Below are 57,671 nucleotides of genomic sequence, written 5' to 3'. Positions count from 1 at the left end.
TTGATTATATAGTTTCTAAGGGAGTGGACTACAATAGGCTTATTCCAAAAGGGTACGGAGAAACTCACCTGAAAATCAAAGAAGCTCAAACTGAAGAGGAGCATCAAATTAATCGTAGGACTGAATTTAAGGTGACAAAATACAAGAAGAAAAAACAAGAGAAAGAGGAAGTACTGTTAGAAGAAGGTCAGGTGACTACAGAAGTGATCCAGGAGGAAGATGACGATACTGATCGTTATTTTACTGATGAGGATGAAAACTGAGTTATTCGAAATCTATCGTAAAATCTGTGTTGTTCTTCGAGAATTTTGTTGATGTGGTTTTTTCACCTTTATATATGTGAACCATATTCATCTGATCGTCAAACTTATCCATAAATATTTGGTTCACAATATATAAGGAGTTCAGCTTTTTTACTCCGGTTAATTCAATATAGCAATACATTACATCTCCGTCGGGTTCTGATCCCAAAAAAGAAAGGTTTGTTTCTTTTCCGTTTACATTAACAGAAAATTTTTCAAGCATGTATTTACCCAGTATTTTTTGAAAATCACTTTCAACTTTTGGATTTATCACATCTATACTTTGATCACCTGACCAGGACTTTAGTGTTGTTTCCAGATCGTCCAGAAATACACGGTGTGTGATTTCAAGTGATTTTCTTTCTTCATCATATTCTATTTCGCATACAGATATATGAAAAGCATGGGCTAATGCACCGCTTAAATAAAAGAATAAAGGGATTATATAATTCACCACGATTCAGACTGTTTATTGGTATTAAGTTTGCCTTATCAATAATGAATCCAAAATTAGATATAATTTTAACTAATTGAATTAGTATTAGAATACATCTGCAATAAAACCATGACACTTAAGGAAATATTGAGCTATACATTTGTTGAATCTGAACACTTTAAAATAAGTGTCTATAGTGTCATGATCAGTATGTTGATTGTCCTTGCTACATTGGTGGTATTGTGGGTGATTAAACGAGTCTTTCAAAGACTTGTGGACAAGAATAAACTTGATAAAAGTGCCAGTTGGTCTGTTTTTCAAATAATCAAATATTTTATATGGGTGTTGGTGTGTGTCTTGATATTGGAAAGTCTGGGCATGCAAATATCTATATTGCTGGCCAGTATCGCAGCATTGCTGGTAGGTGTTGGTCTTGGTTTGCAACAGTTATTTAACGACTTAGCTTCCGGGCTTATTTTGTTGATAGAGAGAACGTTGAAGATTGATGATGTAATCCAGTTGGAAGATGGAGAAATAGGAAAGGTAACTCATATTGGTTTGAGGACATCTGAGATAAAAACCAGAGATGATATTTTCATGATTGTTCCAAATTCCAAGTTTGTCAATGACAAAATCATCAATTGGAGTCATAATGATGAACATACAAGATTTCATGTGAATGTAGGTGTAGCGTATGGAAGTGATCCGAATATGGTAAGAGACATTCTGACTAAATGTGTTCATTCTCATGGGGAAGTATCTAAAAAACCAGAGCCATTCATTCGATTCAATGATTTCGGAGAATCTTCTCTTGATTTCCAAATTTTCTTTTGGGTCGAACATTCGTTTACCGTAGAGAGAATTAAAAGTGACCTGCGATATATGATATTTGAGGAGTTCAATAAAAACGGTATTGAAATACCATTTCCTCAAAGAGACCTTCATATTATAGAAAAGAAAAAAATAATTTAATTTATGTCAGACTTTGAATTGTATTTCCAGCTAGGTAGAGAGCATATTCTCGATATACAAGGTTATGACCATATATTGTTTGTGGTGGCTTTGTGTGCTCTTTATCAAATGTATGAATGGAAAAAAGTATTGGTATTAGTTACTGCATTTACGGTAGGGCATTCTCTTACACTTGCACTTGCGGTTTTGGATATTATAGTGGTCAACAAGTCACTCATTGAGTTTCTAATACCTGTTACGATATTCATCACAGCTGTCACTAATATTACGAAAGGAAATCAGTTATCAAATGATAAAAATGGTAATTTAAATTATTTCTTTGCGCTTGCTTTTGGGCTTATCCATGGAATGGGCTTTTCTAATTACCTGAAAAGCATGCTGGGTAAAAATTCTGATTTGCTTACGCAGCTATTTGCTTTCAATCTTGGACTTGAATTGGGACAAATTATCATTGTGTTGGTTACTTTGTTTCTGGCATTTGTTGTTACAGGTGTGCTGGGAAGAAACCGAAGGGATTGGAATATGGTGGTATCCTCAGCTGTGGCTGGTGTAGCAATCATTCTGATGATCGAAACCAGGTTTTGGTAAGGGATACTATAAGATAATAAAGAAAAAATGTAAACTAAGAAAAATCATAACGATACAACTGAAGAGAGTTGGTGTTTTGGTTTTAAATTTTAAAATTGATTTAAGTGAAAAAGTTATTGATTATCGTGGTGCTGGGACTTCCATATTTGGGAAATGCACAAGAAAAATGGGGGCAAAAATTTGAACAGTTGGAAACTATTTTGCCAACTCCTAATACTTACAGAACAGCATCGGGAGCTCCTGGAAAAGACTATTGGCAGCAGAAAGCCGACTATGTAATAGAAGCAAGTTTGAATGACAACAACCAGTCTATTACAGGAGTAGAAACCATCACCTACTTTAATAATTCTCCTGATGATTTGGATTATCTCTGGTTACAGCTCGATCAAAATAAGAGAGCATCTGGATCAGATGCTGATATGACGGAAACAAGAAGCATGCAGGAAAAAGTAAGCGGTATGGGACTTCAGAGCATTACCAAAGAATTTGATTTTGAAGGTGGTTTCAATATTACATCAGTGACTACAGCAGATGGAAAAACACTTTCAAAAACGATCAATAAAACTATGATGAGGGTTGATTTGCCTGCCTCACTGAAGTCAGGAGAAAGCTTTTCTTTCAAAATAGCATGGAATTTTAATATTCAGGATAGAATGACACTGGGAGGCAGATCAGGCTATGAATATTTTCCAAAAGATGATAATTATTTATATGCTATTGCGCAGTGGTTTCCGAGAATGGCTCCTTATGACGATTTGGAAGGCTGGCAAAATAAGCAGTTTTTAGGAACAGGTGAATTTGCTTTGGAATTTGGTGATTATAAGGTGAAACTGACTGTGCCTGAAGCTTTTATGGTAGGAGCGACCGGCTGGTTACAAAATCCAAAAGAAGTATTGTCAGCACAGGAAATTGAAAGATTTGAATTGGCTAAAAAAACATTTGATAAACCCGTTTTGATCAGAACGCAGGAGGAAGCCATTTTCAACGAGAAAAATAAAAGTACCAAAACTAAAACCTGGGAATTTCATGCGGACAATGTAAGAGACTTTGCTTTTGCATGCTCCAGAAAATTTATATGGGATGCACAAGCAGTGCAATTGAGCACAAAAACACCTTTGGCTATGTCGTATTATCCCAAAGAAGGAAACCCACTGTGGGAAAAAGAATCTACGAAAGCTGTAGCAAACACTTTGTTGGGTTATTCACACTTTACGATTGATTACCCGTATCCAGTAGCTATTTCAGTGCATACTGCTTCTATAGGTATGGAATATCCTATGATCTGTTTCAACTATGGCAGGCCGAATGACGAAGGAGTATATTCGGATGCTACAAAGTGGGGTATGATTGGCGTAATTATCCATGAAGTAGGGCACAACTACTTTCCGATGATTATCAATTCTGATGAGAGACAATGGACCTGGATGGATGAGGGGCTTGATACTTTTGTGCAGTCATTGACAGAAACAAGATATTATCCCGAAAAACCAAAATCACGGGGCAGAGCAGATTTGATTGTAAACTACATGAAGGGAAATCCTGAGGGAATGAGGCCTATTATGACTAACTCGGAGCAAGTGTTGCAATTGGGTAACAATGCGTATGGCAAGCCTGCGGCAGCATTGAATATACTGAGAGAGACCATTATGGGACCTGAACTTTTTGATTACGCATTTAAAACTTATGCAGAAAGATGGGCCTTTAAAAGGCCAAGCCCAGGAGATTTTTTCAGGACAATGGAAGATGCTTCAGCAGTAGATTTGGACTGGTTTTGGAGAGGTTGGTTTTATACCACTGACAATGTGGATATTGCACTTGATAAGGTGAAATGGTATAAAATGGACATTCCGGATAGCCAATTGGAAAACAAACCCAAAAGATCAAGAAATGCCCGGGTATCGTCCGGTGAATCTCAAGTGGATGAAAACTCATTCGGAGATGAAGCTCAAAAGTTTACTTTTAAAAATACTTCCAATTCAGAATACAGGGAGTTTAGAAACAAACTTGATGATGATCAAATTAAGCTGGCGAACGCTGACCGTAATTTTTATGAGTTGACTTTCAAAAACAACGGAGGATTGGTTATGCCGATCATCATTGAATGGACATTTGAAGATGGCACTACCGAAAGAGAATTTATTCCTGCAGAAGTTTGGAGAAGAAACGAACAGCAAGTGACCAAGGTCTTTGCCAAAGAAAAAGAAGTGGTAAATATTGTGATTGATCCGGACAAGGAGACAGCTGATGTCAATCTGGAGGACAATGTGTTTCCGAGAGTTAAAAAGAAATCAAAATTTGACAGCTATAGAGAATAACAAGTTCACTTTGGTTGAGTTGTCTCAAAAATAGTGGAAAAAGCCTGCTCTCTTCTGGTAAGAGAGCAGGCTTTTTCTTGCTCATATCTATGTGCAAAACATTTCGCAAGTTTCGGGTTTTATTAGCTTTGACACAGGTATAATTTTGTATGAAATTGGAAAATAATGAGTACACAGGAAGACATCAATTACCACCGGATCGCTGAGGCAATCAACTATATCAGGCTAAACCATACCAGGCAACCCTCGCTTGACGAAATAGCAGAAAGCGTTCATTTAAGTCCCTTCCATTTTCAGAGGTTGTTCACCGACTGGGCAGGTGTAAGCCCTAAAAAATTCCTCCAATACATCAGTGTTCAGCATGCTAAACGAATACTTAACAATACCCAGACCAGCTTATTTGATGCTGCTTATGAAACCGGGCTTTCTGGCACAGGCAGGTTGCACGATCTGTTTGTGAACATCGAAGGGATGACTCCTGGAGAATACAAAAATAAAGGAGAAAACCTTTCTATTAACTTCAGTTACAATACAAGTTTGTTTGGCAATATACTGATCGCTACTACCCACAAAGGTGTTTGCCAAATTAGTTTTGCAGACGACAAGAAAATTGCTTTTTTAGAATTGAAACAGAGGTTTTCAAATGCAATTTTTCAGGAAAGAACAGATCAAATTCAACAAAGTGCCCTGCAAATATTCTCCCAAGATTGGAATACAATTGGGCAAGTAAAATTGCATTTGAAAGGAACAGACTTTCAGCTTAAAGTTTGGGAAGCCTTATTGAAAATCCCGATGGGAAAGTTGGTCACTTACGGCCATATTGCCAAAGAAATAGAAAAGCCTGCTGCTTCAAGAGCTGTAGGAACAGCAATAGGCAGCAATCCGGTTGCATTTTTAATTCCATGTCATCGGGTGATACAATCAACAGGTATCTTTGGTGGCTATATGTGGGGAACAACACGCAAAACTGCCATTATAGGGTGGGAATCTTCTAAAACTAATACATATTAAATATTCCAAAATGACTTTGGATAAACAATTCTTTTTGAAGTAAAAAAGCAATTTAGTTACTGATTCTTTTTATCTAACACTATTCCGGAACGAGGCACTTCGTTATTATTTAGCCTCATTAGTAAAAAAACTTTTTTCTTGCCTGATAACGGGTAATGAGGTTTTCTGTGTATTAAATAATGGGTCTTCATTGTGATGAAATTCTAAGGGTTTGTTGAAAGGGTGAAAGAATTTGATAACTATACTATGAATATCTTTTGGGTAAAATAAACTTTTACAATTGAAAATGCAGTTTCAAGACAAGGTAGATAATGAGTTGGTTGCTCAGATAAGAAAAGGAAATCTTGGCGCATTCAGGGCTTTGTACGATGCATATTATCCGAAAATATTAAACTTCTCCCAGACCTACACATATTCCACAGAAGATGCCGAAGAAGTCGTTCAGGATACGTTTTTAAAAATATGGGAAAACAGACAAAAACTGGATGAGAGTATTTCAGTCAATGGGTATATTTTCCGAATTGCTAAAAACCTGACGTTAAACAAACTCAGAAAAAAGGTAATGGAACCTTCCTGTTTTTTTCCTGTCGAAGATAACAGTGCCGTGCGAAATCAAACCGAAGAAGACATAATGCTCGGTGAAATGCAGCAACTTCTTATAAAGGCCATCGAAGCTTTACCACCCAAAAGACAACAAATATTTCGCCTTAGCAGGATAGACGGATTGGCTAATAAGGAAATAGCAAAAAAACTCAAAATCTCAGAAAATACAGTAGAGGGGCAAATGCGCAAATCTATCAAATACCTTAGAAGTTATATTGAGTTTACCACACTGACTGTGGCGTGTTGTTTATGTGAAATATTTTCGGTTTGAGAGAAAAATTTCCTGGTTACAATAACGGTTACCTGAAATTCCTGTGTATTTAATAATGAAGAGCCTCCAAAGGCTAAAAATATAAAAGATATGAACAAGCAATTGCTTCGGAAATTTATCAACAGGCAATGTACTCCCGATGAGATGAGGTTCGTACAAGACTGGTTGGTAAGCACTGGTAATGACGAGGAGGTTACAGCACTGCTTAAAGCCAGCTGGGAACATAAAAGTAAAGGTACTGAACTAGACAGCCAAAGAAAGGAAGAAGTCTATCAACAGCTGATGACTAAAATGCAGGTTCGTAAACAAGAATCATCATTCTATGATTATGCTGTCAGGGAAGAACAATCCGAAAGGGCTGTGTCATTTTACCGAAAACATTGGTGGAAGCTGGCTGGTGTTCTTTTATTGGTGACAGGATTATTTGCAACTAATCGATATTGGCCTGATGAAAACATTGAAAAAAAAGCAATAGTTACCATTCAGAAAGTCAATTCAAAGGGGCAGAAATCTACAATCACGTTAAAAGATGGGTCGAAAGTTTACCTCAATTCTGAGAGTTCCATCAAATATTTGGAAAATTATGGACAGAAAACGAGAAGCATTGAATTGACGGGGGAAGCATTTTTCGAAGTAGTAAAAGATCCGTTACGGCCATTTATTGTAAAATCAGGTAAAATCACTACTACAGCATTGGGTACTTCATTTAATGTAAGGGCTTTTCAAGATGAACCCTCTATCAGTGTGTCATTAGCAACAGGGAGTGTCAAAGTAGAAAGTGATTTTCAGTTTCCAGAAAGCGAAAAGGATTTCATATTAAATCCCGGAGAAGAGGCCGTCGTTGATGACCATCAATTTATCAGGCAAAACTTTGATGCCCGAAAAGTACTGTCGTGGAAAGAGGGGGTGATTTATTTTGATGATACCAAGCTGTTCGAAACTCTGAAAGAGCTGGAAAGATGGTATGATGTAACCTTTAAGGTAAAAAATCTACAGTCAGATGAAGACATTCGGGGAACAGGTAGTTTTAAAAATCAAAGCCTGGAAAATGTTTTACAGATTCTGGGGCACTCGATGAAATTCGAATTTGAAATAAAGGAAAGGGAAGTAACACTAAACTTTAAATGATGAGAAAAATAAAAGTCAATTCCAGTTAAAAAAAAGAACCCCGAATGAACACACCCGGGGCAATTTTTATTTCCTGAATGTAACACCGACTAAAATGATCATTCAGGAAAATGATTGCAAAACTTAAGTTTCACAATTAACTATTCAAATGTATGAAATTTCAACTATTACGGATAATAATTATGACCATAAAATATTTGGCTTATGGTTCAGTTCTCCAGATAATGTGCATGAGCCTTTTGTTTGCTTATAGCACCAACGCCCAATATTCAAGTGTGAAGGAGACACATTTAAACACTTCTTTCAGAGATAAAACACTACAGGAAACCTTTGATCTGATAGAATTGAATACCGATTTTGCTTTTTATTACAACAAGAAAGATTTGGATAAAAAAATAAGATTGAATATTCCGAAAGGTAAAGTAAACTCTGTAGCGGATGTATTGTTTGAAATATCCAAAAAAGCAAAGCTTAAATTCAGGCAGGTAAACAATAACATATCGGTAACTAAAATTGACTCAAACTTGGATTTGCCTGATGAAAAAGCCCTTGAAGTTGTTTTCTTAGCGGATGTTGATATCTCTGGAAAAATCACCGACGAAAATGGTCAGGGCCTCCCTGGTGCTTCTGTGGTAGTTAAAGGCACCACTACAGGTACTACTTCTGACCTGGATGGCAATTATAAAATATCGGTGGTGGAGCAATCTATTATTACGATTTCCTATGTGGGATACCTGACTCAGGATGTCGTTGTGGGAAACCAAAGTGTGATTGACATACAAATGAAAGTCGATGCAAATCAATTGGAAGAGATAGTAGTTGTTGGGTATGGTACTTCCAAAAAGAGTGAAATTACCGGGTCTGTCGGAATTGTAACAAGAGAGGATTTATCCTCACAGCCAAGTGTTAATCCATTACAGAACCTAAGAGGTAAAATAGCGGGAGTTACCGTATTTACAAATTCAGGTGAGCCGGGTGGAAATAATCGTGTTCTTATACGTGGAATGGGAACGATTAATGCCTCCAGTGCTCCTCTGTATGTCGTGGATGGAATGCAAGTGGATAATATTGATTATTTGAATCCTAGTGATATTGAGAGCATGGAGGTACTAAAGGATGCTTCTTCTGCGGCTATTTATGGTGCACGGGGTGCAAATGGTGTTGTATTGATTACAACACAAGGAGGATTGGATAAAAAGGGTATTGCCGTTGAATATAAATTTAATCTCAGTTTTGGTACCCTGGCTAAAAAAAAGAACTCTTTATATGATGCCCTGAATGCTTCGGAATTTATGGAGGTGCAAAGAATCGCTTTTGAAAATGCCACATATTATAATGATTATGCACCTGGCGATGAGCCGAAACTGGTATTGGATAACGATCTTCTTTTTGATAATGCGGGCAATCCAATATATGATACCAATTGGGAGAAAGAAGTTACAAGAACAGCTATTTCACAAGATCATCATTTGAGCATTCGATCTGCAGGGGAAAATTCTTCAACAGGTATATTTTTAAACTATACTGAACAACAAGGAGTTATACTAACCTCGGAATTGAAAAGAATGGATGTGAAATTATCCAATGATGCGACATTGTCTAAATGGCTATCTGTTGGGTCTATTTTTCGATTAAATCATATTTGGGAAAGCAAACCCCAGGTAGAAGGTAGCGGAGTGGATGCAATAGCCAGAGGCCTTATAGAAATGCCGTCAATTTATCCGATAAGGTGGCCCGATGGGACTTACGCAGATTCAAGAACGACTGAAGGGACAACTCTTAATTTCTTCGGTTATCCTAATCCTGTCTCTATTCTTAATGAGGTCGAAAATTTGTTTGATAGAACCAATATCCAAGGAAATGTTTTTGTCGATGTGCGTATTACTCCCGACATTACTTTTAGGTCTCAGGTAGGGATACTCAATAGGTTAGTTAAAAATCGTTATTATGCTTCTGGAAGTATTCTTGGGCCAGGAAATCCGAATGGATTAGCCAAAATAGGGAATAATGACTCACGATTTTGGCAAAATGAGAATTTTCTTACCTATGACAAGACGTTTGGGGCGAGCCATTTGAAGGCTGTTTTGGGAGCCAGTTGGCAAGGATCTACTTTTGACGAGAGTACTATTACTGTCAGTGGGTTTACTAATGACTTTTTTAAATACAATAATGTAGGCGTTGCGGAAATCCCAAGCCCCCCTTCTTCTAACTATACAGATTGGGCTATGAATTCTTATTTCTTTCGTGGCAACTATACATTTAAAGACAAATATACTGCTACTCTAACGGGTCGTGTAGATGGATCATCCCGATTTGGAAACAATAACAAATATGCTTTCTTTCCTTCAGGTGGAATTTCATGGTCTGTTTCCGAAGAAGATTTTATGACAGATGTGAATTTTATCAACATGTTAAGATTACGAGCATCTTATGGATTTACCGGGAATAGTGAAATCGGATCATATTCTTCATTGGCAACTGTCAGTTCTGGCACAAACATGATTGGAGGGGCATTGAGGTCTACTAGCAGGATAACACGCCTGGCAAATCCCGACCTCCAATGGGAAAAAAGTAGCCAGCTTAATTTAGGTTTTAACCTTCGTGCTTTTAACAATATACTGTCAATTGAGGCGGATTATTATTATAAATTGACAACCAATCTATTGCTTGATCGTCCCGTACCATCAACAAGTGGTTTTACTTCTATTACTGACAACATTGGATCTCTTTCGAACAGAGGAATCGATTTGTTGATTTCAACAACGAATATAGAATCCGATAAATTTTCATGGAACACCTCTCTTTCATTGAATTACAATAAAAATAAGGTTGAGGCTTTAGGTGAAAATGACGAGGATATCTTCCCTGGTCCTAATTGGGTCGGTGGTAGTCAAACGATCTTAAGGGTGGGAGAGCCAGTTAGTTCATTTTGGGGGCAGGTCAGGTTAGGCACTTATGGAACTGACGAAGTTGCTGCTGCTACTGAAGCGGGGAAATTACCTGGTATGGTAAAACGCAGTGAAGAAAAACAAATTATAGGCAGTGGGCTTCCTGATTATAGAGGAAGTTTTATTAATAGATTTAATTTCGGCCGATTCGATGCAATCGTCGATATGCAATTTTCTTTAGGAGCAGAGATTTTACAGCAGTTCGTTACAACAGCTGAAGACCGTCAAGGTCAGATAAGTGCTTTTAAAACAGTGCTTTACAATTCATGGACACCTGACAATCAGAATACTCCTATTACTCGCATACGTCATTCTGGCTTTTCGGGCCAGGATCTCGCAGTTGATAGCCATTGGGTGGCCAATGGGTCTTATATCAGGGGCAATCTAATTTCTTTTGGCTATAACTTTAATAATGAGAAGCTCAGGGTTAGAAATTTGAGAGTGTACGCTAGCATTGAGAATGCTTTTATCATCTATTCAGATGATTTTAAAGGTTATGATCCTGAGTCCAATGGTCAGTGGGACGATTCTAATTTTGGTCAGAATATATTCTTTTATTCATACCCAAAAGCAAGAACGTTTAGTCTGGGGCTAAATGTTCAATTTTAGACAAAAAATTAAATATATTATCATGAAAAAAATATTAAAAACAGTAATGTCAGTTGTTTTTCTTCTGACTGTTTTTTCTTGCAATGAGTTTCTTGAAGAAGCACCTAAAAACCAAGTTGCTGTCAATCAATTTTTTAATGAACCCGATGATGTACGAGGTGTTGTAAACTCGCTTTACGGGATAGGTGTGATAGCAAGATACGTTAGTGGTGATTTTCAGATCAATGCAATGATAGGTGGATATATGTCTGGCCTTTTTGAAAATGAACGCACTGAACGCCCCGGGCCTTTTGAAGCTAATCATTTAACACTTGGCCCTGATAATTTGGATGAATACCTGTTTTTCTACTGGAGAGATGCGTATGATGCCATTGCAAAGGCTAATGTTGCCTTAAAATATATTCCTGAAGTGGAAGCCCTTTCACAATCAGAGGCAAATAGATTGCTGGCGGAAGCAAAATTTTTCAGGGCGTTCAATTATTTTGCTTTAGTTAGAGATTTTGGCGATGTACCGCTTGTAGTGGAGCCTTTTGAAAGTCTGGAAAATATCTATGTGAATCGCACTGAGGCAGAATCCGTGTATGATCTGATTATAGAGGACCTTGAATGGGCATTGGAAAATGGGGGCTTGCCAGATGTCTTGTTTTCAATGAACGGGTATAGGATAACCAGAGGTGCTGTGGCCGCTACCCTTGCAAATGTTCAACTCCAAAAAGCTGGATTTCCGCTTGAGGGAGGTACAGAGAGTTATGGTAAAGCGGCTGATGCAGCACGGATTATTATCAATAGTAATCAATACGGTCTTATTGAAAATGGCAATACCGTGGAAGAAAGTGCATTTAGCAAGATGCGTACTTCTGAGGTCGAGAGTGAGTATATTTTTTCAGTGGAGGCCGATGAACTATTAAAACCCATTAGTTACCCACAGCTTTCAATACCTAAATCTGCCGGTGTTCCTGGGATTTTGGGAGATGTATGGATTGTTTACCGTCCACTTGATGAATTTTTAAAGGTCTATGACCCGAGTGTGGATATTAGGGGGCAGAACCGCCAAATATGGTATAATTCGATTGACCGAAATGGGGTTACTTACGATTTTAATGGCCTATGGGCACCTTATAAATGGTACAATGAAGAAGCGTTGTTCGAAACAGCAAGGGGGGCAAAGGACATAGAAATAAATGTTTATTCAGAAATACTATTAATTGCTGCTGAGGCAATAGCACAGACAGAGGGAGTTACCAGCGAGGCAGTCCAATACTTGGCCGATGTTAGAAGTAGGGGTTACTGGCAAACGGATAGGAGCCAAATTGAATCTGAATTAGCTGGTTTATCAAAAGCACAGTTTGTACAGGAAGTATGGAAAGAAAGGTTACGAGAGTTGCCCTTAATTTTTAAAACCTGGTCTGATATTCAAAGAACACGATTATTTCCTGTAACAGAAGCCTCCAATCCGGGAGAAGTAACTTTTGTAGAAGTTATCGGACATACCAATCCATTTGGTGCTACCTACCAAGAGAAGCACATGCTACTACCATTGGCAACCAGAGTTAGAGATAGAAATCCAGAGTTGACTTCAAATGGATATTAGTTTTTAGGCTGATTTAATTAAAAAAAAGGTACTTACTGAGGGGAAGTACTGAGATATACGAGATATGTTTTGACCACAGACTCATTTACAACTAAAAGTAAATGAGTCTGTGGTTTATTAAATAGAATTTTATAGTGCCTGAAACAAACGACCTTCAACAGAATAGTCACATTAAAAAGTGCTAAATTGGCTGTGAACAATTCCAAGTCCTTTTATGTCAGTAAGAAGTAAATGCCAAGGTATTTAATCGAAAGGATGAATCAGGGATATTCACTACCATGTCAGCATAAAGCATTTACAAGGTTATCTTAATAAATATTGGCTGTATCAAAAGATATCAGGTTTAATAATCTGGCCAACAGAATGATCATTCACAAACCTGTGAATTACAAATTATTAACTTCTTAGTAAACCCTGGATGGTCAATTCTAACACTTTATTCATACTTGTGTATGATTTGGGTAAGGAATGGATTCATGATAATATTCATAGAGGAGTCAAACTTCAAGCAACGACAACCATCTTTGAAAGATGGAATATTAAAAGGAATACTCTGGCATCAGGGAGAAGCAGGTGCTCATAGCGAAAACGCTATTCAGGTGTATGAAGATAAATATGAAAACGCTGTTTAATAAGTTTCGGACGGTCACGGGAAATGCATTTTGCCAATACTATTTCAAAACCTCTTCAAAAAAGCATTGTGACTAATTATCATTCCAATCTATAATCATCATTCCCTTTTCAGTTTCGTTGGAAATACCTTTTATTTGCTGGATTAATGTCCATGAGCATAAAAAAGTTGAGTGGTAGTTCTATCGGGGAATTATTGGAAGGCATCAAAATTGGAAACCAAAGTGCTTTCGAACAGCTCTACTATAGATTTTATAAATGGCTTTTGGCCGTATCTTTGGCAATAGCCAGGAATAAGGAAGTGGCTGAAGAGATAGTCGAAGATGTCTTTTTTGAGTTGTGGAACAAAAGAAGGGAATGTGATCAAATAAAGAGTATTGAGTCCTTTTTGTATGTGACGGTAAAGAATAGAACCCTCGATTACTACAGAAAATCTTCCAAAAATCATTTTGTTGAAATAGAAGAACTAAATAATCTGGAAGTAAAGATTTCCCCGGAAGATATTTATCTTTTTGAGGAACTAAGTGGTAGGATTGATATGGCTGTTTCGGATCTTCCGCCAAAATGTGCCGAAATCTTTCGCTTGATCAAATTTGAGGGGCTTTCCCACAAAGAAACAGCAAAGAAACTCGGGATAAGCCCCAAGACAGTTGAAAACCAATTGGGGATAGCTGTCAAAAAAATGGCGTTGATGTTAGAATCTTATTTGAAAGATAACCCCTATCAGAATCAAAAAACTCTTAAAGTCATCATTTTTTTGTGTATGCTTATTTCAGTGTGAAGGTAATGCGTAGTTCACATTGTTATCATTATTTATCAAGGCCACTTCAAAATACTCTTATTTCATTCATTCAATTGGTTTTCTTGTTCAATAAGTGAGTTCACACTCCTATTAAGTTTATTGATGGTTGCAAACAAACCAGAACTATTAAAATAGCTGTTTTAAATCTGGAGATAAAAAAGCTTGTTTAGGCGAACTATTTGAGGCTATAAAAAAATATTTCAATAAATATTAAAATCCTTTGGGGGATTTTTTAATGGATTTCGTCCACCATTTGAAACGCAAGAATTCTAATGGAAAAAGAGGAAATATATAATGTCATTGCCAGAGATTTAGGTGGTTCTCCTGAAAATGATGATTCTAAAGAAATAGCACAATGGACAGAAAGCAAAAAGTCCAATTACCTTATTTTCAAAATAATCAGAAATTATTTTATAGAGCAGCCTTTTGACACTTCTTCTGCAGAATCTTTTGAAAAACTAAAAGCAAGAATCGAAGAAACCGGATCAATGAAAAATAAGGATTTTGGCAAACCACATCACAAAGAATCCAAGGCCATTCATTTACAATCATGGCTTAAGTATGCAGCTATTCTTATTATGGCAGTTGGACTGGCCTGGACAGCCTATCACATACACATAGTAAATCAGCAAGAGACTGACCAACTTCAGATAACGACTGTAGAAAAAAGTAATCCTAACGGAAGAAAAACAACTTTCGAGTTGCCTGATGGGACAAAGGTCAATTTAAATGCTGCAAGTAAATTAAAGTATATAGACGATGTTGAAAATAGTAAGAGAATAGTTCATTTGTCTGGCGAAGCATTTTTTGATGTTGCAGAAGATAAGACAAAACCCTTTTCTGTGGTCACCAAAGGAATCTCAACTACAGCTTTGGGTACATCTTTCAATGTGAAAGCCTATTCAGATGATCCATTGGTAAAAGTGCTTTTGATGACAGGAAAAGTTGGTGTGGAATACTTGTCTGCTAAGGCCAATGGGCTGATTCTTAATCCAGGAATGGGAGCCGAATATGATTCAAACAAAGAAAACCTCATATCGAAAGATTTTGATTTTGAAAAGGAGATGGGGTGGAAGCAGGGAATCATAGTATTGGATAGAGTAGGACTACCAACGGTGGTACAAGAACTGGAAAGGTGGTATGGAGTGAAAATACAAATTCAAAATAAGCAGAAAGCAGGCGATTGGAACTACAGCGGAAGATTTCAAAACGAATCTTTAGAGAATGTACTCTCAACAATGGGTCATGTAAAAGGTTTTAATTATAAAATTGATAATAAAACGATCACTATTATTTTTTAATAAAAAAACTATGCAAATCATGAATAGCACTTAGCACTATAAAAAAAGCCGATAACAAGGTTACCGGCTCAGTTTCTTTCGGGTATGATAAACATTGGGGAATGAGACTCCTACCCAAAAAAAGTTAAAAGATTTTCAACTCTTAACAGTACAAAAATATGAAATTAAAAGCTATACAAACAATTATTATGCTTTCTAAGTACTTTGTCTACGGGGTATTTGTGCAAGTTTTACTAATGAACTTGCTATTGGCATCTAATATAAACGCACAAAAAGCGGTTAGTGTAAAAGAAGTGGACATTGCCATTAAATCGAAAAATTTGAATGTAAAGGATTTATTTAAGACAGTCGAAAAGTTAACTGATTTCAATATTCATTATGATCAGGTCGAATTAGGTAGCAAACTAAAAAAAAATATTTTCATACCGTCTGGAAATATGAAAGTAAGCGACTTGCTAATCGAAATATCCAGACAAGCTGACGTCAAGTTCAGGCAGGTAAACAAGGACGTTAGTGTTGTTAATTTTCGTAAAAACCAAAGTATCGAAGAGGAAGCACTATCTGTCCAACTATTGGAGGATATAGAGATTTCCGGAAAAATTACAGATGAAAATGGCCAAGGCTTGCCCGGGGCTTCTGTAGTTGTAAAAGGAACTTCTTCAGGTACTACCACAGATATTGATGGCAATTATAAATTGACTGTACCGGAACAATCTGTTTTGACTATATCCTTTGTAGGCTATAAGACACAGGAAGTATCTATGGCTGGAAGAAGTGTTATAGACATACAAATGTCGGTAGATGCTGAGCAGTTGGAAGAGGTAGTTGTGATCGGATATGGAACTGTTGAGAAAAAAGATGTTACAGGTTCCGTCGTAAGTTTTGACGAAAAAGCGCTTGACAGGCAGGCTGCCAATAATATCACTGAGTTAATGCGGTCCGCTTTACCAGGGCTTAATGTTGGTTTGAGCACCAACGCAGAAGGAAGCTCTGATATTCTAGTCAGAGGTAGAACCTCATTAGGAGCATCAAACTCTCCTTTAATCGTGGTAGACGATGTTATTTTTCAAGGAGACTTATCAAGCATCAATCCTGCTGATGTAGCCAGTGTCAATGTGTTGAAAGATGCCAGTGCTGCGGCAGTCTATGGATCCAGGGCAGCAGCGGGTGTTGTGATTATTACAACGAAAAAGGGAAGTACCGGAAAACCGACAATTAATATCCGGAGCAATTTTGGTCTGAACCATGCAGGAATCATTGAGGAGAGTTATGGTCCTGATGAATATTTTGACTATAGGGCTGATGTGTATGAGAGGTTAGAACCAGGGCGTCCTGTGGGATACTTTCAAAATCCCGATAACCTGCCAGCAGGAGTTACACTGAATGACTGGCTGGACTATGATGGATTATCGGGCACATCTACTCCAGCAGAAAATATTTGGCTAGGCCGACTACAAGCGGAACAAATTGAGATTGATAACTACAAAGCAGGTAATATGCTTGACTGGGAGGATATCATTTTCCAAACCGGTCTTAGGTCAAACAATACGATAAGCTTATCGGGAAAGACTGATGATTTTTCATACTACACCTCTCTTGGCTATGTCAATAATGAAGGCATTTCTTATTATAGAACATACGAAAGTTTGAGAGGAAGGCTAAATTTTGAGGCCAAGGTTAATAATGCTATCTCTGTAGGGATCAATATGCAGGCAAATAGTGAAAATGATCCTACCAACCTTCCCCCTGATGACGAAAATTTAGATAAACAAAGCCCTTTTGGTTCCCTGTACTACGATGATGGTTCTATAAAACATTTACCTTATGATGAGACTCTGGCAGGTAATCCGCTACTGTATAAGTACAGAGACAATTACAGGAAAAACAGGGAAGTGTTTTCAAATATTTATGCCAAAGTGAATCTTCCTCTGGGTTTTTCCTATCGTGTTAATTGGACCAATAGATTACTTAATACACAGGACTACAGGTTTCAACCTGTAATTATGTCTCTTGGATCTGGAGGAGACAATGGATCCAGAAACGAATACTTAAATCAAAGATGGATGGTGGACAATATCATCAAATGGAATAAAACCATTAGCGATATTCACAATTTTGATTTCACCTTTTTGTATAACGTAGAAGAGGGTAAAACCTGGGAAAGCGAGCAGTCTAACAGCAATTTTTCACCTAATGATAAGCTGAGCTATCACAACTTGACCATAGGTGAGAATCCTGTTATCAGTGCAAATGATACCCGCTACACAGCAGATGCCATGATGGGTCGACTTAACTATGGTTTGATGGATCGCTATTATCTGACCTTGACATTGAGGAGAGACGGCTATTCTGCTTTTGGTAAGTCAAATCCCAGAGCTTATTTCCCTGCAGCATCTTTAGCCTGGAGGATATCAGATGAAGCATTTTTACAAAATTCTGATCTGTTTGATAATCTAAAACTCAGACTGTCCTGGGGTAGAAATGGAAACCGGGAAATCGGAATCTATTCAGCCTTATCAAGGTTACAAGCCGTTTCATACATCTATGATCAATCTTCTGTGTTTGGCGTTCGAGCAAGTGATCTGGCTAATAATGATCTCAAATGGGAATCAACTGAATCCTATAATATAGGGGTTGATTTTGGTATTTTCAACTCGAGAATCAATGGTAGTCTGGATGTTTATAAGTCTATTACTAATGATCTGCTTCTGGAAAGAACTTTGCCTATTCTTACAGGATATAGCTCTGTTTTTGCAAATCTTGGAGAAGTACAAAATCAAGGTTTGGAATTGGTATTAAATAGTGTCAACATAGATCAGGGAAAATTTAGTTGGCGTTCAACACTCTCATTTTGGATGAATCGCAATAAGATCACGCATCTCTATGGGGATATGGTGGATGTGCTGGATGATAATGGTAATGTGATTGGTCAAAGAGAAGAAGATGATATTGCTAATAACTGGTACATAGGTCATGCGGTGGATGAAATCTTCGATTACAATATCATTGGTGTTTGGCAATCAGATGAGGTGGATGAAGCCTTGATCTATGGCCGGGAACCTGGCGATTTTAAGATCCAGGATGTGAACGAAGATGGAGTGATAAATTTTGATGATCAGGTATTTCTTGGATATACAGACCCCAGATACAGAATTAGCCTTCGAAATGATTTCTTTTTAGGGAATTTTGATTTCTCAATCCTGATGAACTCCTTTTTAGACTATAAGGGAAAAAACAATGAGCGATTTAACTACAGAGTGCAACAGCAGAGGCTCAATAAAATCAAAACACCTTATTGGACACCTGATAATCCGACGAATGAATGGGCCCGACTTTCATCAAAGAATTCGAGTCCCGGAACCAATTACTGGTTAAATAAATCTTTTGTTAGGGTTCAGAATATAACAGTTGGGTACACTTTTCCTCAATCCATTTTACAGAAAATTGAAGTTCAAAAACTTCGAATTTATGCCAACATACAGAACCTTCCAGGCTTTTCTGCATGGAAGTACAATTGGGATGTTGAGACGAGTCAACCAACTCCACTTATATACACTTTAGGTATTGATCTTAGTTTTTAACCTAAAAATGAAAAGAAAATGAAATCATTTATATATATACTTTTTGCTTTACTGTTAATAGCTTCAGGTTGCTCTGAAGAATGGTTGGAGCCAGATCCAAAATCCTTTTTCTCACCAGAAAATACCATAGTTGATAAAGCAGGGATTGATGCGGTAGTTACCAGCTTAAACAGAAACCTTAGGACTGAAAAAGGACAGCTTGAGCAAAATTATATCCATGGTGAATGGAACTACTCGGATATGACAGTGAATGGCGCTCCCCCGGCAAATGTTCTCCATAATCTGGAGCTACAAATGACACCAAATTCTACAGAAGATGGAGAACCCATCGAGTATTGGAAATTAGCTTATTTAAGTATCAAGGATGCTAATCTAATTATCTCCAGGGCACCAGTCATCGACTTATCAGAAGTTGATCTGAATGAAGCATTGGCAAAAGCCTATTTTCATCGATCTTACTGGTACTATAGATTGGTGCACCAATTTGGGGATGTTCCATTCATTGCTGAAGAAGTCACTTCTCCAAAGCTGGATTTTTATACGCATTCAAGGGAAGCTATTCTGCAACAGATCACTGATGATATGGAATTTGCTGTTCAGCATTTACCAGAGGATGTACAACCCGGGGATGTAAATCAGGCAGCAGGATCATTTTTATTAACCAAATGCTATCTGTCTCTTCGTGAATTTGATAATGCCATTACAGAAGCCTCAAAAGTGATTGATGGCGGTAAGTATGCTTTAATGACCTCTCGATTTGGTACCACAGAGTCTGAGTTTCTAACCTTTCCCTTTCTGGATCCAAATGGTTTCGATGTACTATGGGATTTACATCAGAAAAACAATAAAAGCTTACCGGAAAACACGGAGAAAATACTGGTAGTCCAGGATCAGTTTAACGTCATAGGCAATACTGGTGATGCTGGTGTAGCGAAGATGCGCGATACTGGCCCGGTATGGTGGCAAGCCAGAGACCCAAATGGAGTGAGAGCATGTACGGATCAGGACTTTGGAACAGGATTAAATATGATTCAACAACTGGGTAGGGGAGTAGGTCGTGTAGTTCCCAGCCAATTTTTTAGAGACTTAAGATTAGAAGATCCAAATGACCTGAGGTATTCACAAAATAACTGGTTTGGCATGGAAAGGTATGTGTATAATGATCCAAAATCAGCCTATTACGGCCAGCCATTTGATCCGGATTTCGTAACGGATATGCGTCAATGGTATCCAATTGCATACAATAAGACTGTTTATATCGATGAAACCGGAAATACAAGGCCAGACAGATCATCAAGTGATGAATATATTTATCGCCTGGCAGAGCTCTATTTATTAAGGGCAGAAGCCTATTGGTGGAAAAATGATATTCCCAATGCCACTACAGATGTCAATGCTGTTCGGACAAGAGCCCAGGCAAACCTTGTTGCTTCAGTGGATATTGATTACATTTTTGACGAGAGAGCAAGGGAGCTGTACCTTGAAACACCAAGAAAAACAGAATTAACCAGGGTAGCTTATATTATGGCTCAATTAGGTAGAGATGGTTATACGCTCGAAAATATGACTACCAATAACTGGTTTTATGATCGGGTAATGTCAAGAAACCATTTTTATGAGGAGGAGATTCTTCAGGGCTCAAATATCTATCGTATGTTGCCATACCATGTTTATTGGCCAATCAAAGAGACACATATTCGGGCAAATTCTTTGGGATATATTAATCAGACTCCCGGTTATCCTGGGTCGGAAAATAATATTGAACCGCTTACTGATCCATTACAACAAAAGCCTTAATAACAAGGAAAAGACTACAAACACAATCGCTTTCCTTCCATTATTTGGAAAGTGGTTGTGTTTATTTTTATTAAAACATCAAACTAAAAGAAACTATTGAAAATGGGTAGCATTAAAAAATGGGGTTTGCCGATATTATTTTTTGGAACTATTCTTTCCTTTGGGGCCACATCTTGTTCCAATAAAAACAAAGCTCAACCGGAAATTGTTAAGGAAAATGCAATCAATATAAGTGCAGATAAAACCTCCAATTTAGTCAGTCTTGCGTCACCCGATGCAGGTTCAACAAGAAGGCAAATCATTCTACCTGAGTTCGAAAAATATTGTCATATAGCAGCAGATTCTAATCAGTTTCGTTGGATTGGGGCGAGTAACAGGATGTTTCCCTGGGTTGGTAAAAATGACCTTAATTCCATATTTAATAAAAAAACACCAACTCCACCCCGCATTCCTTCTCCCAATAGGAGAGCCATGCTCATGATCTTTGCACTTGCGAATGGCAAATACCTGAGTATTATGCCACTGTCGGGAGAAGCATCGGTAAGCTGGTTGGAAACTATGGATGACGGAAAACTGATCGTTGACTATGGTACTTTGGGGACTGACCCTGTTCCAGCCAAGACAGAAGTGCCCCTGATAGCATGGGCTGTTGATGATAACATATATGGCTCTATGGCTCAAATATGGCAGGACGTAACAGAAAGCAAGCTCTATAAGGGAAAAGCAAGCTTAAGAGAACAAAAGGAATACCCTGAAGCTATGAAATACCTTGGATGGTGCACCTGGGAGCAATATCATAAGGGCATCAGTGAAGAAGTAATGACAAACGCTTTTGATCGAATTGAAGCATCTAACATTCCGGTGCGTTGGGTTCTTATTGATGACGGACATCAAACTGCCGCAAAAGGAGATAAGATGGTTTCAATGAAGCCAGATAGTACCAGATTTCCAAATGGATGGAAGCCTGTCATTGCAAGAAAAAAAGAAGATAAAGTAAAATGGATAGGGATATGGCATACACTTTTGATGCATTGGGGAGGCGTGTCATCAGAGCATGATATGTCAAATTTAGCTCCGTATCTAATGCCACAGCCTGATAAAAACATCAACAAACTCCCAAAAGACAACCAATACTTAAGCGAATCATCAGCAAAAGCAGATGCTCTGATTCCAAAAGATAACATAGAAGACAGTGAGAAGTTTTATATGGAATTTATGAGAATGGTTAAGGATTTTGGTTTTGACTTTATCAAAACTGATAATGTTTCCCGCTCCACAATAGAATACTATGGCACTGCCAATGCCGCAAGGGCTCAGAAAAACAATGTGCTTTCTCTGGAAAAGGCTTGTGCTGAGCATCAATTGGGCTTAATGAACTGTAGTGCACAAAATACTATTGGCATGTTGAATGCCACCAACAGTGCTACCATGAGAACCAGCCCCGACTACCAAAAGCATAATATTGCTACCTCGAAATCTCAAATTCTGCAATCAGTATTCAATGTTGTCTGGCTTGGACAAACCCTATGGCCGGACCATGACATGTTTCATTCGTCTGACCTGGAAGTAGGGGAAACCATGTCTGTAACCAAAGCCATGTCAGGAGGGCCAATCTATTTATCAGACGATCCCGCAGATTTTAACAAAGATGTTATTTTGCCATTGTGCTATGAAGATGGGTTGTTAATCAGACCGGAAGCCCCAGGAGTGCCATTACCTGAGAGCATCTTCAATGATGCCTTATATGAAAATGAAAAGCTATATAAAGTAATTTCTCCACTTAAGAATAATTCATGTGCAATAGCTACATATAACCTGAGTGTAACTTCAGAAGGACAATTAACAACCAAAATTATCTCGAAAGACTATACTTACTCTCCTGCTATGATGCAGCCCTTCGATGGGTTGTGGGATGTTCCAAAAGAAGGATTGGTTATCTACGATTGGAAAGCACAAAAGGGAGAAGTACTTGAAAATGAGGGTTTTGAGGTGGATATTGATGGATTTGGTCATAAGCTATACTTGTTATGTCCGATTGTAAATCAATGGGCGGTTGTTGGAAGACCTGATAAGTATTTGTCACCAAGTACGGTTGAAATATTGAATACTTCAGCCAATCAGATATCAATCCAGCTAAAAGAGTCTGGCCCGATAGTACTGTATTCAGGGGCAGGCTTTCCACTTTCTAAGTCTCTTAAATTTACCGATCAGGGGAATGGGTTTTATTTGGGTAAGCCAATTGGAAAATTGCCTAATGACAAGATCATAGAAGTATTTGCAAATTAATGCTTGTTAGTAAAATGGGTAATTCAAAAAAGTTCACATTCAACCTAATAGTTGTAGTTTCTTTACTGATTATATGCTTGTTGAGCTCGTATGATTCTCTTCGCTCCACTACTTCAGAATTTAAAGAGCTGTTTAATGGAAAGAATTTGAAGGGTTGGTACACCTACCAGAGAAAACCAGAACCTACGTCCAAAGTGGAAGGATTAAAAATGGAGGATGGCAAATATGTAGAGCCGATTGGATTGAATAAAGATCCTTTAAATGTTTTTACAGTAGTACAAAATGATGGTGCGCCAGCCATTCGTATTTCCGGGGAGACCTTTGGTATTTTGGTAACAGATCAGGAATATGAAAATTATCATTTGACTATGGAGTTTAAGTGGGGGGAGAAGAGGTATCCACCACGAGAGAACAGCAAGCGAGACAGTGGAATACTTTATCATTCTGTCGGAAAGGAAGGTGTACGGGGTGGAGTCTGGATGCGATCAGTAGAATGTCAGGTTCAGGAAGGAGATGTTGGGGATTTATGGTGTGTCGATTCTACCACTGCTCAAGTGAAGACCATACAGTTAAAGAACAAAAAGTTTAAATACTATCCACAAGCACCTTTTCAGACAATTGATATGAGAGGAGATAGATTTTGTCAGAAATCAATTGACAATGAAAAAGAAAAAGGCGAATGGAATCGTCTTGATATTTATGCTTACATGAGAGAAAGTGTCCATTTGATAAATGGAAAAAAGAACATGCATTTATTCAATATAGGACAGATAGTCAACGGAAAAGTTGAGCCATTAACCAAAGGGAAAATTCAAATTCAGTCAGAAGGAGCTGAAATATTCTATAGAGATATTAAGATCAGACCAATTGATGAGATACCAGTTTTTTTCTGAGAACTAGTTGAAATTTTAATCATATAACAATGTGTAGAGTATTTAAAATTTGTCTTTTGTTTGTAGTACTGATAGGGTGTGGTGAAGATATGGACGGGCAAATTCCGGTTATAACCAAGGAATTAGAATTACCTTTAAAAGAGAACCTTTGGATTTTTATGATGGCAGGGCAATCCAATATGGCTGGCAGAGCTACTATTGAACCTAAAGATAAACTCACAAATAATAGAATTTTAACGATTAATAGTAAGAACGAAATTATTGTAGCCAAAGAACCATTACATTTTTACGAACCATCAGGAGCGGGATTGGATTGTGGTATTTCTTTTGGCACAGAAATGTTGAAAAGCATTCCTGAAAACGTTTCGATATTACTGATACCAATGGCGGTTGGGGGCAGTTCTATTACACAATGGATCAACAATGATACTCATCGGGGAGTAAACCTTCTTAGTAACTTTACACAAAGGTTAAAATCTTCTCAAAACCTTGGTATTATAAAAGGAATACTCTGGCATCAGGGAGAGGCAGATGCTCATAGCGAAAACGCTATTCAGGTGTATGAAGACAATATGAGAACACTGTTTGGTAAGTTTCGCACGATTGCAGGAAATATATCTTTGCCAATAGTAGCAGGAAAATTGGGTTCTTATGCCGTTAACCAAACCAGTTGGGATAAGATCAATGAATCTATTGTAGCTTATTCCCTTTCGGATGAATTTTGTGAGGTGATTGAAACTTCTGATTTGGAAGACAAAGGCGATAGAGTACACTTTAATTCGAACGCTCAAAGAATTTTAGGAAAAAGGTATGCTGAAGTCATGTTGAAATGGGTGAAGTAATTTACTTCAGAAAAAAGGTAAAGGATTAAGTATTATCCATAATAAAGTAATTTCTGGTAAATGAAGCACTATACGATTTTCTTTTAGGTGAAAAAATATTAATTTAAACCTCAGAACATTAGTTGACTCCTCAAATTAGCCTGAAAATTGATTTTTTCTTATTTATTCACTCGCTAATACTAATTAAACATGAACAAACTTTTAGGCATTATTATGTTGCTTGTTTTGGCTGTGGCATGCAATGGGCCAAAGCAACAAGCTACAATGGAACCGCCAGTTAAGGCACCTTTCTCCAATGTGGACACACTCGCTATTAATGATTGGTGGAATAGGTCTGACAATCCAATTGTCAATTTGAAAGTGGAAAGGAAAGATGTGGTAGCCTTTGGTATTTACACCGTGTCCAACAATGTATTGAAACTGTCTGCTCAATTGTTTCCATTATACCCGAATGAAAGCAGGGAAGTAAGGCTCGCAATCAAAGAAGGCAATAGCTGGAAGGAAATCCAAAAACAACAGGTAAACGACCTGGGTTGGTCTGCTCTTTTTCGGGTAGAAAACTGGGACAGTTCTAAGGATACAGCCTATCGTTTGTCTCATGGCACTGAAGCAACTTTTGAAGGGTTGATAAGGAAAGACCCTCGGGATAAAAGTGAGATTGTATTGGCAGCAATGTCTTGCAATAGCAATAAAGACCGTGGAGACAGAGCCAATTATGTTAGAAACATAAATTACCAAAACCCGGATTTGATTTTTTTTGGTGGAGATCAGTCTTATGACCATACAGAGCATACTGCCGCCTGGTTAAAATTTGGTATGCAGTTCAGAGAGATTTTTCGAGAACGGCCATGTGTCACCATTCCCGATGATCATGACATTGGACAGGGCAACCTGTGGGGTGAATATGGCAAAAAGGCTTCCAGCAGAGCTGGTAGTGACGGGGGATATTTTTTCCATCCCGAATATGTGAAAATGGTGGAAAGGTGTCAGACATCACATCTTCCGGATCCATACGACCCTACGCCTGTCAAGCAAGGGATTGGTGTTTATTATACCAACCTCATAGTTGGAGATGTTGATTTTGCTGTCATTGAAGACCGCAAATTTAAATCAGGACCAGAAGGAAAGATTCCCCAGCAAGGGCCCAGGCCAGACCATATCCGAAACCCTGATTATGATCCCGCATCTATAGATGTTGAAGGATTGGAGTTGTTGGGTGGCAGGCAAGAAAAATTTCTGGATGAATGGGGCAAGGATCAGAACCCGGCCATGAAGGCTGTACTTTCTGCGACAGGGTTTTGTGGAGGAGCACATTTACATGGCAGGAAAGAAAACCGTCTCCATGCCGATTTGGATTCCAATGGATGGCCACAAACAGGAAGGAACAATGCGTTGAAAGCCATCAAAAAAGCCAATGCGGTACATATTGCCGGGGATCAGCATCTGGCAACCGTTATCCATCATGGTACGGATGAATTTGAAGATGGCCCATGGGCTTTTGTAGTACCTGCTTTGGTCAATAATTATTATAGCAGGTGGTGGTGGCCGGAAGATGAAAAACCGGGGGAGAACAACAATGATATACTACCCTGGACCGGTAGATATCTGGATGGGTTCAACAACAAGATTACCATGCAGGCTTATGTAAATCCTGAAAGCCCTTCAAAGGGAGGTGGGTATGGTTTGATCCGTTTCAACAAAGATGATAAAGAAGTCACATTCGAATGCTGGCCAAGAAATGCAGATGTGCCTTCAGGGCAGTCCAAACAATTTACAGGCTGGCCCATCACTGTGTCTGTGGACTAGACAGGAGCAATAAGTGGTTTTGTCTCTGCCAGTTGGTGCTGTTTGATTAAAAAGGAATAGCCTATTCAAGCATACATCTGCTATTCTTTTTTTGCAAAAAAATAAAAACAGTTACGTGTTGCTTTTGTGTGTGTGTCTTAGATAAGAATATACCAGATGCTATTTGATTAAGGAGTTTTTTTAGCGATAGCAACTCCAGAATATGTTTGCTAAATTTGATAAAGGGCATTAGATACTCAACAATACGCGTACTATGATAGATGTTGACTGTATTTGGAAAAAAATATGTGAGGAGAATGACCCGCAGGCTTTCAGCGATTTTTTTGATCATTTTTATCCTAAGCTTTTTGGTTTTAGCCTTCAATATGTCAAAATCCCGTCGGGAGCAGAAGAAGTTGTTTCTGATGTCATTTATAACCTGCTAAAAGACAAGAACAGAAAAAAACATATAGACCGTGTAAATGCTTATTTATTCCAGTCGGTAAAGAACAAGAGTCTCAACTGGCTGAGAGATCGTAAAAAGAATGAGAATTTTGACAGTATCGAGCAGGTGGAGGATTATATCATTGAAGAATCTGAAATCCTGGATATTGAGCCCGGAGATTTGGAGGTTTTCCAACTTCTCGAAGACTGCATAAGCCAATTACCTACTCAGCGCCAGATGGTTTACAGGCTTTTGAGGGAAGACGGTCTGTTTCTGGATGAAGTTGCAGAATTGTTAAACCTTTCCAAAAGGACAGTTGAAAAACACCTTGAACTAGCCGTAAAGGAGCTTTGCCAACAATTGAAATCCTACCTTCAGGATCAAAGACACCACCCCAAAATCAGAAAATTGTTTCCCAGAAGTTTTGTTTTCTTTTTTCTCTAAATAAAAATCAAAACCCGTTACGTAAATCCTTTCTTTTCGGGTCTTAGGTACAAGATATAGATATTTCGCTATGAGTAACAACCATATATATCAGGTGATTTCCCGGCACTTTGTAAATACACAGAGCAAGAAAGATGAATCGGATCTCAGGGTTTGGATCAATGAGAATGAGGAGAACAAATCTCTTTATGAAAAAATAGAAAATCACTGGCACTCTGCAGACTATAAAAAAACTACCATTTTTAAGCACGATGAAGTGAAAAGTGAGATATGGGAAAGAATTAATGGTAAGAATGCTATTTTCCTAAAAACTAAAGGATCAAATCGAGTAAATGAGTATTTGAAGTATGCTGCAGTCATATTAATTATGGTGTGTTCAGGGCTGGTCGTTTATTTTCAATCCAATAAAGAAATCAATAACAATATTGACAACCAACTTATAACCAAATCCAATACCGCTGGAAGAAAATCCGAAATCCATTTGAAAGATGGTACGGTAATTAATTTAAATGCCGAAAGTGAATTGTCCTACCATGAAGTGTTTTCAGATACAGCCAGAATGGTATGGCTGGAAGGTGAGGCTTTTTTTGATATAGCTAAAGATGCTGCAAGACCCTTTTATGTGATATCACAGAATGTAGTTGTACAGGCATTGGGTACTTCGTTTAATGTGTCCGGTTTTCCTGAGCAGGATAAACTCATAGTAAGCCTGACTACAGGTAAAGTCAGGGTTAGTGAAAAGAGTGGTGAGTGGTTGAGCCAATTGACACCACAAATAGCTTTGTTGCCAGGGCAGGAGGTTTATTATCAAAAAGACACAAAGACATTTTCTTCCATACAAGAGTTTGAAGCAGATGAAGTACTGGGATGGAAAGATGGCTTACTATCCTTTCATAAAGCCAATTTGAAAGATATCCAAACCAAACTGGAAAGGTGGTATGGTGTAGATATACAGTTGATCACACCGTCGGAAAAAGAGTTGAATTATACAGGTCAATTTAAAAAGCAAAGCTTAGAAAATGTACTAACGAGCATGGGATTTGTTAACAATTTTGACTTTGAAATCAACAATAAAAATGTCCTTTTAAAATTTAAAAATGAAGCCTATGAATAGATGCCAGACTTAAAGAAAGAAAAAGACCGATAACAATTCCCCAATCGTTATCGGCCGGATCATCGCATTGCCTCTATGTCGCAAAACACCAGCAATGCAATCAATTAATGTTCAATTAATCATATCAAAACTATGAAAATCAATTTACAAAGACTAATAATATATGCCATGAAGTTATCTTTTGTCGGTATATTTTCTCAGTGCTTATTACTAAACCTCCTCATGGCGGGCAATACTGAAGCTCAAAAAAAAACCAGTGTAAAGGAAGTAATAATCAATATTGATGTTAAGGAAGCATCAGTATTACAGCTTTTTGAAAAGTTGGAGGAGAAGACACAATTTCAATTTACCTACGATTACAATACAATAGCTAAAAACAAAGCAAGGATAAGCCTTTCGGAAAAGCAGAAGAGTGTAGAAGAGGTCTTATTAAAAGTATCAAAGGAAGCCAGACTTAGGTTCAGACAAGTTGACAACAATATCAATGTCAACCCACTGAAAGGGAAATTAGATAGTGCAATAGAAATAGTTGCAGCTGATGTAGAAATCTCGGGGAAAATTTTAGATGAAAATGGGAAAGGCCTTCCAGGTGCATTGATAGTTGAAAAGGGTACGACAAATGGCTCTACTACTGACTTAGAAGGTAATTATAAACTAGTTCTGGCTGAAGGAGCTACTATTACAGTTTCATTTGTAGGGTATCTTACTCAGGATATTGTGATTGGAAGCCAGAGTGTTATTGATGTCTACATGCAGTCCGATAACGGAATTCTAGAAGAAGTGGTTGTTGTAGGCTATGGTACTAGTTCAAAACAAGCAGTAACAGGAGCTGTCGCAACTGCAGATTTAGACACCTATAATCAAGTTCCGGTAAACAATGTCATTGAAACGGTGAAAGGAACACTTCCAGGCTTGAACGTAAGCGGTATTAATTCCGCTGGTCAGGTGGCTGAGATTACGGTTAGAGGTCAAAACTCGATTGGAGCGAGTAATGCTCCATTGGTTGTGGTCGATGGTATCATTTACAATGGTTCTCTTGGTGATATACGATCTGGCGACATAGAAAGTCTGACGGTATTGAAAGATGCAAGTGCGGCCGCTATATATGGTGCAAGGTCTGCTAACGGAGTTATCCTCATTGAAACAAAAAAAGGAGGTGGCATGGATGGGAAGCCACGATTCAACCTAAAACTAGTGAATGGTGTTTCCAATCAATTGGAACCTAATCCGGTTTATACGGATGGTTATTTTCAAAATATACTTGATATCAGAGAAGCCCAAGGCCTAGATGCAGACCCAAACCTCATAGATACCTATTTGACGGAAGAGGAGCAGAAAAATTATAATGCCACTCCTGATCATAAGTTTACTGTGGCAGATCCCAATAAACTGGGCATACGACAGGGCTACTTCAGAAGTGCTGATGTGAGTATGTCTAATAATACAGCACACGGGAACTATTTTATTTCTTTGGGATATACTGGTCAAGAGGGGGTAGTGATCAATGATAATTTTAAGCAATTTACAGCTAGAATTAATAATAGTACTGACTTAACAGATTGGCTCAACTTTTCAGTGCTTACATCGGCAAGTTTGAGAGATTTTTCGGGTTCAGAGCCATCAGTAACAGCTGCTACTCGCATGAGTCCTTATGCAAGCATTTATGATGAAAATGGAGACCCGGTTAGATATCCTAACACTACAACATCTGTATCTAGTCCGTTATATTCAATAGCAACTGAGCATCTTGATCGATCAAATAGTTTGAATGGTGCCTTTAAGTTAAGGTTTGATGTTCCTTGGTTGGAAGGACTTTCGTTTACATCAACCTATTCTAATAATTTCAGATGGGGTACCGACCATCGATTTTATGGAGAGTTTACTGGTAGAGGGGAAGATAATAGTGGTGCTGGCGATAGATCCTATAGTAGCAATTATTATCGGTTATTTGACAACCTGATCAGCTTTAATCGCTTATTTGCTGATAAGCATTTGATTAACGTGACGATGCTTTACTCACGCGAGCAAACCACTTGGCAAAGTGAAAAATTGGAAGCTAGTGGTTTTGATAATTATGCTTTGGGTTCATACGGTTTATCGAATGGTACCAATCAATCTGTTCAGACAGGTGGAGGTGAAAGTGCGGCAATTGGACAGATGGGACGTGTTAACTATACCTATGATGATAAGTACAGTGTTACGGCTACCTTGCGGCGTGACGGTTACTCTGCCTTCAGTGAAAATAATAAATGGGGATTATTTTCATCTATCGGCATAAATTGGAATATTATCGAAGAGAGTTTTATGTCAGGATTAGACGCTGTAAGCAATCTGGCATTGTCTGCTTCTTATGGAAGCGTTGGTAACAGATCCATTGATCCATATACTACTCTGGCTCGAATTTCTACCGATAAGGTTATTTTCGCAGATAATAATGATTATATAGTTACTCAGGGAATATCCAGCCTTGCAAATGCTGATTTGGGTTGGGAAAAAACGATCGGCCTTAATGTTGGACTTGGTTTTGGTGTGATAAAAAACCGGGTTACTGGTAGGTTAGACTTCTATAGCACGACAACTACTGACTTGATTTTTGAGTTGCCAGTCCCATTCGCATCAGGTGCAGAATCTGAGGATGTAGGTCAGTTAGCAACCGTATTAGACAATATTGGTGAAATCAAAAACAAAGGATTTGAGCTGTCTATTAACTCTCAGAACATAGTCAATAAAGATTTTTCCTGGACCAGCAATTTTAATTACTCAATCAACCGAAATAAAATTGAGACAATCTTTGGTGAAGATAATGATGGTGATGGCAAAGAAGATGATTTGCCCCAATCCAACCTTTTTATCGGTAAAAGTTTAGGTGCTATTTACGATACTAGAGTTATTGGTATGTGGCAGGAAGAGGATAGCGATATCATGACTGGGTTAAGGCCAGGAGATTACTTGATTGAAGATATAAATGGAGATGGAGTTATTTCTTCAGAGGATGATCGTCAGATCATTGGTAATACAAACCCTAATTTCAGATGGAGTTTGACTAACACGTTTAAGTACAAGGATTTCTCATTGATGGCTTACGTGTATTCCATTTGGGGAGGGAAAGACTGGTATCTATCTGGAGAGAATAATCCTCACCAAGATTTTGGTGTGGACAGAACCGACATCAATCACCCGATTTATGATTATTGGACACCTACGAATACAGGGGCGGAATTTCCTAGACCAGATTATGGAGATGCTGCTTATAGAAGTAAGAAATATTACGATCGTAGTTTCATCAAGCTTCAAAAAGTGGCACTCTCGTATGACTTTAGTAGGTTAGTTGAGCCAACTGGTATTAATGGGCTTACACTCACCTTGAGTGCTGATAACCTTTGGCTACATGCGCCGCATTGGGACGGGCTGGACCCGGAGACCGAACAAGGTTTGACGAATGATGCCAGACCATCCATCAGAACCTATTTACTCTCATTATCAGCTAACTTTTAATTAAAAGGTCATGAAAAATATTAGATATATCTTCTCAATAATAGTGCTATGTTTTGTGGCGGTCTCTTGTGATCATAATGAGTTGTTGACGGAAAATCCAAAAGACTTTTTCAGCCCAAGCAATGCCTTTAAGACTGAGCAAAACTTTGTTTCCGCGTTGGCGGATATTTATCTCGACAATAGGAATAATTTCTACAGTTCATCAGACGATGTTTCCAATTATAGCTTATTGGGTGCTGACTTAGATCTAACATATACAAGACAAGATGCTGTGGGAGTTTTCACAAATGAATATTTTGATTGGAATACCTTCAACGCCGATGCTCCTTTTGTATCTAAGTGGTATGGTACATTTTACCAATTGATCTTCAAAGCCAATACCATCATTGATAGAATTGATGATATCACTTGGGATTCAGAGGAAGATCGTGACGCCATAGTGGCGGAAGCCAGATTTTTAAGGGCACACTACTATCGTTTGCTTGCGAACATGTGGGGAGGAGCCCCTTTGATTTTGGAGGAAACCAAGGCTCCAAGATTTGATTATACCAGAGAAACACGAGAAAATGTGTATCTACAATGCAAGGCAGATCTGGAGTATGCAACCCAGCATATGTACACTGTCGATCAGGTTCCTGGAGGGAGAGCTCCAAAAGCAGCAGCCTATCACGTGTTGGCAGAGGTCAACATTCAGCTGGGTGATTATCAGGATGCTATTGATGCTGCATCTGCTGTGATTGATGGCGGAAATTACGCTTTGATGACATCAAGATTTGGTCTGTTTTCTGATTTTCAATGGAGAGGGTATGATTATATCGGTCCAGATGAACCATGGGGAGATGTGTACTGGGATATGTTCCGAAAAGGAAACTTCAATAGATCCGCTGGAAATACAGAAACCATATGGAACTGCCAATTTGAGTTCGATGTAGTGGGGGGTGCGTCCACCGATCGAACAGAGGGTAATTTTGGAATAGAAAGACACTTAGGCGGTCCTATTTACTGGAATGGTGGTCAGATTAGCGACCTGAATGGTGTAAGAAATGTGTACAAGGATACCTTGATGGGAAGACCTACAGGAGTTAATGGCGCAACTGACTATTTGAGAAACCAGATTTGGAATTTTAATGGCGATTTCAATAATGATATCAGGAATTCCAAGTACAATATTCAGCGGACTTACTACTGGAATAATCCTGAGAGCGCATTTTTTGGAACGCCCTGGAGTGAGGCTACTTGTAATCCAGCACAAGTAGAACGCTTTAATGGTGGTAGAATTAATCAGCCATCATTCAAAAAGAATGTAGAGCTGAAACATGAGGCCTATAAAGTTCAAGACGGTGAAGACAATTCCGACGGACGAATCTTCAAAGACTGGTATATCATGAGGCTTGCTGAAACCTATTTGCTACGAGCGGAAGCTTACCATCTAAATGGTGATAATGGCTCAGCTGCTGCAGATATCAATGCGGTTAGAAATAGGGCTCAGGCAACATCCGTGACTGCTGGTGATGTTGACTTAGATCTTATTCTGGATGAAAGAGCTCGTGAATTGCATTTTGAGGAGTATCGTATGAATACATTGTTGAGAATGGGAAAATTGGCAGAGTACCTGCGGAAGTATCACTCTGCGACCCTTGAAAACGGATATACAATACCTGATCACTACAATCTTATGCCGATTCCTAGTAGTGAGATCGAAGCAAACAAAGATGCTGTCTTGGAGCAAAATACTGGTTATTAGGTCATTTTACCTTAATGCCGTGGCAGGATGCCACGGCATTTTAAAAGCAATCATAAAACAAGACCTCTGATTTCAAAGCTTTGTGCAAGGTTGCGATGCAGACTTGCATGGTTGAGTTCGAGATCACAAATCAATCAAATAACAATTTTTTTAAAGACCACAAGATGTCAAAGACCTATATAAGAACAATGCTTCTTGCATTCATCCTATTTTCATTTCTTAGAAGCTATGCACAGGGAGATAGCTTTACCAATGCTGCGGATTACGGTTTTTCGCCAAATGCCACAGGAGTAGCCAACGCAAAGGCGTTACAAAAAGCCTTGGATCAGGGAGGAAGCATTATTGTCAGCAAGCCAGGTACCTACAAAGTGGCCGGTACATCCTATATTGGTAGCAATACATCGATAGAATTTGGCAAGGGCGTGATCCTTCAAAAGGTGGATGAAGAAGGAACCTTTTCCCATGTGCTTCTGAACAAAGGTGCGCTGACCCGAACTTGGGATGAGCATATTGCGGTGAAGGGACTTCATGTAAGTGTAAATGGAGTGGTTAAGCGGTACGATAAAATTTTTGGCCTTAGGGGTCAAATCGCTTTTTTCTATGTAAAGGATTTGAGAATAGAGGGTTTTAGATGCTATGATATAGAAGGAGTTCAGTTCAGTGTACATGTTTGTACGTTCGAAGACCTGATTATTGATGATACCATTTTGAGAGGGGATAAAGATGGAATTCATCTTGGACGAGGAAATCGATTCAGGATTTCGAATGCAGTATTTCAGACCTTGGATGATGCACTAGCTTTAAATGCTCACGACTATGCGACCTCCAATCCAGAAGTAGGTTGGATTGAAAATGGTGTGATAGAAAACTGTTACGATTTGCCCCTTGAAGGACAACCTATCGTCGGGTATTTCTGTCGCATTCTAGCTGGTGGATGGATCGATTGGGAAGAAGGCTTGAAATTACAAAATGCTGATGCAGTGGTCAGTAATGGTAGAATTTATCGGGTTGATGGAATTGGTTCAGATGGCAAGCCAGATAAAAAAAACTATGTAACGAAAACCCAACCAACGCATACAGAAGGCACGAAAGTGGTGGACGGCATCAGGTGGGTGATGATGCAGGATGATGTACAATACACCGCAGGAGTAAGAAATGTGGTTTTTAGAGACATTTTTCTGAAAAAGCCCCGTAGTACATTTTCCATCCATTTTGACAATAGTAGTTGGAGCCGATCTTATTATCCTGGAGCTGAAATTCCACAGCAGAAAAAGATGTTGTTTGATAATATCAATGTACTTCATGATGGAATCCTTCCTTTCGTAAAAGTGAATACCCCAGTAGATGTATTCACTATTACGAACTCAAGCTTGAGAAATTCGGGCATGCTTTTTCATGGTAAAAAGGGAGCCGTTCCAGATTACATGAAGACACATATTAATTTTTATGGCAATGTTTTAAATGCTACTGGTGAAATGAATTTTTTAGAGAACCAGGTTCCTGGCAAAGAGATCATTCTTAACACTTCTAATAACACAGAAATCTCTGATAATTTTAAGGCCATAGTAAATAAAGGAGAAGGAAACGTGACCATTGATTCTGACCTCACAGGATTGTAGTAAATGAGACAAGACTAGATATGTCACACTCCACCCCCTTGCTGTGTCTGTATATAATCACTAATATTGTTGATACAGATGAAGGACTACCAAAACATACTATTTCCTTATGCCTATAATATACTGGGGTCGGCAGAAGACGCCAGAGATGCCATTCAGGATGTATTGTTGAAATATACTGATAAGGGCATAACCCCGGAAAATGAAAAAAACTATTTGATCAAAGGAGTAGTTAATCAGTCGATCAATGCCAAGAGACAGAAGAAACGTTTCGAGCAAAATGACAGTTGGTTACCAGAACCAATATCTACCGAAAAAGCAGATTTGAGTGTTGAGTTGCGGGAGATGGTTTCTTACTCCATGCTGCATCTGCTTGAGCGTCTGGGTACCAAAGAAAGAGCGGTATTTATTCTCAAAGAAGCATTTGCCTATAGCCATCAGGAAATTGCAGAGGTGTTGTCTGTTTCAGTAGATAATTCCAGAAAATTACTGAGCAGAGCACACCAAAAAGTGCAACAAAAAAAGAAGACGGTACTCACACCCTCGTCGGATCATTTTGAATTTATAGAACGTTTTACTGCGGCCGTAATTGGTAAAAATCTTAGTACACTACATGACTTATTGGCGGTAGATATAGAATACAATGCCGATGGTGGAAATAAAGTGAAAGTCCTTAAACATTATTGTCAGGGTTTTGAAGAGGTAACTGATCTTATTGTATTTGCTTTCCATAAGTATCAAACCAATTATACAATCAAACCATCAGTAGTCAACCATCAGCCTGCTTTGTTGTCTTATTATAGGGATAAACTAATGATTTGTCAGGTTTTTGAATTTCAAGATGATCCTTTCAAAATAAAAAGCATTCACGTGATACTCGATCCTGTGAAGCTGAATGCACTTCGTAAAGAAAATAATTACTGATTGTCACATACTTTCAGGCTTTTGTGTCTTCGAGTTGAAATTGATTTTTAAAACTAAAAAAACAAAAACATGAAAGAGAGAATTTCTTATCAGGAACTGGACTCGGGTTTATTGGCAGGAGTCAACAAAACAGAAGTGTACCTGCATTCATCAGGGTTTGATAAAAAACTTTTGGAACTGGTAAAATACAGAGTGTCCCAGATTAATGGCTGTGCTTTTTGTCTGGATATGCACCATCAGGAGGCAGTCAATTTAGGTGAAAGTGAACTTCGGTTGCATTCAGTAGTTGCATGGAGAGACTGTCCGTTTTATTCAGATCAGGAGAAAACCACACTCAACTTTGCGGAGGTGCTTACCAATGCTAATCATCAGGATGTAGAAGATGATTTATATGCTCAGTTGACACAGTTCTATTCAAAAAAGGAAATAGCTGTTTTGACTGTGGCCATTACAAATATCAATACCTGGAACAGGATCAACAAAGTTTTCAAAACAATTCCCGGTAATTATAAAATAGGACAATTTGGATAAACTCCGATGGTTGGGCAAGAGAAACACTCTTGTCCGATCATTATTACCTAACTCAAAGTCATCTAAATATTTCTTCAAATCCACAGTTTTTCACCTTCCCGGATTTGTTTACTACACCTCTCTCAAATACATTCTAATCAACATTTTGTACTCAATGCTAAATGTGTAGTTTTGCAGCTTGTTTGGGATAAATGGATGGATACAAATTGTCAATGTATTGCCATAGCCTTCAAACAAAACTTTCAAAAGAATAGATTGGGTGCAGAGCACCTTTTTGAGACAATAGAAGAAAATGAAAATTTCATTAAACTGGTTAAAAGACTATATTTCTTTAGACGAAAGTCCTGAGGAAGTAGCAGCAGTACTTACTGCTACAGGATTGGAAGTAGAAGGACTGGAAACATACCAGCAGATAAAAGGAGGATTGGAAGGTGTGGTGATCGGTGAAGTACTGACATGTGAGAAACATCCTGATGCTGATAAACTGAAAATAACTACTGTAGATATTGGAGCTGAAGAACCGTCGCAAATAGTGTGTGGTGCGCCTAATGTAGCAGCCGGACAAAAGGTGCTGGTTGCCACCCTCAATTGCATCCTTTATCCGGAAGGGGCTGAACCATTTACGATCAAAAAAGCTAAAATAAGAGGCGTGTCTTCTCAGGGGATGATTTGTGCTGAAGATGAGTTGGGACTGGGAGCTTCGCACGATGGCATTATGGTACTGGATACCAAACTAAAAAATGGTACACCAGCAGCAGCTTATTTCAATTTAGAAGATGATACCGTATTTGAAATTGGCCTTACGCCAAACCGGGCAGACGGAGCTTCTCATTTTGGAGTGGCCAGAGATTTGAAAGCGGCTTACAGAAGAAAAATAAAACAAGTAGATGTTTCTGATTTTATGGTTGACAATACTTCAAATCCGATAGAAGTAATTGTCGAAGATGCAGAGGCTTGTCCCAGGTATAGTGGGGTAACGATTTCGAACCTTACTGTCAAACCTTCACCGGATTGGCTGCAACATCGGCTGAAAAGCATTGGCCTTGCTCCTATCAATAACGTAGTGGACAGCACCAATTACATACTTCATTCTCTTGGCCAGCCTCTACACGCATTCGATAAGGATGAAATCAAAGGAAATAAGGTGGTGGTGAAAACTCTGCCAAAGGATACTCCTTTCGTTACCCTCGACAATGTGGAGAGAAAATTGTCAGCCGATGATTTGATGATTTGCAATGAATCAGAAGGCATGTGCATTGCCGGAGTGTTTGGAGGAGCCAGGTCAGGAGTAAAAGACACAACGACCTCTATATTTTTGGAGTCAGCATATTTTTCTCCAGATTTTGTGAGAAAGACATCCATGTTTCATGGGTTGAAAACAGATGCTTCTTTTAGGTTCGAAAGAGGAACGGATCCTAACATGACTGTTTTAGCACTGAAGGCTTGTACTTTGCTGATCCAGAAAGTAGCCGGAGGTGAGATTTCTTCAGATATAGTTGATGTATATCCAAATCCGATTTTGAATTTTGAGGTGACAGTGAAATACAAAAACGTTGACAGACTGATCGGGAAAGAGATAGCACATGATAGAATAAAAGAAATACTTACTGATCTGGATATCATCGTTTCCAATGAAACAGAGGAGGGATTCAGTTGTTCAATACCACCTTATCGTGTAGATGTACAGCGTGAGGCAGACGTGATTGAAGAAATTCTCAGGATTTATGGGTATAACAACATTGAGTTGGAAGAAAGCTATGGAACAGATTTTCTGGCTGATTTTCCATCACCTGACAGAGACAAGATTCAGGAAAAAGTCACCTTGCTATTGTCTTCTATAGGCTACAATGAAATACTTACAAATTCCCTGACCAATCCGGAATATGTGGAGAAATCCGGAATTTGGAATTCAGAAGAAAATGTTATGATCCTCAATAAACTGAGTGAAGAACTGGGCGTCATGAGGCAGTCGTTGATTTTTTCAGGACTTGAAGTGATCAAATACAATGTCAACAGAAAGCAGAAGAACCTGAAGTTCTTTGAATTTGGAAGGACATATAATTTTACTGAAGGAACTTATAAAGATGACAATCACCTGGCTCTTTTCATTACCGGAAATCAATCAGATGAACACTGGAGGTCAGATGTTGCTCAGGTAGAATTTCACGATTTGTCAGTCGTAGTTTATAAAGTATTGAATTGCTTCAATATAGGTGAAATAGATTCTGAGCCTGCTGCTAATCAATCCTTTGAATATGGATTGGATTTGTCTGTTAATGGTAAATGTCTGGCTTCAGTTGGTCAGCTAAAAGGTAGCTTTCTGAAAGCGACAGATGTCAGTCAACCGGTGTTTTTTGCTGATATCAATTGGAATGCTTTGTTGCAATTTTCAGGTAAAAAATTACTGTATAAGCCCGTGTCAAAATTTCCAGAGGTAAGGAGAGATTTGTCTTTGGTAATTGAAAAAAATGTGACTTTTAACCAAATAAAAAAACTGGCACTAAAAGAAAATAAAAAGTTACTGAAGAGAATTAATGTTTTTAGTGTTTATCAGGGAGAAAATATTGGAGAGAATAAAAAATCTTACGCATTAAGTTTTATATTACAGGATGAATTCAAAACACTTAATGACAAGCAAATTGACAAGGTGATGAGTGGGTTGATAAGAAGTTTTGAAGAAAATTTAGGGGCAATAATTAGAAAATAAAAATGACTGACAATCCTTTGCGCTCAGAATTAAACAACCTCGAAAGGAAATTAATTTTGCTTCTGAATGAACATAAAAAGCTGAAAGAGGGAGTACAGACCCTGAAAAAAGAAAATCAAGAATTAAGAGAAGTTATAAAAGTGAAAGAAACCGTTTTGGTTGATTTCCAAAATCAAGATAAAATAAGTAAAATTGTGAATGGCATGGTAGTGGATGAAGGAAACACTACAGAGTTAGTTGAAGTGATAGATGAATATATTAAAGAAGTTGATAAGTGCATTGCTCAGTTGAGCGAATAGACTTTTAAGCTCAATGAACGAACTTTCAATAAAAATTAAGATAGGAAACAGAGAATACCCAATGAAGGTTAAGGCCGAAGATGAATTGGTTTTAAGACAAGCTGGAAAAAAAATAAATGAAAAAATAAAATCTTATCAGGATCAATTTGGAATTGATGATTTTCAAGACCTTTTGGCTATGACTACTATAGATTGTTTTGTTGAAAAACTTCAGTCTGTGGAAATTCGGCAAAATACTGATGAGGTTGCTCTGGATCAAGTATCTAAATTGAATAAGCTCATATCGAGCGAAATATAGTTCACCTATCTATTGATGCAAAATAAAATGTACCTGATCCGTTAATTTGGAAAAGGTTGAATTAGACTCTCAATCTGAGATTGTATTTTGTTGGACATCATTTAAAAGCTTTCTATTCTGATAATTACCCTTTCATACGCTAACCGTGGTAACTATAACTATATATAATACATCATGGATGGTATAACATATCAATTAATATTTCTGGTAGTGGGTCTCGTAGCAGGTGCTCTAATTACTAAATTTTTTGTAAAAAGCTCCAATAAGAAAGTGTTGGAAGAGGCTGAAGATAAGGCTAAAAGCATTATCAAAGAGGCTGAATTGAACTCTGAAAATATCAAGAAGGAGAAGGTGATTGAAGCCAAGGAGAAATTCCTGAAAATGAAATCGGAATTTGAAGAAGAAGTCAATAGAAAAAAGAGCCAGATTCTAACAAACGAGAATAAGTTGAAACAAAGGGATTCTCAGTTGTCTAAGCAGATTGAAAGAAATAAGAGAATGGAAGCCGAGTTGGAATCGGAAAGAGAAAACCTGACCGCTCAACTGGAAATAGTGAAGAGAAAAAAGGAAGAACTGGATAAAGCAAAGAGTCAGCAGGTTTCCGCTTTGGAAAAAATTGCAAACTTAACTGCAGATGAGGCCATTGAACAAATCAAGACGGCATTGGAAGACGAAGCAAGAACCAAGGCGTCTTCTCACATCAAAGAAATTATCGAAGAAGCAAAACTGACCTCTACCAAAGAGGCCAAAAAGATAGTAATACAAACCATTCAAAGAACGGCCACAGAGCACGCCATTGAAAATTGTGTATCAATTTTCAATATAGAAAGTGACGATGTGAAAGGAAAGATCATTGGACGGGAAGGCAGGAATATTCGGGCACTGGAGGCAGCTACAGGTGTGGAGATTATCGTAGATGATACTCCTGAAGCGATCATTATTTCTGGTTTTGATCCTGTTAGGAGAGAAGTAGCCAGATTGTCGCTGCACAGGCTTGTGACAGATGGTAGAATTCATCCGGCGAGAATAGAAGAAATAGTAGCGAAAACCACTAAAAATATAGAAGAAGAAATAGTAGAGATAGGCGAACGTACCGTGATCGATTTGGGAATTCACGGGTTACACCCTGAACTGATCAAAATGGTTGGTAGGATGAGATTCAGGTCTTCATACGGTCAGAACTTACTGCAACATTCCAGAGAGGTAGCCCATCTATGTGCTACACTAGCTGCCGAATTAGGTTTAAATGCCAAGCTTGCTAAAAGAGCCGGACTACTTCACGATATTGGTAAGGTGTGGCCTGAGGAACCGGAATTGCCACATGCTATTTTGGGAATGGAGCTGGCAATGAAATACAAGGAAAACAAAGAAGTATGTAATGCGATCGGTGCTCACCATGATGAGATTGAAATGACTTCTATGATATCTCCAATCATTCAGACCTGTGATGCCATTTCAGGCGCAAGGCCGGGAGCAAGAAGGGAGATTATGGAATCTTACATCAAGCGATTGAAAGACCTGGAAGCTTTGGCATTGAGTTTTGATGGAGTACATAAGTGTTATGCGATCCAGGCAGGAAGAGAGTTACGTGTGTTGGTAGATGCTGATAATGTAACCGATCAGGTAGCAGGTGATTTGTCATTCCAGATTTCTCAAAAAATAGAAACTGATATGCAATATCCGGGGCAGATTAAAGTAACTGTGATCCGGGAAATGAGATCGGTCAGTTATGCCAAGTAAAATATAATTGTAGGCACAAAAAAAGGACAGCTTAGGTTGTCCTTTTTTTGTGCCTTTTTATCCTGACTTAAGAGTGCGACAAGTGTCCCAAACTATTTGGAAATACATCAGAGTCAGTCAGTTACTTAATATACGATTAATGTATATATATTTGGTGACGTAAGTTTATTTTCGACTGACTCAGGAAGATTTATTACCCTGACAATACCTTTTCTTATAAGTGATTCTAAAAAAAGCATGCCAGGTAAACTACCGAAAATGTTTTTATTCGTATGGTATTAGAATTTTGGTAAAATAGAATTAAGAAGTTCAAGTTTGAGATGTGTTGTAAATGGTCTGTTTTAAGAGTGTTTCTTGGGAGTTTTGTGTTCTTACAATTGCTTGGATGTAAAGCCAGTCAAACATTAAGCAGGTCGAATGATGGGGAGTACTTAACCAACAGCACATATTACGGTTGGAAAGTTGGAAGTGTATGGTTCAATTCAGTTGAACATTTATATTACCTCTCAGATAGCTTAGTTGTTCATAGTATGATATACGAAAAGGAGGTTGTTGAAAAAAAATATGAAATTGAAAAAATTGAATATCGCGGAAAAAGTAAAAGTGTCTATTTTGCCTCTAACATAAACGCTGCATTTGTTTTTGACAGAAGAAATAGATCTATAAAGGTTTACAACTATAATATGAATTTGTACACTTTAAATGCGATTCCCCTAAAGATGCATTTTGGGTTATTAAAGGTGCAAAAGTATAATCCTCCAAAAGGCCAAAGACCTTGTCCTTTGATTTCTCGATACGACTAATCCTATCTAATTTGAGATAATATTTGATTGACTGGTTTATTTAGAAGTGTGGTGAAGCAAAGGAATTTGTCGTTGCTCATTCTTAATTGTCAAATGAATTCGTTATTTTGTAACATTAACCCAAATACAAATGCACGAAAAATACCCGAAACTATTTGAACCACTAGACCTGGGCTTTACTACCTTGAAAAACAGGGTGTTGATGGGTTCTATGCACACAGGTCTGGAAGAAGAAAAAAAGGGATACCAGAAAATGGCTGCCTACTATGGTGAGCGAGCCCAAGGTGGTGTAGGACTTATTGTTACCGGAGGTATTTCTCCTAGCATTGCGGGATGGGTTAGCCCTTTTGCCAGCAAATTGTCAAATAAACGAACAGCAAAAAAACACCAGTTGATTACTGAAGAGGTACATAAGCATGATGGAAAGATTTGCATGCAAATTTTGCACTCAGGCAGGTATGGATACCATCCATTTGCAGTAGCTCCCAGTCCTATTAAGTCTCCTATATCTCCGTTCAAACCATGGGCTTTGTCAAAAAGAGGGGTAGAAAAAACAATTAAAGATTTTGTGAATACTGCAGAAATGGCTCAGTTTGCCGGATATGATGGGGTGGAAATCATGGGTTCAGAAGGCTATCTGATCAACGAATTTATTGTAGCTAAAACAAACAAACGAACTGATGAATGGGGAGGAAGCTATGAAAACAGGATGAGATTCCCTACCGAAATCGTGAGACGGGTAAGAGAAGCAGTAGGAAAACAATTTATCATCATATACAGACTATCCATGTTGGATTTGGTTGAAGGAGGTAGCAGTTGGGAAGAAGTGATAAAATTGGCAAAGGCGATAGAAAAGGCTGGTGCTACGATCATCAATACCGGAATAGGCTGGCATGAAGCCAGAATTCCAACTATCGCCACAATGGTGCCACGAGCGGCTTTTAGTTGGGTTACGAAAAAAATGATGGGAGAAGTCAATATCCCATTGATTACAACTAATAGGATTAATACACCTGAAGTAGCTGAAAATGTACTTGCAGATGGTTGCGCAGATATGGTTTCGATGGCCAGACCCTTTTTAGCCGATCCTGAGTTGGTCAACAAGGCAAAAGAGGGAAGAGAAGATGAAATAAATACTTGTATTGCTTGCAATCAGGCATGTCTGGATCATGTCTTTAAAAGAAAAACTTCGAGCTGTATGGTCAATCCCAGAGCCTGTCACGAAACGGAGTTGAATTACTTTCCGGTAGCTCAAAGCAAAAAAGTAGCTGTAGTAGGGGCGGGACCTGGTGGGCTTGCTGCTGCGACTGTTGCAGCCCAAAAAGGGCATCATGTTACTTTATTTGATGCAGAAAGTGAAATAGGTGGTCAGTTTAATATAGCCAGACAAATTCCTGGTAAAGAAGAGTTTTATGAAACCATAAGGTACTTTAAAAGACAGTTGGAGATAAGGGAGGTAGAGGTGTTATTGAATACAAAGGCATCTGTTGACGATTTGAAAGAATTTGATCAAGTGATATTGGCTACTGGTATTATGCCAAACAAACCGAATATAGAAGGAATAGACCACCCCAAAGTCCTTAGTTACTTAGATGTACTGAAGGACAAAAAAACAGTTGGAGAAAAAGTGGCTATAATAGGTGCTGGAGGAATTGGATTTGATGTTGCGGAGTATCTTACTCATGAAGGAGAGGCTACCTCATTAGATGTGAGTGCTTTCCTGAAGGAGTGGGGAATAGATAGCCTCAATGAAGTGCGTGGAGGTATTGAAGGCATTGAGCCTGTAGAAATGCCTAATCCCAGAAAAGTATATCTTCTTCAGAGAAAGGAAACAAAGCTGGGAGCGTCTTTGGGCAAAACCACAGGATGGATTCACAGAACTTCTTTGAAGAACAAAAATGTAGAAATGTTGAGAGGAGTAGCCTATCGCAAAATAGATGATGAGGGATTGCATATCACCCGTAAGGGAAAGGAGGAAACTTTAATCGTGGATACTATTGTAGTATGTGTCGGGCAAAAAAGTAAAAACGACCTTTTTGAACCACTAAAACAGATGGGTATCAGTGTTCATTTGGTTGGAGGTGCTTTTAAAGCCGCTGAGTTGGATGCTAAAGAAGCAATCAATCAGGCGAGCAGACTGGCTGCTGTTTTGTAATCAAACCAATAAGTCCATATCACGGATAAGAATTCTACGCCTGTCAAAATTAATGATGTTTTTCTCTTTAAGCTCGTTTAGCACTGTAGTAACAGTTTGCCTTGAAGTACCTGTGAGGCTGGCCATGTCTTTGTGAGTGAAATAATTTTTTATGAACGTTTCAAAACCAATTTTTCTTCCTTTTTCTATTGCTAAATCTCTGAGAAAATCAATTATTCTGGTTCGTGCATCTTTATGAAGCAAAGATTCAAGTCTTTTTTCCGTTCTTTTTATTCTGGCACCCAATATAGACAAGATTTGACTTGAGATTTGGGTGTTTTCTCTCATCATCTCCAGTACTTCACTTTCAGTAAGAGTAAAAATTTTGGTATTGTCTTCCAGTGCAGTAGCACTATCAGTTCTGTTTTTTTCTCCTGTTAGAGCCATTTCTCCAAAAACATCATTTTCCCCAAAGATGGCTTTGATGGTGTTTTTTCCATCAGGGTCAGCAGCTGAGATTTTGACCCTACCTTCAGCGATCATATATATATTGTTAGAAGGGTCATTTGGGCTGTAAATTTTTTCTTCCTTTTTGAAAAAATGTACGGAATGATTCTCTTTAAACCATGAGGAATTTTTAAGAAGCACAGAATTTAATATTGCCTCACCTTCTAATATATAGTTGCTCTTTTGCACTGTGTGGTCTAATTGCATGATACTTTGGTTTTCTGCTGGTATGGTAACAACAATGTAGAAGTTTAGATTCCCTTATCTGAGGTGAATATTATTATAAAGCAGTGTCTTATATGGTATTTTAAAAGATGAATGTACTTTTGCAGGACTATGGTACACCTGTATATTAAAGCACTTCATATCATTTTTGTTGTTACCTGGTTTGCCGGATTGTTTTATATGGTACGGTTGTTTATTTATTCTACTGAAGCCAGTGAAAGAGAAGAGCCGGATAGAAGTATTTTGTCTAAACAACTCCTGATGATGCAACAGCGTCTTTGGTACATCATTACATGGCCTTCTGCTATTTTGACATTGATATTTGGCACCTGGTTAATTTATGAATTGAATTATTGGCTTCAACCCTGGATGCACCTTAAGTTTCTGTTTGTAATTGGCCTTTTTATTTATCACCTGATTTGTGGTCGAATTCATACTAAAATGAAGCGGGGAATCTACAAATATTCCTCGACGCAACTTAGAATATGGAATGAGGGAGCCACCTTGTTTTTGTTTGCCATTGTGTTCATAGTAGTACTTAAGAATACCATCAGTTGGATTTGGGGACTTTTGGGATTACTGCTTATTGGAGTGATTCTTATGGCAGGTATTAGGTTGTATAAAAAATTAAGAAATAATGATTAAATATTTGAAAGCATTATGTTTCATGTTTCTTGTTATGGTTGCTTGTTCATGTGGACAGAAAAAAGGTGACAAACTGCCAATCTATGGGCAGCAGAAGATTGAGAATAGAATGGAAGGTGGCAAGACCGTATCTGATACCATTCCACATACAATAAGTGATTTTAGTTTTATAGATCAGGATAGTACTGTCATTACCAATGAAACCTTTAAGGGAAAAATATATATATCTGATTTTTTCTTTACTTCTTGTCCTACAATTTGTCCGGCAATGAAAAAGCAAATGCTCAGGGTATATGATAAGTTTTTGGAAAATGATAAAGTAAGTATTCTATCTCATACCATTGATCCGGCGTATGACAATGTTGCCGTACTCAAAGAGTATTCAGAACGATTGGGTGTCAAAAGTTCAAAATGGCATTTTGTAACCGGTGATGAACAAGCGATATATGATATTGGTGAAAAAAGTTATATGGTAACAGCCGGAGCAGATGCAGATGCACCCGGAGGTTACATACATAGCGGAGCTTTTTTGTTGGTAGATATGGACAGAAGGATCAGAGGAGTATATGATGGAACCATAGCGGATGAAGTAGATGTGTTGATGAATGATATTGAGAGACTTTTGCGGGAATATGAGGGAGCTAAATAAAGTTCTGATTCTAATAATAGGTATCGTGTTTTTTGTGTGCTGTGGTAGAAAAAATCCTGATTCAGCCAGTTACCTTTCCTTTAATGATCAAATAAAATTGAGACAGTATAAAGTACAGGGAGAGGGGCTTTATCTTATGCATTGTGACAATTGTCATCAGGCGGACGGATCGGGGTTGGGAAGATTGATTCCACCACTTTCTGAAAACACAACCATAGCTAACAACCGCAATCAGATAATGTGCGTGATAAAATATGGGCTTGAAGGATCGTTGATAATTAATGGAGTGGAGTACAATGGAAAAATGCCCGGAAATACTGAGCTTACCAATTTGGAAATTGCTGAAATTATGACTTTTGTAGGAAACTCTTGGGAAAATTCTATTGGAATCGTTCTTTCAAGTGATGTGGAAAAAGGTATGGATTCCTGCCATTAAAAGCTTTACTGATTGAGGTAGTATTCTCCTTTTTTCTTAGCCTTTAACATATCCTCTCTTACTTTTTCAATGAGTTTCTTTTGCTCCAAAAGATAACGCATTACTTCACCATGAGGAGTGCCTTCTTCGATTTGTTCAAACTGATGCATCCATTCCATCATTAATTCGTTGGCTTTTTTCAACTCTTCAATAGTTTTTTTCATTTCCTCTTTTGTATTGGATTTTAAGCTTGTAGAGTCTGCTGATAGAGAATCTATATTTGACTGAATTGATTTGGATAGATTTCTTAGCGTTCCCATCTGTGGCATCACCTCGTCGTGTATATCCATTACTTCTTTAAATAGACTTTCTTCTAATTGTTTTTCCTTGTTACAACCAGTTAAAACAACAGACAGAATGATTACTGTATAAAAAAAATTCTTCATCGTTTCCAGATTTTAGTGCAAGTTAGGAAATAAGCAGGTACTTGTAAAGGCCAACCAATGCTGATTTCTGATGTCACTTTTCAGAAAGAACACCTCATGAACAATTACTATGGGATCATTTTTTTCTTATTTTGTATTATTCGAATAAACTCTTGAGAATTTTCCCCATTCATAAATAAAAAATATTGTAATTTTTATATGATTTTATATAAATTGAGGCTGTATTTTGTAAATCAAATGGGGATAACTTGTATTTTTGCAGCGAAAACTGGTACTTAAACAAGTATTTTACTAAACAAAGAACATGCATATTTTAGATGTTTTAGCTCTGTTTATATTATTAGCAGGCGTTTTTATCTACCTCAATACTTATTATCTCAAACTCCCTTCTTCTGTAGGATTAATGATACTGTCACTTGGACTGTCAGTTGCCTTATTCGTATTGGAGTATTTGATCCCTGAGTTTAAATCTGGTACTGAGCGTGTTCTGGCGGATTATGAGTACCATGATGTGCTGTTTCAGATAGTACTTAACTTCATGCTCTTTGCTGGGGCACTTCAGATAGACTTTAGGAAACTTAAAGAAGAGAAAACGCCAGTACTGATTTTGGCTATTTGTGGAGTATTTATATCTACTGCCCTTATTGGTTTTGGAGTGTTTTATTTATTGGGATGGTTGGGTATTGAAATGGATATTCTATACTGTCTTATGTTTGGTGCTTTGATTTCACCTACAGACCCTATTGCTGTTACTTCTACTATTAAGAAATTCAGATTGTCCGAAAATCTTGAAACAAGGATTTCCGGAGAATCACTGATCAACGACGGAGTAGCAGTGGTCTTGGCATTGACCATTCTGGATCTCGCTCATGCTGGAGAGACTCATACACTAAATCTATTCGATATAATATGGATATTTGGTACTGATATCATGGGTGGTGTAGTTTTGGGGCTTTTTCTAGGCTACACTGGCTACAGAGTCTTGCTTTATATTGATAATGATGAAGTAGAAGTAGAAATACTGATGACTTTGGCTCTCGTAATGGCTGGCACACAGTTGGCAGAGTTTATGCACGTATCGTCTAAGCAGGCCGTGGTTATTATGGGGTTGATTCTGGGAAATGAAGGCAGAGGATCAAAAGTAACAAGTGCTACCGGCGATTATGTTTTTAAGTTTTGGAAACTTATGGAGGAATCTTTCAATGCGATGCTTTTTGTGTTGATAGGTCTCGAAATGCTGATCATTCCGTGGAGATCCGATTATTTTGCAGCAGGATTCTTTGCGTTCAATATTGTGCTGTTTTCCCGATGGTTAAGCGTATTCTTACCTATAAAGGCCATGGGTACATATAGGTCATTTGAGAAAAATACTGTAGCCATACTTGCCTGGGGAGGATTGCGAGGGGGTATTCCCATTGCATTGTCCTTATCGCTTCCGGAGTTTCATGGGAAGGAAGCCATAGTTACGATGACTTACATAGTCGTAGTTTGTTCTGTGCTATATCAGGGACTTACTGTACCAAAACTTCTTAAGACTACTTTTCCGAGGAGGAGGTAATTTTAAAGGAAGTTCTTCTCAAGGATTTTAGTATCAATTCGACATTTTATTTACTACTATTGAGGATTTTTCTCTTCCAATACCTGTAACAACTCTTTTACATCATCGGATTTTTTATACTCTCCCAGTTTTTCAAAAGCACTGATTAGATTTCTCAAGCTTCGGATGATGATGTCAATATGACTACAAGGTTCGTAGAAGAGGTTTGATTTTGATAAATTTAGTTGACTGATGTAATTGTCAATGTCTTCCGTCGAGAAAATCAGTCCGTTGTTGAATACATTAATATAAAACTGAGTATTGTCCGTTTTGTAGGTAAGGATGAAAAGATTGGGCAGATTTACACCATAGAGAGGTAATTTTAGTCTTTGGGCTATGATCAGGTACACGGCACATAGTGAGAGCGGATTACCTTTCTTAGACTCCAGTACTACATTAATCATACTGTTGGAAGGTGCATGAAAGTTTTTGGAGTTGGGTCTGAATTTTAATTTGTTGAACATAATGTCATTTAAGACCTTTACTTGCTGAATGGGATCCATCTCATTTTTGAACTCCTTCCATGCTTCATAGTAGTATTGCTCAAATTTTCTTTTGAGAAATTTCATATTCAGGTCAGGGTACTGATAGTTACTTACCAACATCATCCCCTCCAGCAAATCTTCCCCATCACTTTTTTTCCAATTCAGTAGTTTTTCCTTTAGTAGTTTGTACTGCAAGGTATGAATGATGTCTTCTATTCTGTTGCGGACAGAGGGGTTCAGGCTGTTATTCATCCATTCTTTTTCAAGCATAGGAATGACATCTGTCCCCATCGACAATAGTTTTTCTTCTACATGGACAAGTATTTCTTTATCCTCATCCTCTAGTAATGAAACCAATGCTACCAACTCCTTATTTTCCATATATCAACCGTTCTTCTTTGTTTTACAGGCTATTCAGATGTATCGTGTTATACAAAATTTCCTGACAATCCGGTAAACTACTTTCACCAATTCAAACTAAAAGTATCTTGATGATAATAACAATTTAATAAAATTAATTTTAACAAGTTTTCTTTTGAAACCTAAATTCCTCTTGAATTTTTTGTTATAAATTGAACCTAGGGTGTAGTTAGGGGCTTAGTCTGGTACGATTTGACTGGAATCAGGTTTGGATGATACCCACATTGAATTTATCTGTGACAGGAGCATGGTTGGCAGCTTCTATTCCTTTGGAAATTATTTTTCTGGTATCCAATGGGTCAATTACTCCATCTACCCAAAGCCTGGCTGCTGCATAATATGGACTCAGCTCTTCGTTGTATTTGGTGGTAATTTCATCGAGGAGTGATTTTTTTTCTGCTTCAGAAATTTCAACACCCTTCATTCCTGCTATCTTTATTTGCAGCAGTGTTTGAGCAGCGGCTTGCCCACTCATTACTGCAATTTTAGCAGTAGGCCAGGCATAAATTAGTCGGGGATCGTAAGCCTTGCCACACATGGCATAGTTACCTGCTCCATAAGAGTTTCCCAATACAAAAGTGAATTTTGGGACGACAGAATTTGCCATAGCATTGACCATTTTTGCTCCATCTTTAATGATGCCACCTTGTTCCGCTTTGCTGCCAACCATAAAACCACTGACATCATGTAAAAACACCAATGGAATTTTTCTCTGATTACAGTTCATAATGAATCTTGCAGCCTTATCCGCTGAGTCAGAGTAAATCACTCCGCCCATTTGCATTTCACCCTTCTTGTTTTTGACCATTTTCCGTTGATTGGCTACTATCCCCACCGCCCATCCATCTATGCGGCCTGTTCCGCACAGAAGAGTTTTGCCATAGTCTTTTTTATATTCATCGAATTCTGAATTATCGAGTAGCCTGACAATGATGTCCCTCATTTCGTAGGGCTTTACTCTGTCTGTTGGCAATAGTCCATAGATTTCTTCCGGGTTCTCTTTGGGTGCTCTTGGTTGGCTTCTGTTGTAACCCGCATCTTCCGGTTTACCGATTTTATCAAATATTTTTTTTATAGCATCCAGGCAAGCTTCATCTGAGTCATATTTGTTGTCTGTTACACCGGATATTTCGCAATGTGTGGTGGCTCCACCAAGGGATTCATTGTCTGTTGTCTCACCGATGGCAGCTTTTACTAAATAACTGCCTGCAAGAAATATACTACCGGTTTTATCTACAATCATAGCTTCATCTGACATGATTGGTAAATACGCTCCACCTGCCACACAACTCCCCATTATAGCGGCTATCTGGACTATGCCCATAGAAGACATTCGGGCGTTGTTTCTAAACTGTCTGCCAAAATGTTCTTTGTCCGGGAAAATCTCATTTTGCATGGGTAAATAAACACCAGCACTGTCAACCAGATAAACAATAGGAAGCTTGTTTTCCATTGAGATTTCCTGAGCCCTCAGGTTTTTCTTGGCAGTAATGGGAAACCATGCACCTGCTTTGACGGTAGCGTCATTGGCTACAATTATGCATTGGCGATTTTGGATATAGCCAATACCTGTAACAACACCGCCACCTGGGCATCCTCCTTTCTCAGCGTACATTCCGTCTCCGGCAAGTGCAGCTATTTCTACAAAGTCTGAGCCATCATCAATGAGATAGCTGATCCGCTCTCTGGCTGTGAGTTTTCCTTTTTTATGTTGTGATTCGATTTTCTTTTTTCCACCACCCAATTTCACTTTATCCAGTTTTGTATTCAATTGATACAACAACTGCCTGTACTCATCGTCATTTTTATTAAACTTCAGATTCATGTTGTTTTCGTTTGAATGGAAATAATTAAGATAGGATAAATATATCAGAAATCAACTGATATAATGGAATCTATCTTTAATCACAATCGTCTTGACTTGATATTATTTGGGATTACTTTATTCTTTCTCTATTTTTCCCAACACAAAAATGCAAGTAAATGTTCGAAGCAGAGACAAAAGTAAGGGTAAGGTATGCCGAAACGGATCAGATGGGATATGTGTATTATGGCAATTATGCCATGTATTACGAAGTGGCCAGAGTGGAGGCTCTGAGAAATCTGGGATTAGCATATAAGGCACTGGAAGAAATGGGTGTCATGATGCCCGTATTGGAATGTAAATCGAACTATCTTTTGCCGGGCAAATACGATGAGTTGTTATTGATCAAGGTGAAAATAGCCAAGTTTCCTGCCGTAAAAATTGTGTTTGAATATGAAGTATTTAATGAAGACAATCAATTGATCAATAAAGGAGAAACTACGTTGGCATTTATCAATATGAAAACAGGGAGGCCATGCCGTATGCCTGAGGTAATGAAAGTATTGATGGAACCTTTCTTTGAATCGTAAAGTGAAAAAAAGCGTCTTTTGTGCGTATTATTTTCAGGCTAGTATTTGTCAATGAAAATTAATATTCTACATTTGCACTCCGTTTGAGTAGAACGACCAAATAATCCTAAAGAGGAGTGGCAGAGTGGTCGAATGCGGCGGTCTTGAAAACCGTTGTACCGCAAGGTACCGGGGGTTCGAATCCCTCCTCCTCTGCTGACGTGAAAGCAAATAGAATAAAAACCCTTCAGAATATATTTTTGGAGGGTTTTTTCTTTTCCAACCCACCCACTTTATTCATAATTTCTTACTAATTTGGTTACCTAATCGGTTACCAATAAAATAGGTAACCGAATGTGCTTATTTGGCTTAAATTAAGGTTTTTTGATATTTTTTGTGTATATTTAGGTAGGGATTCGAACCCCCGATCCCTCCCAAAAACATCAAAACTTGGCATTTTAGAACATTCTGTATTATGAATCACACTTATAGCGTCCTATTCTGGCTTCAGAACCACAAAACCAGTAAAAAAACAGGTGAAGCTCCAATTTCTGCGAGGATAACAATCAACGGCAAAAGAGCAGAAATTTCAACCGGAAAAAAGGTTCTTCCGGAAAAGTGGAGTGTCATGGCTGGCAAGGTAAAAGGCAACTCTGAGGAGGCCAGAATCATAAACAGGCACCTTGGCAATATGAAATTAAAGTTAGATAAGATTCATGATCGTCTAGAAGAAGATGAACAATTCATTTCTTCACAAATTCTGAAGAACATGTACTTCGGAAAAAACTCGGAACAGCATTCATTAATCGAACTTTTCAAGTATCACAATGAACAGATCAAAGCTCAAATTGGACAAGGGTATTCTGCAGGAACTCTTGAGCGATACGAAACGAGTTTCAAACACTTACGAGGATATATAAAGCATCACTTCAAAAGGGAAGATTTCCTTCTCAATGAACTCAACTACGCTTTCATTACCGAATTTGAATTTTACTTAAAGTCCGTAAAGCATATCGGGCATAATACCACTATGAAGTATTTAAGAAACTTCAAGAAAATCGTTCTGCTCGCCTTGAAGAATGAATGGATCGATAGAGATCCATTCGCCAGGTATCAGATGTCACTCAAGGAAGTGAAGAAGGACTATTTGACCAAAGAAGAACTAAGTGCTCTATACGAAAAGGACTTTTCCATTGAGCGACTTGAGCATGTAAGGGATATCTTTCTTTTCTGCTGCTATACCGGACTAGCTTATACCGATGTGAAAAAACTAACTCCGGAAAATATCTCAAAAGGGCTAGATGGAGAATACTGGATTTTTGTAGATCGAACTAAAACCGGAACCTCATCTAACGTACCACTCCTTCCGGTTGCAAATGAGATAATGAAAAAATATGAATCCCATCCAATGACTTTAAATTCAGGAAACTTGTTACCTGTAATTTCTAATCAAAAAATGAATGCCTATTTAAAAGAAATGGGTGAGCTATGCGGAATTACGAAGAACATTACTTTCCACATGGCCAGACATTCCTTTGCAACGACTGTAACACTTTCAAATGGTGTAGCCATAGAAACTGTGAGTTCGATGCTGGGCCATAAAAACCTGAAGACTACTCAAATTTATGCTAAAGTAGTTCAGGAAAAAGTAAGCCAGGATATGAAGAAACTGAAAGAGGTATTGTCTGCTGGTTCGAAGCCAGCCATCAATCAGTAATGAACTCCTCCACCTCTGCTTTGTCAAGGCCTGCGTAGTTGGCAAACTCTGAAATCGTAATGAACTGGTGGTTCTCTTTTTTTAAGTGACCTTTGATGTCACGGAGCAATTTGCGACCATAACGCTCACTTTTTCCAGTAATGCGCTGGATATCCTTTGGATAAATTATGACACGCTTTAACCTCATTTGGTACTACTCATACTGTATCTATACACTACCTATTCGGCATCTCCGGCAATAAGTGTCATTTGCCATCAAACCCGGAATCTGGTAGTTGTTGCATATCCTTAAATATGCGTTTTTTAGGCCATAAATCAAACATTTTAAGATTATGGCAAAGCAAAAAGGAATTATCAAATTAGCAGGAACCATCGGGGATGTGACCTTCTACAAAAGCAAAGATGGCTATCTGGCCAGGGAAAAAGGCGGGGTGGATGGGGATCGAATCAAGAACGATCCGGCCTTTCAAAGAACCCGTGAAAACGGTTCTGAATTTGGAAGGGCAGGTAAATCCAGAAGGATTCTCCGGAACGCCCTAAGGTTGCTCATTCAGAATGCATCAGATTCAAAAGTAACTAGTCGATTGACAAAGGAAATACTGAGGGTAATCAAATCAGACTCGACCAATGCCCGAGGTGAAAGGGTCATGGCCGAAGGCGATTTGAGTATCCTCAATGGATTTGACTTCAATGCCAATGGTAAGTTGAGTGCCACCCTGTATGCGGCTTATACCACCGCCATTGATAGGGCAGCTGGAAGCTTGACGGTTACCATACCGGCATTCATTCCAGGCAATACGATTGCCTTTCCTACAGGTGCAACGCATGTAAAGGTTTTGGTTGGAGCAGCTGAGGTAGATTTTGAAAACGAAAGTTTTCAATTCGATCAGGCAGAAAGTGCTGAGATTGTACTGGGTCCCGATCAGGTGGCACAGTTGGACTTGGTGGCCAATGTAACAGCGAACACGGAGTTGGATCTCTTCCTGGTATTAGGATTGGACTTCCTTCAGGAAGTGAATGGGGTCATGTACCCAATGAAGAATGGATCTTACAATCCGCTCACCATTGTGGAGGTGGGTCGATATGTAGCACCAGATCCATCTTAATTGAGTTATGGAATTGACACTGAAAAGGACGTTCCATCCAAAAGGAACCAATGGGAAACTCATGAATGGCGAGCAGCTTGTCTGCAATACCATAGAGCTTCCCTGGCTCAATAACCGAAGGAACGTCTCTTGTATCCCGAATGGTCGCTATCAAATCTCAAAGAGATTTACAACTGAGCGAGGCTGGCACTTGCATGTGGAGGAGGTGCCAAATAGATCCTGGATATTGATTCATCCTGCAAACAATGCGCTGAAAGAATTGAAAGGATGCATTGCACCAGTATCTAAACTGACTGGCCATGGACTTGGTTCATCTTCCAGAAAAGCGAATGAAAAACTCGAAGGACTTCTTTATCCGGCTTTTAGGCGCAATGAAGAAGTATTTCTCAACATCAAAAACGATACTACTATGAACATAATTGACAGGGTGAAAGCACCCACTCCCAAATTTTTCAAAACCCTTAGGACAATTGGTGTTAGTCTGGTTGCTGCAGGTACTGTAGTGATGGTATCACCTGTCGCCTTGCCTACAGGACTTGTGAGCCTTGGCGAGTACCTGGTCGCTAGTGGAGGTGTGCTGTCTGCAGTAAGCCAAACGGCCGTTGATGAAAATGCACAGCCATGACAGATCAGCAATTACATAGCGGCACAAAAGCAGGTACTATAGGTGGCACGATGCTAAACATGATGGCCAGCATTGATTCAACGGACCTGGTAAGAACCATTGTACTAGCAACCGTTGGGGCGGTTGTCAGTTTTACCCTTTCGATGTTGCTAAAGTGGCTGGCAAAAGCCTGGAGGAAGCACAAATCCCATCAATAATACCTTTTCAAAAGAAAAAAGAGAAAAAAAGAAAGCGTCTTTCACAAATTGGCGTGGATAAAAAGCAAGGCTTTGGTTCCGGGAGGGACTGTGACGGCCTTGCTTTTTAATTGGTGCGGTAGGAGGAGGGGAGCCAATTAATTTTGATGGATTTTTTACTTCTTTAAAATGTAGTATTCAATCCAATTGAAGATGATAAGAAAGCAGGTAAAACAGCCCTTCCTACGGCAGGTAAACTTGAGCCTACCTACGGTAGACAAGCAAGCGTTGGGAAAAGGGTGCGAAATGGAGCGGAGCGGAATGAAGAAGCCTGTGCGGCGAGCCGTCTGCGAGTGCGAAGGAAGCCTGTCCAGGAGGAGGCTGACGAAGGAAGCCGCCTGGCAGTGAGTCCCGATTTGGGATTTGAGGAGGCTGTTGAGCGATCGGGACGGTCTGACTGAGCCAGCAGGCGAGCCTAACACTGGCAGTGGCTGGACGAATGGTGGCTGAATGAAAAGAAGTGCCGGAAGAAACGCAATGGAATGAAGCGGCCATGAGGACAGGGAAAACTGCCGTGAGGAAAGAAGGCAGCCCAAGCAAAGGGCATGACAGACTGGCGATAGCCACCTTTGGTGAAGCATGTGCAGAGGAACGAATGCTCTTGCTAAAGTCTGGCGTGACCTGTGCAGGGCAACTGATGACGAACACCGCTTTACCTGCTAAACGATCTATTTACCGGGAACGATGATAAGCGACCCATAGGAAGCTATGATGCATGTTGTATTTACGGCGGCTGGAAAAAGGATCTCCAGGATCATGGTTTGAGGGAAATGACCTGGGTGGGGATAGCCAGTGTGTAAGGGCACTCAGGCCATGAGACTTGTAATCCTGCGGGGAATGGCCTCATGAGCATTTACGAAGCGGAACTCGTGGAGTGGAGAAATGTGAATGGGGGTGGAATGGGGAGATTATAGGGAGCCCTTTATATTCTACCCTTTTCCCACTTCAGCGCTCTAATTCATATATTATCAAACTACAACTGCTTTACGTGAGCCCTTTAAGTTACTTTCCGGAATTTCGTAAGGCAAGTTGTGATACCGTAGAGAATAGAGAAATATTAGATCAAATTCTCGAAGAGCATTAGACATTATCACGGTTGATTGATTAAGGGGGAAATTTGGTTGGCATAAGTTTGTTTTGTGCTGCTGTGAAACAAGATAAAAACCGACCTAGGCCAACCGAGGGTAAACTTAGGTCACTGCTTAGTTTAAATCAAATAGAATATGATAATTTGTTT

The 57,671-nt window shown here is 38.6% G+C and carries 45 protein-coding genes and 1 tRNA gene (1 of these 46 running past the window's edge); 40 read left to right on the top strand and 6 right to left on the bottom strand.

All coding sequences use genetic code 11. The features are described 5' to 3' along the window. Positions 1-263: the final stretch of a CHU_0125 family OmpA-like outer membrane integrity protein gene (locus tag AAOP42_RS04750; protein ID WP_349527316.1), read on the top strand. 1,759 nt of this gene lie to the left of the window's left edge; the window shows 263 of its 2,022 coding nt (coding positions 1,760-2,022); its start codon lies beyond the left edge, outside the window; its stop codon occupies positions 261-263. A gap of 1 nt (position 264) precedes the next feature. Here the strand turns inward: AAOP42_RS04750 and AAOP42_RS04745 are convergent, their stop codons facing one another. Continuing rightward, on the bottom strand, positions 265-759 hold the full coding sequence (locus AAOP42_RS04745; protein WP_349527315.1) for a DUF6702 family protein: 495 nt from the start codon (positions 757-759) through the stop codon (positions 265-267). A gap of 108 nt (positions 760-867) precedes the next feature. Between AAOP42_RS04745 and AAOP42_RS04740 the strand changes: the two genes are divergently transcribed. From AAOP42_RS04740 to AAOP42_RS04600, 29 genes are all read left to right on the top strand, one after another. Next, the gene (locus tag AAOP42_RS04740) at positions 868-1,710 is read left to right on the top strand and encodes a mechanosensitive ion channel family protein (protein ID WP_349527314.1); all 843 of its coding nucleotides are present in this window, start codon (positions 868-870) and stop codon (positions 1,708-1,710) included. A 3-nt stretch (positions 1,711-1,713) separates the two neighbouring features. Continuing rightward, the gene (locus tag AAOP42_RS04735) at positions 1,714-2,298 is read left to right on the top strand and encodes a HupE/UreJ family protein (RefSeq protein WP_349527313.1); all 585 of its coding nucleotides are present in this window, start codon (positions 1,714-1,716) and stop codon (positions 2,296-2,298) included. A gap of 104 nt (positions 2,299-2,402) precedes the next feature. Then, positions 2,403-4,613: a M1 family metallopeptidase gene (locus AAOP42_RS04730; RefSeq protein WP_349527312.1), complete on the top strand. Its 2,211-nt coding sequence runs from the start codon at positions 2,403-2,405 to the stop codon at positions 4,611-4,613. Between the two features lie 165 nt (positions 4,614-4,778). Continuing rightward, on the top strand, positions 4,779-5,624 hold the full coding sequence (locus AAOP42_RS04725; protein WP_349527311.1) for a bifunctional helix-turn-helix domain-containing protein/methylated-DNA--[protein]-cysteine S-methyltransferase: 846 nt from the start codon (positions 4,779-4,781) through the stop codon (positions 5,622-5,624). Positions 5,625-5,910: 286 nt separating this feature from the next. Then, entirely contained in the window at positions 5,911-6,498 is a 588-nt protein-coding gene (locus tag AAOP42_RS04720) for an RNA polymerase sigma factor (protein WP_349527310.1), read from the top strand. Positions 6,499-6,588: 90 nt separating this feature from the next. Beyond that, positions 6,589-7,626 (top strand): FecR family protein, encoded by a 1,038-nt coding sequence (locus AAOP42_RS04715; protein ID WP_349527309.1) that lies wholly within the window; start codon positions 6,589-6,591, stop codon positions 7,624-7,626. Positions 7,627-7,778: 152 nt separating this feature from the next. After that, positions 7,779-11,183 (top strand): SusC/RagA family TonB-linked outer membrane protein, encoded by a 3,405-nt coding sequence (locus AAOP42_RS04710; protein WP_349527308.1) that lies wholly within the window; start codon positions 7,779-7,781, stop codon positions 11,181-11,183. Between the two features lie 22 nt (positions 11,184-11,205). Next, positions 11,206-12,774 (top strand): RagB/SusD family nutrient uptake outer membrane protein, encoded by a 1,569-nt coding sequence (locus AAOP42_RS04705; protein ID WP_349527307.1) that lies wholly within the window; start codon positions 11,206-11,208, stop codon positions 12,772-12,774. A gap of 476 nt (positions 12,775-13,250) precedes the next feature. Next, positions 13,251-13,406 (top strand): sialate O-acetylesterase, encoded by a 156-nt coding sequence (locus tag AAOP42_RS04700; RefSeq protein ID WP_349527306.1) that lies wholly within the window; start codon positions 13,251-13,253, stop codon positions 13,404-13,406. A 152-nt stretch (positions 13,407-13,558) separates the two neighbouring features. Further along, positions 13,559-14,185: an RNA polymerase sigma factor gene (locus tag AAOP42_RS04695; protein WP_349527305.1), complete on the top strand. Its 627-nt coding sequence runs from the start codon at positions 13,559-13,561 to the stop codon at positions 14,183-14,185. A 293-nt stretch (positions 14,186-14,478) separates the two neighbouring features. Further along, positions 14,479-15,507 carry a FecR family protein gene (locus tag AAOP42_RS04690; RefSeq protein ID WP_349527304.1) on the top strand — a complete coding sequence of 343 codons (1,029 nt, stop codon included), beginning with the start codon at positions 14,479-14,481 and terminating at the stop codon, positions 15,505-15,507. Positions 15,508-15,743: 236 nt separating this feature from the next. Then, the gene (locus tag AAOP42_RS04685; RefSeq protein WP_349527303.1) at positions 15,744-19,088 is read left to right on the top strand and encodes a SusC/RagA family TonB-linked outer membrane protein; all 3,345 of its coding nucleotides are present in this window, start codon (positions 15,744-15,746) and stop codon (positions 19,086-19,088) included. Positions 19,089-19,106: 18 nt separating this feature from the next. Then, positions 19,107-20,885 (top strand): RagB/SusD family nutrient uptake outer membrane protein, encoded by a 1,779-nt coding sequence (locus AAOP42_RS04680; protein WP_349527302.1) that lies wholly within the window; start codon positions 19,107-19,109, stop codon positions 20,883-20,885. 102 nt (positions 20,886-20,987) lie between these two features. Then, on the top strand, positions 20,988-23,171 hold the full coding sequence (locus tag AAOP42_RS04675; protein WP_349527301.1) for a Sip1-related alpha-galactosidase: 2,184 nt from the start codon (positions 20,988-20,990) through the stop codon (positions 23,169-23,171). A 14-nt stretch (positions 23,172-23,185) separates the two neighbouring features. Beyond that, positions 23,186-24,064 carry a 3-keto-disaccharide hydrolase gene (locus AAOP42_RS04670; protein WP_349527300.1) on the top strand — a complete coding sequence of 293 codons (879 nt, stop codon included), beginning with the start codon at positions 23,186-23,188 and terminating at the stop codon, positions 24,062-24,064. A 29-nt stretch (positions 24,065-24,093) separates the two neighbouring features. Beyond that, entirely contained in the window at positions 24,094-24,906 is an 813-nt protein-coding gene (locus tag AAOP42_RS04665; protein ID WP_349527299.1) for a sialate O-acetylesterase, read from the top strand. 189 nt (positions 24,907-25,095) lie between these two features. Next, positions 25,096-26,712, top strand: coding sequence for a metallophosphoesterase family protein (locus AAOP42_RS04660; RefSeq protein WP_349527298.1), 1,617 nt, complete (start codon positions 25,096-25,098; stop codon positions 26,710-26,712). 253 nt (positions 26,713-26,965) lie between these two features. Further along, entirely contained in the window at positions 26,966-27,580 is a 615-nt protein-coding gene (locus AAOP42_RS04655; protein ID WP_349527297.1) for a sigma-70 family RNA polymerase sigma factor, read from the top strand. Between the two features lie 70 nt (positions 27,581-27,650). Then, the gene (locus AAOP42_RS04650; RefSeq protein WP_349527296.1) at positions 27,651-28,694 is read left to right on the top strand and encodes a FecR family protein; all 1,044 of its coding nucleotides are present in this window, start codon (positions 27,651-27,653) and stop codon (positions 28,692-28,694) included. A gap of 132 nt (positions 28,695-28,826) precedes the next feature. Beyond that, positions 28,827-32,189, top strand: coding sequence for a SusC/RagA family TonB-linked outer membrane protein (locus AAOP42_RS04645; protein WP_349527295.1), 3,363 nt, complete (start codon positions 28,827-28,829; stop codon positions 32,187-32,189). 10 nt (positions 32,190-32,199) lie between these two features. After that, positions 32,200-33,933, top strand: a complete 1,734-nt coding sequence (locus tag AAOP42_RS04640; protein ID WP_349527294.1) for a RagB/SusD family nutrient uptake outer membrane protein — start codon at positions 32,200-32,202, stop codon at positions 33,931-33,933. A 164-nt stretch (positions 33,934-34,097) separates the two neighbouring features. Further along, entirely contained in the window at positions 34,098-35,552 is a 1,455-nt protein-coding gene (locus AAOP42_RS04635) for a glycoside hydrolase family protein (protein WP_349527293.1), read from the top strand. 78 nt (positions 35,553-35,630) lie between these two features. After that, complete coding sequence (locus AAOP42_RS04630) at positions 35,631-36,476, top strand: sigma-70 family RNA polymerase sigma factor (protein ID WP_349527292.1); 846 nt, start codon at positions 35,631-35,633, stop codon at positions 36,474-36,476. Between the two features lie 69 nt (positions 36,477-36,545). Next, positions 36,546-37,007, top strand: coding sequence for a carboxymuconolactone decarboxylase family protein (locus AAOP42_RS04625; protein WP_349527291.1), 462 nt, complete (start codon positions 36,546-36,548; stop codon positions 37,005-37,007). Positions 37,008-37,299: 292 nt separating this feature from the next. Beyond that, a complete protein-coding gene (gene pheT, locus AAOP42_RS04620; protein WP_349527290.1) occupies positions 37,300-39,714 on the top strand; it encodes a phenylalanine--tRNA ligase subunit beta in 2,415 nt (804 codons plus the stop codon). A 2-nt stretch (positions 39,715-39,716) separates the two neighbouring features. Next, positions 39,717-40,013 carry a hypothetical protein gene (locus AAOP42_RS04615; RefSeq protein ID WP_349527289.1) on the top strand — a complete coding sequence of 99 codons (297 nt, stop codon included), beginning with the start codon at positions 39,717-39,719 and terminating at the stop codon, positions 40,011-40,013. Positions 40,014-40,026: 13 nt separating this feature from the next. Next, complete coding sequence (locus AAOP42_RS04610; protein ID WP_349527288.1) at positions 40,027-40,311, top strand: cell division protein ZapA; 285 nt, start codon at positions 40,027-40,029, stop codon at positions 40,309-40,311. 174 nt (positions 40,312-40,485) lie between these two features. Further along, positions 40,486-42,051 (top strand): ribonuclease Y, encoded by a 1,566-nt coding sequence (gene rny, locus AAOP42_RS04605; protein ID WP_349527287.1) that lies wholly within the window; start codon positions 40,486-40,488, stop codon positions 42,049-42,051. 933 nt (positions 42,052-42,984) lie between these two features. Then, on the top strand, positions 42,985-45,009 hold the full coding sequence (locus AAOP42_RS04600) for an NADPH-dependent 2,4-dienoyl-CoA reductase (RefSeq protein WP_349527286.1): 2,025 nt from the start codon (positions 42,985-42,987) through the stop codon (positions 45,007-45,009). Here the strand turns inward: AAOP42_RS04600 and AAOP42_RS04595 are convergent, their stop codons facing one another. Beyond that, on the bottom strand, positions 45,010-45,702 hold the full coding sequence (locus tag AAOP42_RS04595; protein WP_349527285.1) for a Crp/Fnr family transcriptional regulator: 693 nt from the start codon (positions 45,700-45,702) through the stop codon (positions 45,010-45,012). 129 nt (positions 45,703-45,831) lie between these two features. On the opposite strand from AAOP42_RS04595, the gene AAOP42_RS04590 reads away from it, so the two are divergent. The 3 genes from AAOP42_RS04590 to AAOP42_RS04580 all read left to right on the top strand — a co-directional run bounded on the left by AAOP42_RS04590 (position 45,832) and on the right by AAOP42_RS04580 (position 47,450). Continuing rightward, positions 45,832-46,365, top strand: a complete 534-nt coding sequence (locus AAOP42_RS04590) for a CopD family protein (protein ID WP_349527284.1) — start codon at positions 45,832-45,834, stop codon at positions 46,363-46,365. Next, positions 46,358-47,014 (top strand): SCO family protein, encoded by a 657-nt coding sequence (locus AAOP42_RS04585; protein ID WP_349527283.1) that lies wholly within the window; start codon positions 46,358-46,360, stop codon positions 47,012-47,014. Before AAOP42_RS04590 ends, AAOP42_RS04585 begins: the two co-directional genes overlap by 8 nt. 97 nt (positions 47,015-47,111) lie before the next feature. Further along, positions 47,112-47,450, top strand: coding sequence for a c-type cytochrome (locus AAOP42_RS04580; protein WP_349527282.1), 339 nt, complete (start codon positions 47,112-47,114; stop codon positions 47,448-47,450). 5 nt (positions 47,451-47,455) lie between these two features. Here AAOP42_RS04580 and AAOP42_RS04575 read toward each other — a convergent pair whose 3' ends face one another. Further along, positions 47,456-47,875 carry a hypothetical protein gene (locus tag AAOP42_RS04575; protein ID WP_349527281.1) on the bottom strand — a complete coding sequence of 140 codons (420 nt, stop codon included), beginning with the start codon at positions 47,873-47,875 and terminating at the stop codon, positions 47,456-47,458. A 304-nt stretch (positions 47,876-48,179) separates the two neighbouring features. On the opposite strand from AAOP42_RS04575, the gene AAOP42_RS04570 reads away from it, so the two are divergent. Next, positions 48,180-49,433: a cation:proton antiporter gene (locus AAOP42_RS04570; RefSeq protein ID WP_349527280.1), complete on the top strand. Its 1,254-nt coding sequence runs from the start codon at positions 48,180-48,182 to the stop codon at positions 49,431-49,433. 56 nt (positions 49,434-49,489) lie between these two features. Here AAOP42_RS04570 and AAOP42_RS04565 read toward each other — a convergent pair whose 3' ends face one another. Next, positions 49,490-50,338 (bottom strand): transglutaminase-like domain-containing protein, encoded by an 849-nt coding sequence (locus AAOP42_RS04565; protein ID WP_349527279.1) that lies wholly within the window; start codon positions 50,336-50,338, stop codon positions 49,490-49,492. 241 nt (positions 50,339-50,579) lie between these two features. After that, positions 50,580-52,202, bottom strand: a complete 1,623-nt coding sequence (locus tag AAOP42_RS04560; protein ID WP_349527278.1) for an acyl-CoA carboxylase subunit beta — start codon at positions 52,200-52,202, stop codon at positions 50,580-50,582. A 158-nt stretch (positions 52,203-52,360) separates the two neighbouring features. Here AAOP42_RS04560 and AAOP42_RS04555 point away from each other — a divergent pair, with 158 nt between their 5' ends. From AAOP42_RS04555 to AAOP42_RS04545, 3 genes are all read left to right on the top strand, one after another. Then, positions 52,361-52,771, top strand: coding sequence for an acyl-CoA thioesterase (locus AAOP42_RS04555; protein WP_349527277.1), 411 nt, complete (start codon positions 52,361-52,363; stop codon positions 52,769-52,771). Between the two features lie 110 nt (positions 52,772-52,881). Then, positions 52,882-52,966: transfer RNA gene (locus AAOP42_RS04550), tRNA-Ser, on the top strand. Positions 52,967-53,225: 259 nt separating this feature from the next. After that, positions 53,226-54,467, top strand: a complete 1,242-nt coding sequence (locus tag AAOP42_RS04545) for a site-specific integrase (protein ID WP_349527276.1) — start codon at positions 53,226-53,228, stop codon at positions 54,465-54,467. Here AAOP42_RS04545 and AAOP42_RS04540 read toward each other — a convergent pair. Further along, positions 54,457-54,654 (bottom strand): hypothetical protein, encoded by a 198-nt coding sequence (locus tag AAOP42_RS04540; protein ID WP_349527275.1) that lies wholly within the window; start codon positions 54,652-54,654, stop codon positions 54,457-54,459. The genes AAOP42_RS04545 and AAOP42_RS04540 overlap by 11 nt on opposite strands. 145 nt (positions 54,655-54,799) lie before the next feature. Between AAOP42_RS04540 and AAOP42_RS04535 the strand changes: the two genes are divergently transcribed. The 3 genes from AAOP42_RS04535 (at position 54,800) to AAOP42_RS04525 (ending at position 57,122) form a co-directional block, all read left to right on the top strand. Next, entirely contained in the window at positions 54,800-55,573 is a 774-nt protein-coding gene (locus AAOP42_RS04535; protein WP_349527274.1) for a hypothetical protein, read from the top strand. A gap of 7 nt (positions 55,574-55,580) precedes the next feature. Further along, complete coding sequence (locus AAOP42_RS04530) at positions 55,581-56,198, top strand: DUF5675 family protein (RefSeq protein WP_349527273.1); 618 nt, start codon at positions 55,581-55,583, stop codon at positions 56,196-56,198. A 696-nt stretch (positions 56,199-56,894) separates the two neighbouring features. Then, positions 56,895-57,122, top strand: a complete 228-nt coding sequence (locus AAOP42_RS04525) for a hypothetical protein (protein ID WP_349527272.1) — start codon at positions 56,895-56,897, stop codon at positions 57,120-57,122. Positions 57,123-57,671: the final 549 nt, after the last annotated feature.

Source organism: Reichenbachiella sp. MALMAid0571 (assembly GCF_040151475.1).
Lineage (GTDB): Bacteria > Bacteroidota > Bacteroidia > Cytophagales > Cyclobacteriaceae > CAXBNB01.
Note: the sequence above shows the minus strand (reverse complement) of the source record. Positions and strands in the feature narration are given on the sequence as shown.

Coding starts and splice junctions, on each gene's coding strand:
- AAOP42_RS04565 (WP_349527279.1), bottom strand. CDS start 50,338: ATGGAAAATAAGGAGTTGGTAGCATTGGTTTCATTACTAGAGGATGAG.
- AAOP42_RS04545 (WP_349527276.1), top strand. CDS start 53,226: ATGAATCACACTTATAGCGTCCTATTCTGGCTTCAGAACCACAAAACC.
- AAOP42_RS04530 (WP_349527273.1), top strand. CDS start 55,581: ATGGAATTGACACTGAAAAGGACGTTCCATCCAAAAGGAACCAATGGG.
- AAOP42_RS04705 (WP_349527307.1), top strand. CDS start 11,206: ATGAAAAAAATATTAAAAACAGTAATGTCAGTTGTTTTTCTTCTGACT.
- AAOP42_RS04630 (WP_349527292.1), top strand. CDS start 35,631: ATGAAGGACTACCAAAACATACTATTTCCTTATGCCTATAATATACTG.
- AAOP42_RS04720 (WP_349527310.1), top strand. CDS start 5,911: ATGCAGTTTCAAGACAAGGTAGATAATGAGTTGGTTGCTCAGATAAGA.
- AAOP42_RS04645 (WP_349527295.1), top strand. CDS start 28,827: ATGAAAATCAATTTACAAAGACTAATAATATATGCCATGAAGTTATCT.
- AAOP42_RS04635 (WP_349527293.1), top strand. CDS start 34,098: ATGTCAAAGACCTATATAAGAACAATGCTTCTTGCATTCATCCTATTT.
- pheT (WP_349527290.1), top strand. CDS start 37,300: ATGAAAATTTCATTAAACTGGTTAAAAGACTATATTTCTTTAGACGAA.
- AAOP42_RS04640 (WP_349527294.1), top strand. CDS start 32,200: ATGAAAAATATTAGATATATCTTCTCAATAATAGTGCTATGTTTTGTG.
- AAOP42_RS04665 (WP_349527299.1), top strand. CDS start 24,094: ATGTGTAGAGTATTTAAAATTTGTCTTTTGTTTGTAGTACTGATAGGG.
- AAOP42_RS04675 (WP_349527301.1), top strand. CDS start 20,988: ATGGGTAGCATTAAAAAATGGGGTTTGCCGATATTATTTTTTGGAACT.
- AAOP42_RS04540 (WP_349527275.1), bottom strand. CDS start 54,654: ATGAGGTTAAAGCGTGTCATAATTTATCCAAAGGATATCCAGCGCATT.
- AAOP42_RS04585 (WP_349527283.1), top strand. CDS start 46,358: ATGATTAAATATTTGAAAGCATTATGTTTCATGTTTCTTGTTATGGTT.
- AAOP42_RS04735 (WP_349527313.1), top strand. CDS start 1,714: ATGTCAGACTTTGAATTGTATTTCCAGCTAGGTAGAGAGCATATTCTC.
- AAOP42_RS04625 (WP_349527291.1), top strand. CDS start 36,546: ATGAAAGAGAGAATTTCTTATCAGGAACTGGACTCGGGTTTATTGGCA.
- AAOP42_RS04740 (WP_349527314.1), top strand. CDS start 868: ATGACACTTAAGGAAATATTGAGCTATACATTTGTTGAATCTGAACAC.
- AAOP42_RS04670 (WP_349527300.1), top strand. CDS start 23,186: ATGGGTAATTCAAAAAAGTTCACATTCAACCTAATAGTTGTAGTTTCT.
- AAOP42_RS04575 (WP_349527281.1), bottom strand. CDS start 47,875: ATGAAGAATTTTTTTTATACAGTAATCATTCTGTCTGTTGTTTTAACT.
- AAOP42_RS04690 (WP_349527304.1), top strand. CDS start 14,479: ATGGAAAAAGAGGAAATATATAATGTCATTGCCAGAGATTTAGGTGGT.
- AAOP42_RS04700 (WP_349527306.1), top strand. CDS start 13,251: ATGATAATATTCATAGAGGAGTCAAACTTCAAGCAACGACAACCATCT.
- AAOP42_RS04560 (WP_349527278.1), bottom strand. CDS start 52,202: ATGAATCTGAAGTTTAATAAAAATGACGATGAGTACAGGCAGTTGTTG.
- AAOP42_RS04610 (WP_349527288.1), top strand. CDS start 40,027: ATGAACGAACTTTCAATAAAAATTAAGATAGGAAACAGAGAATACCCA.
- AAOP42_RS04655 (WP_349527297.1), top strand. CDS start 26,966: ATGATAGATGTTGACTGTATTTGGAAAAAAATATGTGAGGAGAATGAC.
- AAOP42_RS04695 (WP_349527305.1), top strand. CDS start 13,559: ATGAGCATAAAAAAGTTGAGTGGTAGTTCTATCGGGGAATTATTGGAA.
- AAOP42_RS04555 (WP_349527277.1), top strand. CDS start 52,361: ATGTTCGAAGCAGAGACAAAAGTAAGGGTAAGGTATGCCGAAACGGAT.
- AAOP42_RS04685 (WP_349527303.1), top strand. CDS start 15,744: ATGAACTTGCTATTGGCATCTAATATAAACGCACAAAAAGCGGTTAGT.
- AAOP42_RS04615 (WP_349527289.1), top strand. CDS start 39,717: ATGACTGACAATCCTTTGCGCTCAGAATTAAACAACCTCGAAAGGAAA.
- rny (WP_349527287.1), top strand. CDS start 40,486: ATGGATGGTATAACATATCAATTAATATTTCTGGTAGTGGGTCTCGTA.
- AAOP42_RS04600 (WP_349527286.1), top strand. CDS start 42,985: ATGCACGAAAAATACCCGAAACTATTTGAACCACTAGACCTGGGCTTT.
- AAOP42_RS04650 (WP_349527296.1), top strand. CDS start 27,651: ATGAGTAACAACCATATATATCAGGTGATTTCCCGGCACTTTGTAAAT.
- AAOP42_RS04570 (WP_349527280.1), top strand. CDS start 48,180: ATGCATATTTTAGATGTTTTAGCTCTGTTTATATTATTAGCAGGCGTT.
- AAOP42_RS04710 (WP_349527308.1), top strand. CDS start 7,779: ATGAAATTTCAACTATTACGGATAATAATTATGACCATAAAATATTTG.
- AAOP42_RS04680 (WP_349527302.1), top strand. CDS start 19,107: ATGAAATCATTTATATATATACTTTTTGCTTTACTGTTAATAGCTTCA.
- AAOP42_RS04660 (WP_349527298.1), top strand. CDS start 25,096: ATGAACAAACTTTTAGGCATTATTATGTTGCTTGTTTTGGCTGTGGCA.
- AAOP42_RS04715 (WP_349527309.1), top strand. CDS start 6,589: ATGAACAAGCAATTGCTTCGGAAATTTATCAACAGGCAATGTACTCCC.
- AAOP42_RS04595 (WP_349527285.1), bottom strand. CDS start 45,702: ATGCAATTAGACCACACAGTGCAAAAGAGCAACTATATATTAGAAGGT.
- AAOP42_RS04535 (WP_349527274.1), top strand. CDS start 54,800: ATGGCAAAGCAAAAAGGAATTATCAAATTAGCAGGAACCATCGGGGAT.
- AAOP42_RS04590 (WP_349527284.1), top strand. CDS start 45,832: ATGGTACACCTGTATATTAAAGCACTTCATATCATTTTTGTTGTTACC.
- AAOP42_RS04725 (WP_349527311.1), top strand. CDS start 4,779: ATGAGTACACAGGAAGACATCAATTACCACCGGATCGCTGAGGCAATC.